Raw genomic sequence first — 45,520 nt, 5'->3', positions numbered from 1 at the left:
ATGCCAAGAAACGAGGAAAAGGAACGATCCAGATCTACACCCCCCCATAATAATCGTTGCTTGGAAGATTCCCCTCTGATAAAATCGCCCTTCGGGTCAACAAAGATCATGCGAATTATTTCCAGAGAAAATGAGCGGCGAGTCGTATCCTTCTTTGTTCTTGCCTGTTTTCTCTTCGTCCTGCTGATTTTTTCTGCGCCGCTGTTTGCATACCTTGAATATGGGAAACTATCCTCATTCAATTACCTTCTCTTCTCATCACTGTGCCATCAAATCCAGGAGAGGGCATTTTCTCTCTTCGGCCACCCGTGTGCTGTCTGCGCAAGATGCACGGGGATATATATAGGATTCCTGGTGGGCGTGAGCCTCTTTTCAATATTATGGCGCAGGAGACGGGATGATATCCCTGAGGAGTGGATCCTCTATCTTTCCACCGTGCCTGTAATTCTCGATTTTTTTCTGAATGTGCGCGGTGTGTATTCTTCCATCGCGCTTCTTCGGTTTGCGACGGGGTTTCTCCCTGGGTTGCTACTCCCCTTTTACATCATACCTGGCGTATGCGAGATTGTCCTCGACATGCGCGCGAGAGGATTGAAGAGTCCTGAAAAAGTAGATGAACTCTCTTTGAGAAATCTATCATGAGGAGGGAAAAATGGAAAAGCCTGATCTGTTGAAACCCGCACTGATCAGCGGGATCATTTTTGGCGTTACCTCTGCGATCCCCATCATCAGCATACTGAACTGTTTCTGTTGTTCGCTCATCTTTGCCAGCGGCATCCTGGCAGCATTTCTCCTGATCAGGGAGTCAGCAGTTCCCGTCACCTACGGATCGGGTGCCATGGTCGGCCTTCTCTCCGGCATCTTCGGAGCCTTTTCGATGACCATCGTCAATACCCTGGTGGAGATAACATTCGGCACGTACTTCAAGCAACTGGCACTCTCCCTCATACAGGATTTTCTCACGCAGTTGCCGCCTGATATCATGGGAAGAATCGAAGCGGAGCTTCAGAGGGAATTTACAATCTTCAACATGATCTTTGCGCTTTTCATCGCACTCATCATGTTCGGTATTTTCTCGACGTTGGGCGGAATCCTGGGAGTGGCTCTCTTCGGGAAGAAGAAAAAGGCTGGGGAACAGACTCCATCAGGCCAGGTTTAGTCCTGAAGGTTCTGGCAGCTGGCGGAAGTGTGTGGGAATCGAACCCACCACGGCTGACTCTCGCCAGCCGCCAACGGATTTGAAGTCCGCGCCCGACACCAGCCAGGGTTCACTTCCGCATCTATTATAAAGAATTTTCTCTTGATTTCCATTTCTTTTTCGTTCTAATATCAGCATCGTTTTAGATAAGACGCTGCTCTTTAAGAGAATGAAGGATGCAGGTAGCTGAAGTACTCATCATAATGGGGCTGGTAATCATCGTTTTCGCATTCGAGCTAATACCGCTCGAATTGATTGGGCTTCTGGTCATGCTCGCCCTCACGATCCTCGGCATCCTCCCCGCAGATCAAATCTTTGCTTCCTTCGGGAACCCCGCAATCATAATGATTGCAGGGATCATGGTGATGACCGGTGGGCTTATCCATAATGGAGTGGCGGATCATCTAAGCCGGAAGATGAATCAGCTTGCCGGAGAGAGCGAGAAGGGGATCACGATGCTTCTATTTTCCGCCACGGCGGCTGTTTCTGCCTTCATCAACAATGTGGCAGCTACCGCCATGTTCATCCCGGTGGCCGAGTGGGTTTCCAAGCGCTATCGAATGAACCCGTCGAAGTACCTGCTCCCCATCGCCTATGCCTCTCTCCTTGGCGGAGTCTGCACTCTGATCGGAACGTCCACCAATGTTGCAATAAGCGGAGCCCTGGAGGATTATCACATGAAATCCTTCACCATGTTCGAACTGACGCCGGTCGGTATCACGCTGGCCATCTTTGGCCTCGTATATCTCTTCTTCATTTCAGATCGGCTGCTTCCCAGGAAAAGGGTTTCCGACAAAGCGGAAGAGTTCCACATCAAAGAGTATCTCTTCGAAATAATTGTCCACGATGATTCCCCATATTCCGGGAAGCGGATCGCCGATATCGACTTCATAAAGAAGGCCAATCTGACAGTGGTTGGCATCGTCAGAGGGAATGAGAAGATGCTATCACCCAGCGAGAGGGAAGTCATCCATGGAGGAGATCTCCTCTTCCTAGAGGGAGACATAGGGAAGATCCTTCAGGTCAAAGGGATTGAAGGGATCGAGATCAAGTCCGACATCAAGATCTCCGGCAACGAAATAGAATCGGAAAAAGTGAAGATGGTGGAAGCAACTATCTCGTACAACTCTCCCTTCATCGGCAAGACCCTAAAGGAGCTGAACTTCAGGAATCGTTATGGCGTCAACGTCCTTGCCATCTACAGGAGGGGAGAATCTCTTGTTGAAAAGGTGGGGAAGATCAAACTGAAACTCGGGGATGTCCTCCTCGTTCTTGGACTCGAGGAGAATTTCTTCCGGCTCTGGAAAGAACCCAACATGCTCCTCATGGAAGATGTCATTCTGCCTAAATATAACAGGAACAGGGCTGTCCTATCCCTCGTCATTTTCACGCTGGTCGTTTTCGTCAGCGCTCTGGGACTGTTCTCTGCACCCATTCTTTTTCTGAGCGGAGCCACGCTCATGATCCTGTTCAGGACCCTCCGGATGCAGGAAGCCTATCAGTATCTCAACATGAGGATCCTCTTCATGATCGCCGGGATGATATCGCTTGCCAAAGCCATGGAGATCACGGGAACGGCTCTCTTTCTTGCTGGGATTGCCGTCGATGCATTCGGTTCGTATGGCCCCATATTCCTGCTCGGGACATTCTTCCTGATGACGGTCCTTCTCACCCAGCCCATCTCCAATGCAGCGGCGGCCCTTCTCATGCTTCCAATAGCGATCAATGCCGCAAAGCTTTCAGGAGTGGACGAAAGACCTTTCGTCATCGCCATCACGGTGGCGGCTTCATGTTCTTTCATCACGCCTCTGGAGCCGGCCTGTCTCCTGGTATTCAGCGCGGGGAGGTATAAATTCCTGGACTTTTTGAAAGTAGGGTTGCCGCTTACTCTCATAGCCTTTGTGATTTCCATGATACTAATTCCGAGACTATGGTCTTTCTGAAGAATATGACAGATAACCCTGCATGGTGGGGTCTTAATAACGGCGCTTCAATGACTCGTAGCCAAAGCGATTGACATAAAAGCGCAGGTTATGATAAAAAAGTAGGCACAATCTTCAAGAATATTAATGATTGATTTCGGGGGGAGAGATCCTTATGAGCGCCAGAAAGGATGCAAAGGAAATCCTCGATCGGTCTATTGCTCTCATAAAAGAGGTCTCATCAAAAATTCAGAAGGAAGCAAGCAGGACCTGGAAGATATCGCAGTTGAAGCTTGAGATCCTGGGCTTGAAGCGCGGGAGAAACGAGAAGCTGAGATCTCTAGCCGAGGAGGCTTTGTCCCTCGTGAGGGAAAGCAGAGTCCAGGAGTCTTCCTTGGAGATGATTGTAAAGGAGATAGACGAGATCGATGACCATATCAAGGCTCGGGAGAATGAGATAGAAAAGATCGAGAAGGAATACGCAGGCCACTCGTCTAAGGAGAGGGCAAGGATGGAAATCTCGAGAGAGAAAGGAACAAAGGGGAACTCCAGCATGGGCTCTAAGGCTGTTTCTTCAAAAGGTGGAGAGCCTGACCGGTCGGAAGACAACGAAGAGAACGACCACTATTCATCGGGAGAATGAAATAGGGGGCGAGAATTCCCGAATCTTGCTATATCGTTCTAGAATTCTGATCATTTTAAATTTGGCTCCTATGTAGTATCATATCTGCAATCTGAATCGGTGGGGCTGTGGCGCAGCTGGGAGCGCGCTTGAATGGCATTCAAGAGGTCACGGGTTCGATCCCCGTCAGCTCCACCAATTTTATAGAAGACCGCATTTGCCGCGATGATAGTCTCCCGACAGATCCTGAAAATACTCTTCCGTATAGATGAAAGTCTTCGAAACAAGTCTATTCATCATCGCTTTTATGGTCCTGAGCTCCGGCTCTATCACGCTGGATCATGCTCAGCGGAGAGATATAGCTTACGTAAAGAAGGTCATCGATGGCGACACCGTTGTTCTCCGGATCAATGGAGAAGAGGGGAGAGGAAGGTGTCAATTGCTCAGGAACTTGTTAATGTCTCTGAGGCGTCCCAGAACGACTAGGATATCGTTCTTCTTCAAGATCAATTCCGGTTCCGGTTGAAGTCTTTCCTCCTCTCCTCTATCCAAGATTCTCTTAACGGCGAGTATGTTGAGATGGAATCTTCCGCGAAAATCGCTCTCCCTGAGAGATCTCCCCTCGAAAGAAGCGGGAAGAGGTATCTCCCGGATCGTCAGCTCTTCGGGAAGTGAGAGATAGCTCGTGATATCTTCTCCCCTCTCTCTCCTCAGATATCTGGAAAGAAGCATCTTCCTCTTCAGGATCTCCCTGTCGAAAGCTCCTATAACATCCCTCCTCGTTATGATTCCAAGAAATTTTCTGGAACCATTCCCTTCGATGACCGGAAGATGACCCATCTCCTGAAACCAGAACTTCTCCATGATGTCGGCGATGGAATCTCTTGCCGTTACCGTCGGCACCTCTTTGGCCAGGTCCCAGGCGATGACCAACTCCTTTGGTTCTCTTTCTGCGAGGCTTTCCTTGATATCGTGCAGGTCGATCACTCCGATGAAGTTTCCCGCCGAGTCCCCCACGTAAAGGTAGTTGCTCCTGCCCGCCAGAAACGAACGCATGACATCTTCCAGCGGGGCATCCTGCGGAGTGAGTCTGACATCCTTTCTCATGATATCCTCGACGCGGATGGACCGCAGGGCAATCTCCTCGAACTCGAGTTCCAGCTTGATACCTCTCTGAGAGAGCTTTTCCGTGTAAAAGGATTCCTTCTTGAGCGCGCGCGAGGATAGCCCTGCGATTGCACAGGTGAGCATGAGGGGAAGAATCATGTCATACTCCTGGGTCATCTCGAATAGGATGAGTATGGCCGTGATTGGAGCATGGGTTAGCGCGGCGATCGTTCCGCCCATCCCTGCCAGAGCATAGCCTCCGGCGGGACCGCTGATCTCAGGGATATAGCTATTCATGATGTTTCCGAAGATACCTCCAAGACAGGCACCCAGGAAGAGCGTTGGAGTGAAGATTCCGCCAGATCCCCCCGATCCCACGGTGATGCATGTTGCCAGGATTTTCATTAATAGAAGGGAGGCTATCGAACGGAGAAGGATCTCCCCATTTAAGATCTGTGTGACTCCTTCGTAACCATTCCCCCAGACCTGTGGGGTTGTGAAGGCCATGAAACCCAGGAAGACTCCGCCTGCAGCCAACCTGATGTAGAGAGGCAGTGAGATGACGTTAAGGATCCTTTCAAAGAAAGGCAGGGAAACTATGAAGAGATTGGCAACAAGTGTGCAAGCCAGTCCCAGCAGGGCATACACCAGCAGCTCCCATGGGTTCAACATGTAGAGATGAGGAATGGCATAGAGAGGTCCTGCTCCCATGAAGGTACGCGAGACGAGCGTGGCTACAATGGATGAGAGGACGAGAGGACCGAATACCTCCATGGCGAAATTGCCGATGATGATCTCCATGACGAAGAAGGAGGCTCCTATGGGAGCATTGTATGCTGCAGACATTCCAGCCGCTACGCCGCAGCCGATCAGGATGCGCAGCTTATCTCTTGGCACATTCAGGAAATCTCCGATTCCTGAAGCAAAAGCGGCTCCGAGCTGCACGATGGGACCCTCTCGTCCCACGGAGCCGCCTGTCGAGATCAGAAAGACTGATGAGATGGATTTGAAAAATACGTTCTTGAGTGGGATGCTCCCGCCTTTTAGAGAGAGAGCCTCCATGATCTCCGAAATTCCCTCTCCTTTCCTCCCTTTGAGCCACAGGTGGATGACGAGACCGGCAATCAATCCTCCCATGGCGGGAACGAGAATTTTCATCACCGGCGATAACTTCATGGCGATGTCGAGAAGAGAGAGCTCGAAAGAACCAGAGTAGAACCTCATGAGAAGGGAGGAGCAGGACCTGAAGAGGATGGCACCGAGACCGCCGCAGAATCCTATAGCCAGGACGAGGAGAAAGAACCAGGTATTCTCTTCAGGATGGATGGCATCTTTCAGTTTAAGTAAGCGAGAGATAGAGGAAAGGCGTCCCTTCTTCATAAAGAAAAATGATACACGCGCCGCCGATAGAATAAAAGGGGGTTTATTAAAATGACAAAGGTATTGACTTGGAATTCGAGTAGGATAATATATCAGTAACATGGACAAGAAAAAGATCATCATCGTAGATGATGAAAAAGACATCAGAGAGCTCGTGACGGAAGTCATGATAGGTGAAGGTTTCGAGGTCGATGCAGCAGCCACGGGTCATGAGGCCCTCGACCTGGTCAAGAACAACATTTATGACGTGGCCATAATCGACTTCAACCTGCCCGATATGGACGGTCTGACACTGCATCATGAGTTCAAGGTGATGGATAAGGAGCTTGCCGACAATACGATTTTCATCTCAGGGTTGATCCAGAGCAAGGACAATCTCGATTACTTCTTTACGCACAGCGCAGGCTTCCTTCCCAAACCTTTCCGAATAAAAGATCTCATTTTTTCAATTAAGAAATTAGTCGAGTAGACGGGGGGGCGGGAGCTTACTCAAGCTGGATGTTGTGCTTCAGCCTGAAGACGAGGAAATGACCTATGGAGACCCAGTCTTCGCATTTCCGGCACCAGACCCGAAGCTGAAGAAATCTCCGTATCCGCTTGATGACCGATGGTCTGTAATACAACGGCATGGTTAAAATTCCTTCCTCGTTTTTCAATCTCTGAAATTATAAATACTTCGATTTTTTCTTTTTTCAAGCAAAGATGCAGGTCTTTGCTATAGTGGCATATTGTGATAATGGGAGGAACTGGCTACCGGATGGATGATGCAAGCTTACCGGCGATCTTGTTGAGGATATGTGATCGGTGGAGAAATGGAAAGATCGGCTTTCTCCGGACTCCCAGCCTCTTAAGGTCCTGGAGGATCTCTCTGTGATTGTTCTGCATCTTCAAACCTTCGATGAAGGCATTACGAGCCTCCAGCCGCATCCCCGCAAGAAGGTATACATAGCCAAGATTGTGAAAGAGGTCCGGATTGTAAAACTCCAGTTCCACGGCTTTCTTGCAGAGGTTGATAGCTTCTTTCACATCCTTGGTCACGATGCCGACGCAGAGTCCGTAATATGAAAGGTACCGGGACTGAGGGACCGCCTTCCCATATTTCTTCTCAAGATCCAGAGCTGCCTCGAAGTGGACAAGCGCATCCATATGGTTCCCCTTCTTCAGTTCCTTCATTCCTTTCAGGAAGCAGGATTCAGCGGGCTTACACAGCATTTTTATGCACCTCTCGATCTAAAAAAGCTCCACGCTACAATCTAATCTCTAGAATGAATTTTTTCAATCCTTATATTAAGGGGAGTTTCAGCGGACTCTTAGATCCCGATCTGTTTTATGAGCTGGCTGTTTACTTTGATATCTTTTCTGGCGCGAATATGCTGAATGATCCCGTCGATGAGCACCTCGCGTTTGCTGCTGAGAAGATTTTCTTTGAATGTCTCTTTTTCACTGGCGAACCTCTCGGGGCTGATGAGGACTACGTCCTGGATCTTTGCAAGGATGGCTCCGTGCGGCGTCTTCACAGGACCAGCCAGATCGCCCGGAGAATATCTGAGTAACTCCTCGATGGTGGAGGGAACGCTTCCTACTTCAGGAATGACGTGCCTCCTTGTGATCTCTCTGGCATGCTTGACTTCCAATTTCAGCTTTTTTGCCAACGATTCGATATTCCGACCACTTTCAATCAGAGCGACTCTGAGGAATTCGTAAGCCTTCTCGGCAGCCTTCCGCTGTCGCAAATCGAGGACCACGTCGTTCCTGACCTCTTCGAAAGCTGGGATTTTTGCTTCCTGCTCCTCCGTAAAGAGAAGGATTGAAAGACCCCGGGCGACGGCGACTGGACCACCTATCTCAAAAGGCTTTAGAGAGAAGAGAACCTTCTGGAATTCGAGTGCCGTTCCTGTTTCGGGGACTCTCTGTTCCCGCGTGATGAACCCTGTATCCATGATCGGAAGGGCGTACCTCTTGGCCACTTCTTCAAATCTCTCGGAGCTGGTCATCTCCGCTCTTATCTTGTTCATCTTGCTTTCCAGGAGATCCTGCGTCTTCTCGTATTCTAGTTCCCGCATGATCCTGTCCCGTGCCTCTTCCAGAGTAATCAGTCTTTCCGGAATCTTCTCCGTGACCTTGATGATGTGATAGCCGAACTGGGTCCTGACTACGTCGCTGATCGCGCCGACGGCAAGAGAGAAAGCAACATCCTCAAACTCTTTGACCATCATTCCTCTCTGGAAGCGTCCCAAATCGCCTCCATTGGGAGAAGAGCCTTCGTCCTGTGAGAACTTCTTCGCCAGCTCTTCGAAACTTTCTCCCCTCCGCGCTCTGCTCAGGATCTCTTCGATATCTTTTTTGGCTTTCTCATCTGTTTCCGGTGTTGAGTTTGGATCAACCTTTATGAGGATATGCTTTGCTGCGACCTGTTCAGTCTGCTGGAAGTCAGAGATGTTGTTCCGGTAATAGACTTTGATATCGTTTTCAGTAATCTGGACTTCCTTCTTTAAATCATCTCTGGAGAGGACGATGAATTTTGCTCTTCGAGATTCCGCCTTCCTGTATCTGCCGTTGTTTTCGAAGAAATGGGCTCGTGCTTCTTCGTCACCGACGCTGACCTCGTTTTCGTAGCTTGCAGAACTGAGAAAGATATAATCGAAAGAAACCTTTTCGTTAGTCTCTCTGTATTCGCGTTCGAGCTCTGCAGGAGAAATAAAGACATTGTCTGCAATCAGGTTTCTCCACTTTTCCATGATGATAGAATCGCGGATTCCGCTTTCAAATTCGCCGATATCGCGTTCGGTGGCTCTGAGGAGCCTCGTGTACCTTTCCTTGCCTATGAAAAGGCCATTTTCCATGAAAGCCGGATAGCTCATGATCTTCTGAGAGACCTCTTCGGGCGTGGCCGTGATACCTAAAGCCTTCGCCTCCTGAAGGATCATCTTTTGCTCGATCAGAGTGCCGATGACCTGGGCTCCTAGATTCAGATTCTTACGAATCTCGGAGTATCTATCCCCGTATAGACGGGAATAGAATTCATCGATATTTTTTGCCGATCTGATAAACTCGGGGATACTGACCGGTTCACCATCGACGAGTGCAGCCCAATCGGGAGCCTCTTCTTCTCGACCCCTCTGTCGAAATCCACCTCCTCCCCAGACGGCAAAGATTGTGATGATGAACGAGGCCACGACGAGAAGCAGGATCCATTTTAGATGCCTCAGATTCTCCCTTAAAACATTGAGCATATCCTTTTCCTCCGAGTTAAAAGATATAAAAAATGATATGTTAAACCGATGCATTATTCAAGAGATATCCCAGAAGTGCACCGGAAGTAAATTGAAAAAGAATAGTGATTATGTTACTATAACTTGAGTTTTGCTCCTTTGTATGATGGAATTTCTAAGGCAATTGTAATAAGGATGACCGCTAAAAAGAAGATCCATCCAAATATCATACTGGACTGGTTTAACATCACTTACCGCAGTTTATTCTTTATCATTCTTGGCATCATCATACTTGCAGGAATAATCCTCTTCGTTGCCTATTATGTCCGGGAGAGCTCTCCGAGAGCCGAGGCTAAGGAGGAGATCAGCAGGGCCAGATCTCTCCTGAAGGAAGCAGAGGATTACATCGGCGACAGCAAGCTGTCGGAACTGAAGGAGAGTGCCAGGAATAATCTCGGTCAAGCCGAGCTGGAATTTGAGAGGAAGAACTACACCGATTCCAAGATAGCCTCCATTCGCTCGCAGAACCTCTCGCAGAAGATCATAGATATTGCCAGAGGAGAGCAGACGACAAGCACCGAAGTAAGGTTTTACAAGCTTGAGGGGGATGTCAAGGTTAAAAAAACAGGGATGTTCAACTGGGAAAGCGTCACACCCGAGACACGGCTTCGATTCGGAGACCAGGTCAAGACATCCTCAACTTCCAGCGCTCAGGTCATCTACTTCGATGGAACTATCACAACCATCAGTCCGGGTTCCCTCGTCGAGATAAAAGAGATGTATGAGGACCCGAGGACTAAGATACAGAAAGTCCATGAAAGATTGAACTGGGGAACTCTCTCAGCATCAACCCAGAAGCGCAGGACAGAAGGTTCTTTCCATGAAGTGTCCACTGAGACGGCCAGCGCCAGGTCGACCCATGAATCCAGTTTTCGCGTCAGCTATGATAAAGACACGAAGGAAAGCGCTTTCGATCTTTACGCCGGGTCCCTCGAGGTCTCATCGCCGGCCGAGAAGATATTCTTGAACAGGCCAGAGCGGCTGAAAGTCAAGAAGGGTGGGAAGATCGGTTCGAAGGAAGTAATCCCCCCTCCTCCCAAACCGATATCGCCTGCCGACCAGAAGATATTCGTCTACGCCAATCCCGCCAGCGCATCGACGACCCTGGTTTGGGAGAAAGAACACGGGAGCGCCAGATACCATCTCCAGATATCCAGCCTTCCGCTTTTTACGAATTTAGTCGAGGACAGGAAAGATATGAAAGAGACCTTCTTCGAAGCTGCTTCTCTACCGCAGGGGAGCTACTACTGGAGGGTCTCGACGATCAATGAGATAGGGATCGAAGGAAACTTCTGCGAGGCGAGGAAGTTCAAGATCAGTTCCGCTCAGCTCCGCGATAAGAGCGACACGATTCCGCCCGGAGTCGAGATCAATGAATTCCTTCAGACGGGACCGCTGGTCATTATCAACGGCAAGACCGAACCGGGCGCCACGCTCTGGGTGGACACGGAGCGGGTGGATGTTTATGATGATGGCGTCTTCTATTCCGTAGTCAAATTGAGGAAGGAAGGGTGGAATGAGATTTCCATCGTGTCCCAGGATGCCTCCGGAAACGAAACCAAGATAAGGAAACGGGCCTATCTGGAAGGTTTTTACTGATGCGATGATGAGGAGATAAGAAATGACATGGAATCCGAGGTCACTGCTCAGTCTTTTTTCGAACGATCTTGCGATCGATCTTGGGACGGCCAATACACTTGTCTTTGCTAAAGGTAGAGGGGTTGTCGTAAGTGAGCCTTCCATAGTTGCCGTGAACCAGAAGACGGGAAAGGTTGAAGCGGTCGGAAAAGAAGCTAAAGAGATGCTCGGCCGGACTCCGGGGAATATCATTGCTATCCGGCCAATGAAGGACGGGGTCATCGCTGATTTCGAGCACACGGAGAAGATGCTCGATTACTTCATCAAGAAGGCGCACAACAACAGAAGCTTCGGCGTCAGGCCAAGGATCATCATTGGAGTCCCCTCGGAGATAACGCAGGTGGAGAAGAGGGCCGTGAGGGATGCTGCACTCAGGGCCAAAGCGACTGAAGTCTACCTTGTTGAGCAGGCTATGGTAGCTGCTATCGGAGCCGGACTGCCAATCAAGGAGCCCACCGGAAACATGATTGTCGACATCGGCGGAGGAACGACGGACGTGGCCGTCATCTCGATGGCAGGGATTGTGTACAGCAAGGCTCTCCGTGTCGCCGGCAACGAGATGGACGATGACATCATTCAGTACATCAAGAGAAAGTACAACCTTCTCATCGGTGAGAGAACAGCCGAAGAGGTCAAGATTAAGATCGGTTCTGCCTTCCCGCTCGATGAGGAGATGACCATGGAGATCAAGGGAAGGGACCTCATCGAGGGGATTCCCAAGACCATCACAATTTCCGATGCCGAGATCAGGGAAGCCCTGAGTGAGACGGTAACCATGATCATCGGTGCGGTCAGAGATGCGCTCGAGCAGACGCCTCCCGAACTTGCAGCGGACATCGTCGACAAAGGCATCATACTGACGGGCGGAGGGTCCCTTGTGAAGAATCTTGACAAGAGATTGAGGGAAGAGACAGGTCTTCCCATTTCCATGGCGGACGAACCACTCGCCTCAGTTGTGCTCGGAACAGGGAAAATGCTCACCGATTTCAACCTGTTGAGAAAAATCTGCATCGATTGATCTGATGGCGCGGAGCTGGAATGTGTGATGACGGCACCTGGATATGAACATCATCTCAAAAGAAAGAAGGGCGCCAATTCTTCTCATCTTTATCTTATTTGCCCAACTTGTAATCATTTCAGGACAGATTAAGGAAGATCTGGAAACGACCGTTCTGGAGAAGGTCGTTCACAGGATCACTGATCCCATTCTAAGAATCGGTTCGTCTGCGGTCCTATGGACCGGCTCACTGCTGGGGAATTATATCTTTTTGATCGAAACGGAGAAGGAAAGGGAGCTTCTTAAAAAAGAGCTCGAGATACTAAGGCTCAGGGAGATGCTTTGGAAGGAGGAGAAGAAGAGACTGAAGAGGATGGAAGAGATATTTGGCAGCGTAACCTTCGACATAGGAGATCATCTTTTTGGCGAGGTTATCTTCATGAATGCGACGGAGTCGGGCCAATCTGCCGTCATCAATCGAGGTTCCAGGGATGGCGTCAGGAACGGGATGAACATTGTGACCTCTCAGGGACTGGTGGGAAGGGTCAAAGAAACTGGAGAGAGATTCTCGAAGATATTTCTCTTGACCGATCCCTCCAGCAGGATCGCGGTCCGGATAGTGAAGGAAGATGGAAGAGAGATCCAGGCGATCCTGGCGGGACGCGGCGACCGATGCTTGCTTGACTTCATGACGGGCTCTTACGAGATCGCCGTCAACGACGATGTCGTCACTTCGGGAAAGGAAGGGATGTATCATCCCGGTCTGAGGGTGGGCTTCGTGGAGCACATCGAGGAAGGAGGCGGAGAAAGGATGATCATCATCAAGCCCGCCATCGACCCCAACCTTCTAAATGAGATCATAATACTAAAAACTCTACCGGAAAGCATTAAGTGACTTACCCTGGATTTCTGAATATATTATCTAGAGGTTGTCATCTATGAAGATCGTGAGAGTCATCATCGCTTTGATCTGCGCTCTGCTTGGTGATATATTGGCGAACAGGTTGTTTCCATATGGAAAAGACTTTTTCGATCCGTACATGCTTGTCATCGTTTATTTTGGAACGATCTCTAAACCGGTCGGCAGCATTTTCATCGGAACCGCGGCAGGTCTTGTCCAGGACACATGGAGAGAACTGATCTTCGGTCTCAATGGATTCAAGAAGACGCTGGCAGGATATCTGATTTCTGTTTTCGCAGCGATATTCGATGTCACCGGGTTAATGGCCCGCGTGACTATTCTGGCAATTGCCACCCTATTTGATTCTCTCGTGGAAGCAGGGCTCATGCTACTCGTCGGGAGGAGCTGGGATATGATGCTGTTTACTTCTGCAGCAGTGAGGGCCATAGGCAATTGCATCGTCGGTCTTGCCATCTTCTTCATCATCGGGAAGGTCTGGAGAAGGAGCTACTCTGAAGAAACGCCATGAAGATGGATTACCGGGAAAGAAAAGAGTTCAAGGATTACCATGAGGAGAAGCGGCTCGAGAGAAGGATCCTCTCGATCAAATATCTCACGATTTCAATCCTCATTCTCTTCCTCCTCGATTTCTGGTACCTTCAGGTCATCAGGGGCAAGCATTTCGCACTCAAGGCGGAGAGCAACAGGCTTAAGACCGTGCAGCTTAGGCCGCACAGAGGGGTCATCAAGGACCGGGAAGGGAAGATCATCGCCAGCAGCAAACCATCCTTCACAATCCTCATCAACCGGGAGAGGGGAGCCGATCTAGGGAAAAGCCTCGAACGCGTAGCCTCCCTCCTGCGGCTGGATCTAAAAGAATTGGGATCCCGTCTGCAAAAGATGAAGAATTTTACCGAGACGGAGCCTCTGATCGTTAAGAAAGATGCCACATTCGAGGAGGTCGCCGTTATCTCAGCCCATCTTGATGAACTCTCACATGTCTCCATTCAGGAAGACTTCAAAAGACATTACGATGGCAGGGGAGTCGCTCATGTCGTCGGGTATGTAGGCGAGATTTCGGAGAGGGAATTGAGGCAGGAAAGGGAGACATTAGGCGCGGAAATAGGGATGGGAGATGTCATCGGTAAATCTGGGATCGAAAAGAAATACGACGGCTGGCTGCGTGGAGAAAAGGGTTTCAAGCTTGTGGAGGTGGACAGCATGGGAAAGGTCATCAAGGAGGTGAAAGAGAGAAAGGCCCCCAGAGAGGGGAATCCGCTCTTCCTGAGCATTAAGATGGATCTTCAGGAGGCTCTCATGGATGCGCTGAATGGAGAGGTCGGCGCTGCTGTTTTCCTCAACCCTAAGACCGGAGAGATATATGCTCTGGCCAGCAACCCATCATACGATCCTAATGAGTTTGCCGGACATTTGCCATCTGCCAGGTGGAAAGAACTCTCCTCGGACCCCAGTCATCCAATGATGAACAGGGCCATCCAGGCCACCTATCCCCCCGGCTCCACGTTCAAGGTGCTCATTGCGATTGCAGCTCTCGAGAAGGGAATCATAACGGAAAATACTACCTTTTATTGTCCAGGTTCCACCATCATTTACGGGAGGAAGTATTCCTGCTGGAAGGAGGGAGGGCATGGGGTCGTAAACCTTCACCGTGCCATCGTTCATTCCTGCAATGTTTACTTCTACCGCGTGGGAAGCATGCTCGACATCGATGATATCGCCCATTACGCCTCGCAATTCGGCTTTGGAAAGCCAACGCGCATCGATCTGTTCTATGAGGTAAATGGCATCGTTCCTTCATCTCTCTGGAAGAAAAAGATATACAACGAGGAGTGGTACAAGGGGGAGACGATTTCGGTGAGCATCGGCCAGGGACCGCTGAAAGTAACTCCTCTTCAGATGGCTACGTTCATCAGCGCCATAGCAAATGGCGGGTATCGCATCACCCCCACATTCAACATGGAAATGCGGGCGGCAAATCGACCCGAAAAGATAAGAGGTCTGAGCGAGGAGACTCTGCGAATCGTTCAGAATGCCCTGCGGGGAGTCGTCAATGAGGGAGGGACAGGATGGAGAGCGAAGATTGAGGGAATCGAGATCTGCGGAAAGACCGGCACGGCGCAGCTCACAGCCGCCACCGCTTCCAAAGATACTCAGTTGCTTCCTAGAGAAGAGAAAGAGCACGCCTGGTTTATCGGGTACGTTCCTTATGAAGACCCAGTGATCGCCTTCGCCATTCTAATTGAGCATGGCGGATTCGGCGGCGAGGCGGCCGCCCCCGTAGCGAAGAAAGTCCTTGAGGTCTTCTTTAAGGCTGAGGAATATAAAAAACCGACGATGACTGCACATGCAGTAGATGCGGGTAAAAATGCTGGAACGATTGTCACAGAGAATTGATGCGACCTTTCTGATCGTGATCCTTCTGATCATGTCGATCAGCATCATCACGCTTTACAGTTCAGTGAACTCCGCCCAGAGCTACAAGGCTGATCTCTACAGGAAGCAGATGCTCTGGTTTGTTGTCGGCACGGCCTTGATGATCCTCACACTTCTTGTCGATTATCATCTCCTGTCTGCTTTTTCTTACATCATCTACGGGGCTTCCATCGTCGCGCTTATATTCACCCTCATCTTCGGGAAGCATATCTCGGGCTCGAAGAGCTGGATCACGCTTGGGCCCTTCAATATCCAAAGCTCCGAGCTTTGTAAAGTTTCGGTCATCCTGCTTCTTGCCACGTTCCTTAACGCAAAGAGAGGAGAGAAATTAGGATTTTTCAATGTCCTGGGAATTGTTGCCATCGTCGGAATCCCGCTTTGTCTGATCCTCCTTCAGCCTGACCTGGGAACGGCATTGACCTATCTGCCGATTGCCTTCGTCAGCATGTTCCTTTCCGGCATACGGTTCAGGACGTTGCTAACGCTGTTCCTCATCATGATTGTCATGGCGCCTGTCGTCTGGCTGAATCTCAAAGATTATCAGAGGGAAAGGATCTTTACCATTCTTGATCCATCGCGAGACCCGTCCGGCTCCGGATATCAGCTTATTCAATCCAAGATCGCAATCGGTTCAGGGATGCTTTTCGGAAAAGGGCTCTTCTCGAACACTCAGAGCAGGCTTGACTTCCTGCCCGCGCAGCATACCGATTTTATCCTTTCCGTGTTTGGCGAGGTGGCAGGCTTTGCCGGAATTTCGTTCGCCATTCTTCTCTATGCCATTCTCTTCAACAGGATGATCGACACGGCGCGTGTGGCGAGAGACAGGCTCGGACTCTTCATATCTATCGGGGTTCTGAGCATGATTGCCTTTCAGGCCTTCATCAATATGGGCATGGTTGTCGGGTTGCTTCCCACCATAGGGATCCCTCTTCCCCTCCTTAGCTACGGCGGCTCATCGGTCGTATCGACGATGATGGCGCTTGGTCTGGTCATGAACGTGAGGATGAACCGCTTCGCCAACTGAATGGAATAGCTCTCGGGTTTGGTCGCTAAGAAAAGCATCATCGGGTAAAGCATTTTTTTCTTGGGCTGTTTCAATAGTCCTGTATGTCGGGTAAAATGGAAGTAAAATCGAGGATGAGAGGATGCAGAACGTTTTCAGAGAAATAGAGAGGTTTCTCTTTGAGGTAGAGAAACCGTCTAGATACATCGGCGGAGAATGGAATGCTATCCGGAAGAATCCGGAGGAGGTAAAGCTAAAGCTGGCCCTCTGTTTTCCCGACCTCTATGAGATCGGGATGTCCCATCTTGGATTGAAGATCCTTTACAACCTGTTGAACTCCGACAGAGAAATCCTGGCAGAGAGGGTCTTCGTTCCCTGGATCGACATGCAGAGTCGAATGCGTCAGAGGAAGATCTCTCTTTTCTCTCTGGAGAACCATCTTCCTCTCTCTTCATTCGATGTCGTTGGATTCTCCGTTCAATACGAGTTGAACTACACTAATATCCTCTCCATGCTGGATCTGGGGGGTATCCTGCTCAGGAGCGGAGACAGGAATAAGTCTTCTCCCATCATCATAGCGGGAGGGCCCGCTCTCTTCAATCCCGAGCCTCTGGTTCCTTTCATCGACCTGTTCTTCATCGGGGATGGAGAAGAGTCTATCATGGAATTTGTCAATCTCTTCAAGAGGCTGAGATTGGAGGGTGCTGGAAGAGCTGATATTATAGAAGCGGCAGCGCGAATGGAAGGTGTCTATGTCCCGTCGCTCACTATCGAAAGGAAGGCAGAGAACGGATTCGTGATACCCGCGCCATCTGGCTCTACTGGATTTCCAATCCACAGGAGGCTCACAGAAGACATCGGGTCGTTTCCGTTTCCCGAAGATGTCGTCGTTCCTCACTGCGAGATAATACATGACAGGGTTTCTTATGAGATCATGCGAGGCTGCCTGACAGGGTGCCGCTTCTGCCAGGCGGGATACATTTACAGGCCGAGACGCGAGCGAAATCCGGAGAGAGTCAAGGAAGCCGTCAGGAGAAGCGTCGCCCACACTGGCTATGAAGAGGCTTCTCTAACCTCGCTGAACTCCGGCGAATACAACGGAATCGGATTCCTCCTCTCTTCCCTGATGGAGGATTTTTCAAAGAATTTCACCTCCCTTTCGCTCCCTTCGCTCAGGCCATCGAGTCTTACGGAAGAAATCATCAGGCAGATCAAGAGGGTGAGAAAGACAGGTTTCACGATTGCCCCTGAAGCAGCCACGGCTAGGCTGAAAGCCGTCATCAACAAGAACATAGAAGAAGAGCAGGTTCTTACGGCGGCAGATCTGGCGTTCCGGGAAGGTTGGGAACTCCTCAAGCTCTACTTCATCATCGGGCTTCCCACCGAAACCGAGGACGACATTAAGGCGATCGCGGGATTGGTTCACAAGATCTCGAAACGTGTGCGTGTTACAGCGGGGAGAGGCGGAAGGATCAATGTTTCCATCTCTTCTTTCGTTCCAAAGCCTCATACCCCCTTTCAATGGCTTCCGATGGAGAGGGTGGAGGAGCTTGAAAGGAAGCAGAAGTTCTTAAAAAGGGAGCTCTCCAGCAATTTCGTGAGGATCAAATGGCACGATACCAAGATGAGTTTTATGGAAGCAGTCTTCTCGAGAGGTGATAGAAGGTTGAGCGATGTCATCGAAAGAGCCTTCAAACTCGGCTGTCAGTTTGACGGCTGGAGCGATCGGTTCAATTTCTCATTATGGAAAGAAGCCTTTATATCGAGCGGTATCAACCCGGAAGAGTACGCTTACCGGAGGATGGATGTCACCGAACCCCTGCCGTGGGACATCATCGATACGGGGGTGAAAAAGAGTTTTCTAGCGGGAGAGCTGGATAAGGCGATGGAGGGTCGGGTCACTCCAATCTGTAATCTGGAAAACTGCTATGCCTGCGGCTCATTCGTGAAGGAGTGCAAGGAGATCATGAAGAAATCTGAATCAGCAAAGGGCGGAAGCGCGATTTACAACGATGCGATGAAGTCTGGACCGCCGCATGAGTTGTCGAAGGCAAACACCGGAAATGTACCGGAGTATCGTTATAGGATCAAGTATGAGAAAAAGGGGAAAAGCAAATTCCTCTCCCATCTTGACCTCATCAAGACAATCATCAGGGCTTTGAGGAGGGCGGGCATTCCGATCGCATACAGCAGAGGCTTCAGCCCCAAGGCCAGAATTGCGTTCGGCCCGGCTCTACCTCTTGGATTGGAATCATCGGGGGAGTATTTCGATTTCCATGCCACAGAATATATCGATGAAGAAAGATTCCTGAGAGAGATCAATCACTTTCTCCCGGAAGGGTTGTCGATGAAAAAATTGAAGATAATACATCGAAAAACTCCATCTCTGTCGGAAACGTTGAATCTGGCGCTGTACATTATCCAGCCGGAAGAGCCGCTGCTGGAAAGTTCGGTATGGCGATCGATCGAGGATTTCAGGCATCTCAAGGAACATGGCAGCGGGGGTGACGCGTGTGGATCAGAGCGGTTCCATGAAATGGCAGGATCGATCAAGGAGCTTAGCTACGAGAAAGGGAAGTGGATCAGGCTTCTTGTCTACATAGCCGGTGATGGAAAGGCCAGGATTGGTGATATACTTAAAAACTTTGCAGGAGATGAAAGGACAGCCTGGAGAGTGGAGAGAGAGGAGATGTTCATGGAAAAGAACGGACGGCTCTACTCTCCTTACCTCTTGGCGAAAGTGGATTAGAGACATGTCCAAGGAGATAATCGTCAGTTCGAATCCTGGAGAGATATGGGTCTCCATCATGGAGAACGGCGCCCCCTACGAGATCTTCGTGGAGAGAGGGGAGAGTTACAGTATCCTTGGAAATATATACAAAGGGGTGGTCTCCAAGGTTCTTCCGGGGATGCAATCGGCCTTCATCAACATCGGTCTCGACCGGGACGCCTTCCTCTACGTCGAAGATCTGGATGAGAACATCGAGGATTATGAAAAGATCCTCGGTTTCAGCGAGGAGTTCGATGAGGGAATTTCGGAAAGCGAGGTTCCGGTCCAGAGAAGGATGAAACCGAACATCGATGATTTTTTAAAGGAAGGTCAGGAAATCATCGTCCAGGTCACGAAAGAGCCTCTGCCTAGGAAAGGTGCAAGAATCACTTCCTACATCACTCTGCCCGGAAGATACCTGGTCTACATGCCCTCAGTGGAACACATCGGCGTTTCCAGGAAGATCGAAGACCTGGCTGAGCGGATCAGGGTCAGAGAGATCGCACTCAACCTGAAACCGGAGCGAGGAGGGTTCATCGTGAGAACCGTGGCGGGGGGAGTGGGGGAGAAAGAGCTTCGCGACGATGCGGAGTATCTTGTGAGGATCTGGAAGGAGATCCTGAAAAAGAGCGAGACGGTGACGGCTCCCTCCATCATACATAAAGAGAAAAACATCGTTCTCAAGGTCATCCGCGACTATTTCAATTCCGAATTCACGCGGATCCTCGTCGATTCGGAGGAAAAGTACAGGGAGATAGTGGATTTCATCCATAAGATCGATCCTCTCCTGGCCGTGCGCGTCAAGCTCCATGAAAAGAAAGTGCAGCTCATGGAGGAGTTCGGCCTCAACAAAGAGGTGGAGAAGGCGCTGAAGAGCAGGATCTGGCTGAAGTCTGGAGGATACATTGTCATCAACCAGACCGAAGCCCTTGTGGCGATTGACGTCAACACCGGGAAATACACCGGGGAGAAACGATTGGAGGATACCGTTCTCAAGACCAATCTCGAGGCTGTGCGTGAGATCGTAAGACAGATAAGGCTGAGGGATCTGGGGGGGATCATCATCATCGATTTCATTGACATGGAGGAGCTCCAGAACAGGGAACGTGTCTTCAGCGAACTGGAGTCGGAGCTCAAGAAGGACCGGGCGAAGACGAAACTGCTCAAGATAAGCGACTTCGGTCTGGTGGAACTGACGAGGAAGAGGACGAAGCAAAGCCTGGACAGGATCCTCTCCACGAGCTGTCCTTACTGCGAGGGTAGCGGCCGGGTCAAATCATCAGCCACCGTCTCCTTCGAGATCATGAGGGAGATCAAGAAGTTTGCTGAGACTCTGGAGGGAAATACAATCATCATCCGGGCCCATCCGGATGTAGCTTCCTATCTTGATGAGCTGAAGAAAGAAGTGCTGGAATTCGAGATGAAGAAGAGGAACGTCAGCGTCATCATAAGATCCGATGGCAATCTCCACATGGAACAGTTCGACATCATGACCATTTGAGGAGAATCGATGGGAAACGAATTCGCGCTATTTCAGGATGTGGCGATCAAACTTCTCATTGCCTCCATTCTTGGCGGTCTCATCGGCTTCGAACGCGAGATCCATGAGAAACCGGCCGGATTGAGGACAAACGCTCTGATCAGCCTGGGTTCAGCGCTGATCATGATCATCTCCATCTACGTGACGAAGATCTATGGAACAACAGCTTCCGACCCAGGAAGGATCGCAGCTCAGGTCATCACGGGAATCGGTTTCATCGGGGCAGGGGTCATCCTTCAATCGAGGGGATCCATCAAAGGTTTGACGACGGCTGCGACCATCTGGAGCGTCACCGGGGTCGGTCTTGCCGTCGGATGCGGTTTCTACACGGCGGCGCTCACGGCGACGATCATCATCCTGATCGTTCTTCTTGCCATTGGAAGGATCGAGCAGAGATTCCTGAGAAATAAAGAATAAAACAAAATCATCGTCTTTTCGTAAAATCTCTATGTGAATGATTCGGAGGAAAAAATGAGTAGAAAGGCAAGATGGTTTATTGCCATCGGAATCTTCCTGATAGTATTCGTTGCCGTGGGAGTGGCTGTCGTCATAACAGCCACGGCTGGACCCCGCATCCGGAGCAACAGTGTCCTCTTCCTTGATATCATGGGTGAGATTTTAGAGGAGGGATCGGATAATCCCTTCGAGAAGCTCTTTGAAGGAGAGCAAAACACCTTCAAGGACCATCTCGATTGCATCGAGAAAGCTGCCGGTGATGAGAGGATCAGAGGAATATACATGAGAGTCGGTGGCTCAGATATCTCCTGGGCTAAGATCCAGGAACTACGGGACGCTCTGGCCTCGTTCAAGAAATCGGAGAAGCCGCTGGTGGCTTTCATGGAGGTGGGTGGAATGTCCGATTACTACTTGGCGACGGGATCGGACAGAATCTACATGATGCCGGCAGGCTTCCTCGATTTGACGGGACTCCTGACGGAAACATCCTTTCTGAAAGGAACCCTGGCAAAGCTTGGCATCAAGGCGGAGTTCGAGCATGTTGCGGAATACAAAACCGCCTCGGATCTCCTGACGAGGGATTCGATGTCCGATGCTCACCGGGAGATGATGAACTCGCTCATGGACAGCCTCTTCAATAGATTCATTAAGGATGTATCGTCTGCAAGGAAGATATCTGAAGGGGAGATCAAGAAGATAATCGATAGAGGCTTATTGACGCCACAGGAAGCCTTGAATGCCAAACTGGTTGATGAGTTGAAGTATCACGATGAGATCAAAGATATGCTGAAGGAACAATTCGGCGCCGAATACCATAAGGTGATTGTCGATACGTACAAGAAGAGCGATGCCTTTGGAAAAATAAGAGGGAAAAAGAAGATTGCTATCCTCTATGCGACCGGGAGCATCGTTTCCGGAGAGTCATCATCCAGTCCATACTGGGGAAAGATGATGGGATCTGATACGATTGCCGGGGCTTTTGAAAAGATCAGAAAGGATGGTTCCATCAAGGCGGTCGTCATGAGAGTGGATAGCCCTGGAGGTTCCGGGATCGCTTCAGACGTCATCTGGCGCGAGACACAGATCACCAGGAAACAGATTCCGCTCGTCGTCTCAATGTCCGGCGTCGCCGGGTCGGGGGGCTACTACATCTCGATGGGTGCGGATACCATTGTTGTGGAACCTGGAACTCTTACTGGCTCCATCGGCGTGATCGCAGGCAAGTTCAACATGAGAGGCTTCTACGATTGGATCGGATGGAACAAGGAGCTTATAAAGAGGGGAGAAAATGCCGACATCTTTTCCTCTTACGTCGGATTCTCAGAAGAGCAGAGGAAGCTACTCATGGATCAGATATACGCATTCTACCGGCAGTTCATCCACAAGGCAGCCGAGGGAAGGGGAAAGAGCGATGAAGATATCGATCGCATCGGCAAGGGAAGGGTCTGGACGGGGGAACAGGCCCTGGAGCTCGGCCTGGTCGATGAGATTGGCGGCCTTAATCGAGCCATCGAGATCGCCAAGGAAAAAGCCGGCATAGCACCTGAGGAAGAAGTGGGAATCGTGATCTTCCCCAAGAAAAAAGGGCTCTGGCAGATGCTGATCGGCGGGAAGAAGGAAGATACCCTCGGGTATCTAATGAAGACGATCTTCAGGATTCCGGATGGGACCCTGAAGGAGATAGTTCTCCTAAATCAGTACATGGAAGCCGCGAAGGATGGGATCGTCCTGATGATGTAGATGTTGCTTTCCTTCCTTTTTAAAATTTCTGAAATTATAGCGTAAGTCCAGGAAAGGGCAAATTTCCCAGAGCATTGACAGCGCATCTGCGCGCGGTTATATTATTGAGACGGAGTCTCAAATACATTGTGGAGTCTGTATGCACCATATCTCCAGCTTCAAGAACTATCTTTCGGGGAAGAATCTGAAGAAGACTGGCCAGCGATTCCAGATCCTCCATGAGATCTTCTCCAGGCACAGCCATTTCAAGGTGAGCGAACTTCTTGCAGGATTTCGGAAGAGAAAGATCAAAGTCTCACGAGCCACCATTTACAGGACGCTCCAACATCTGATCGCCAGCGGGATGGTGAGAAGCGTCGAAGCAGAGAAGGGATGGAGCTATTACGAACACTGTCACGGTCATCCGCATCATGACCACTTACTCTGTCTTGAATGCGGTAGTGTCTTCGAATTCCGAAGCGGGAAACTGGAAGAGATCCAGGAGAAGATCTGTCTGGAAATGGGGTTCCTGCCGCTCAGGCACAGCCATGAAATCCAGGGTATCTGCGAGAAATGCAGGACGCGCGACGCAACAAGCATGACGATAAGAAAGAGCCGATGAAGAAGATAGATGAAAAATCCAGGGTGATCCTGCTGGGAAATCCCAATGTGGGGAAGAGTGTCATCTTCGGTGCGCTGACAGGAAGATACGTCACCGTTTCTAATTATCCTGGAACGACGGTGGAGATATCTAAGGGAGGACTCCTTCTAAAGGATCGAGATCTTGTCATTCTGGATACTCCGGGGATCAATAGCCTGGTTCCTATGTCCGAAGAGGAGAGGGTAACGAGAGACATGCTCCTCACAGGGGGATCCAGCAGCGTCGTTCAGGTTGCCGATGCCAAGAACCTGGAACGGGGACTCTTCCTTTCCCTTCAGCTCTCCGAAATGGGAGTTCCCTTCGTCCTGTGCCTCAACATGTCCGATGAGGCGAAAAGCCGGGGAATTGACATCGATGAGAAAAGACTGGAAGAGGTCGTGGGAGTTCCCATCGTGCGGACCGTTGCCGTTCGGGGAAAAGGAATATCTCGGTTGAAGCATCATATCCTGATCCCGAGGCAGTCCAGGCTCAAGATCGAGTATGATAGAAGGATCGAAGAAGCGATAAGGCGAATCCTTCCTCTTATTCCGGATTCTTCCATCTCCGGGAGATCCGTCGCCCTGATGCTTCTCTGCGGTGATAAATCTCTCGTCCGCTGGCTTGAAGAGAGGGGAGGAAAAGCTGCTCTTGAGGCCATTGAGAAGGAAAGGGAGGAGCTGAGCAGATCTTACATGGAGTCCATCCTGTACCACGTGAATATGACTAGGATGAGAATGGCAACCCGGATCTCCCGGCAAATCAAAAGAGCGGAAGAGAGGCAGGATAGCAGATTCAGGAGACTGGCAGAGAGTGTCTCGATGCATCCCTTCTGGGGATTGCTGGTGCTCGGATTCGTCCTGTATCTGCTTTACCTTTTCGTGGGGATCTTCGGAGCTTCCATCTGTGTCAACTTCTTCGAGGAGACCCTGTTTGGTAGGTTCATCAATCCGATCTCAGTGAATCTTTCCGACAGGTATATCCCCTTCAGGCTTCTGAGAGATTTTCTCGTGGGGGAGTACGGAGTCGTCACAATGGCTCTTACCTATTCAATTGCCATCATACTCCCGATCGTCGTGACCTTCTTCATAGCCTTCGGGATACTGGAGGACTCCGGGTATCTGCCCAGGCTTGCCGCCATGATCAACAGGATCTTCAGGATCATGGGGCTGAATGGCAAAGCCGTCCTTCCGATGATACTCGGCTTCGGCTGCGATACCATGGCTACGCTGACGACCAGGATCCTCGAGACGAAAAAGGAAAAAACGATCGTCATCCTTCTCCTGGCCCTCGGCGTGCCATGCTCGGCCCAGCTCACGGTGATCCTGGCCATGCTCGGAGCGCTTTCATGGAAGGCGATGTTCCTGTGGATCTCTGTCATCATCTCCGTCATTTTCATTGTCGGTCTACTCGCATCGAAGATCATCCCGGGGAAGAGTTCCGATTTCATCCTGGAGATCCCGCCGCTGCGATGGCCGAAGATCTCCAACCTGATCACCAAGACGCTGGCGAGGATGGAATGGTATCTCAAAGAAGCGGTTCCTCTCTTCATTCTAGGAACAGTCATACTCTTTGTATCCGACAGACTGGGGATCCTGCTGGTCTCCGAGAAAGTGGCCGCACCCATCGTCAGCGGCTTCCTCGGACTGCCTGAAAAGGCAGCCGAATCTTTTCTGATCGGCTTCCTCAGGAGGGATTTTGGTGCTGCAGGACTGTACCGGATGGCGGAGGAAGCTCTCCTCGACCCCGTGCAGATCGTGGTCAGCCTCGTCACCATCACGCTCTTCATTCCCTGCATAGCCAACTTCTTCATGATTATAAAAGAAAAAGGTCTAAAAGTTGCTGCAATCGTGGCTGCATTCATCTTCCCCTTTGCCATTCTGATCGGTGGACTCTTAAATTTCGTTCTCAGGTGGTTAGATGTTGTCCTCGAATGAGAAGATATATAAGTGTCCGCTTTGCGGGCATAGATTTGAGAAAGGGGAAATCCCCTGTTCAGCATGCCCGCTTCATTCCGGATGTGATATCATCTGGTGTCCCAGGTGCAACTATCAATTCCCGGATGAATCGAAAATAGCGAGTTTGTTCAGGAAGATATTTGGATTGAGCAAAAAGAAGAGAAGGTGAATGATGGATAAGAACATTGAGGAGCTTCTGGAGGAGATTTGGACCATGCAGGAAGAAGGAGAAGTGTCCTATTCCGAACTCCAGAAGAGGACCAAGGTAAGTCCTTCCGGGGAATTCCTTCAGGAAATGGCCAGGAATAGGCTTATCAGGTGGGAGACGGAGAAGATAGAGTTGACGGAAAGAGGCGAGGATCTGGCAAAGGAGATCATCAGGAGGCACAGGCTTGCCGAGTTGCTGCTGTCCACCCTCTTTGAAGTTTCAGAAGAAGATGTGGAAAGTCAGGCATGCGAGTTCGAGCACATCCTCTCCCCCTCCGTCACGGATTCTGTCTGCACGTTCCTGAGCCACCCCTCGCATTGCCCGCACGGAAAGGTGATTCCATCGGGGCAATGTTGCAGCGTTCTTAAAACGGAACTGGAACCTCTCGTAAAGCCTTTAACCAATCTTCAGCTTGGAGAAAAAGGCAAGATTGTCTTCATAGCTCCCAAACATCATGACCGCCTCAACAAGTTGAGCGCGCTCGGGATCATCCCCGGTTCCATCGTCAAGATGCATCAGAGAAACCCCTCATTCGTCATCGAGATCGGTGAGACCACAATCGCCATCGATTATCCAATCGCATCCAGCATCTATGTTAAGAAGATCTGATCGTTGCACAACCCGTCAGGGCAATATATAATTTTTTTAATTGTGATCATCATGAAGGGATAAATGTGATGAATCTCTCCTCACCGGTGGAGCGAGTATGAGAAAGATCATAATGATGATCCTCTCTCTTTTTTTGGTCTGGATTCCTGTCTTTGCTCAGACTACTGAGGTGGAAGGGACAGTCAAGGATGACCAGGGGAATCCCATGGCAAAGGTGAAGATAGTCTGCGAGCATGTGGCCATTGCTGGCGTTAAGACGGAGATGATGACGAACAAAAGGGGGGAGTTCTATAACCCCATGCTTCTATATCATGAACCAGGGACATGGAGGATGTATCCCATCATAGAGGGATACCTCGTGAGGCACATCAAGGTGGAGAGCAGGGATTCCAGGAAAGAACTCTTAACAAACGTGGACACGGATCTTGGAATCACGCAGAACCATCCCCAGATCATAGCTAAACCGGGGGGCAAGGTCATCATAGATTTCATTGTTGCTCCCAGATCCTCTTTTGAACAGGGTATCGTGGAGATTGCCGGCGAAGATGCGGCAACTGCTCCCCCTGAGGTCATCCAGCTCTCCACACTTGACAGGGCTCGCTCCCTTTACTCGCAGGGAAAACTGGAGGAATCGATAGAGCTCTATGAAAAGGCTTCCACGGAGGAGAAAAGCGCCACCATCTATCTGGAGATGAGCAAAATCTTCATGGAACTGAAAAGGCTTGATGATGCAGCGGAATCTCTGAGAAAGGCCCTGGCCATAGATCCAAAACTTCCCATGATGCACTATTCGCTCGCGAACATCCTTAGAAAGAAGGGAGAGATTCCATCAGCGGTAGAAGAGCTGAAGAAGGAGCTGGAGATCTCTCCTGACAGCTCCAGAGTCCTGAGCGGGCTGGCTGAGCTGTACATGGAGAGTGGCCAAGAGGGGAACGCCGAAGCGGTATATCAGAAGATCATCGAGCAATATCCTGACGATGTCAATGCATACATCGCTCTCGGGAGGATCTACAGCAGGAAAGGGGATTACACCAGATCGGAGCAAGCCTACAGGAAAGTCATCGAACTGAACCCCAGGAATGCCGATACCATCTACTACAATGTGGGGGTCTCCATCATCAACAAGAAGAATATCACGGCAAGTGACAAGGCTAATGCTATGGAGGCTTTCCAAAAAGCCGTTGAGTTGAATCCGAATCATGCAGGAGCACATTTGCAGCTTGGCTATCTCCTTCTCGCATCAGGGAAAATAGAAGAGGCCAAGAGCCACTTCAAGAAGTTCGTAGATCTCAATCCGGGTTCCCCCGATGCTGAAGCTGTGAAGGTGCTGCTCGGCGGCCTTTAATAGCGTTTGCCTTGGATAAGTCGGGTTTCGACGATCTGGCAGATAAGGTGGCCGATGATGGCGTGAACCTCCTGGATCCTCTGGGTATCTTTTCCCCTGACGATAATCGGAATGGATGCGACGCTCTTGATCTCCCCACCATCACGACCCAGAAGAGCAGCCGTTGCGAGCCCCATTCGTGAAGCCGTCTTGAGTCCCAGGTAAACATTTCTAGATTTTCCGCTCGTGCTGATCCCGATAGCGATATCCCCGGCTTTGCCGAGAGCTTCTATCTGCCTGGCGAATATTGCGCGAAACGAAATATCGTTCGCGATGCTCGTGATGATCGAGCTGTCCGTTGTGAGCGCGATCGCAGGAATAGCCTTTCTGTTTTTCTCGAGCCTGTTGACGAGCTCTGCGGCGATATGCTGGGCATCGGCTGCGCTGCCGCCATTTCCGAAAAGAAGAACTTTGCCGCCTGCCTCGAGCGATGAGGCGATCGCATCGCCGAGAGTCACAAGCTTACTGAGACCTTCTTTGAAAAAGGCTTCGACGAGCGAAACGTGATCCCTGATTGCATTATCGATGATTGATGAATATCTCTTCCTCATCGTTCCTTCTTCCTTAACGTTTAGATAGTCAGATCATCAGATTATCAGAGAAAGGCTCCTCACTGTCAACTGGCAATCCTCATTTCTTCTCAAAGGAGCATGATAGCCGAGAGGATGCATCCTGCTGCCATTCCATCTCTTCTGTAAGATGGAAGATTCAGGGGAGAGCAGCAGGTGCACAATCCTGTGTGATGGATCTCATGGTGTTTTACTCCCGATCGCTGGAGCTTATCCTGAATGATCTCCCGAAGAGAGAGGCGGAACGATCTATCACCGTCGCCTGTTATGAAGCGCTCCAAAGCAACTCCCTGCTTTTGGAATGCATCGAGGAGGTCCTCCCTTACTGTATAGCAGCACTTCTCGATCCCCGGTCCGATGGTGACAACCATTTCATTCATCCGGCAGGAGTAAACCTCCATCATTCGTTCGAGTGCCACCTCGATTATGCCGCTTGCGATTCCTCGCCAGCCTGCATGGATGCAGGCGACAGCTTTCGCTTCAGCATCGACGATCATCACGGGAAAGCAATCAGCCGTATGCACGGCTATGGCAATTCCCTTCTCCGAAGTAATCAGGCAGTCCCCTTCTGAACTCTGAACCAGCGAGGCATTTCTTTCTGATACCGCAATGCAGCGTTTCCCGTGAACCTGTTGCAGGGAGACCAGGGCCGATGCCGGCAGATCCAGGGCTTTCAAGAGCTCCCCTCCAGAGAGATCCTCTTCTGAGAGGCAGTTGCGCAAAGCCCTATCTTTTCCCGGATACAGCCTGGAGTGATTCAGGAAGAGAACATGTCGAACATGGGGCATACGCTCCAGCAGAGGGAAATAGAGAAAATGAGAATCGTTTTTCCTGTCGATCCTGCAGTTCTCGTCCATTTATCCCACATTATGAAAAAAATCGGGCAAAGAGTCCATAGGTCCTTGAAAAACATGATGGTTCTATAAAGAAAGGTGGGAGTTTAAATAAATATGCTGCATATTCTTGACAATATTTTATAAATATAACATCATAAAAACTTTGAAATTTAAATAACACTCAGCAAAGGCGAAGAAGGATGGAACATTGATTATGAATTTCTCGACTCTATTATTGTTCGGCTCGTTCCCTGAGGTCATCATGGCTCCAGCACAAGGAGAACAAGGCAACCTCTTCATATCGCTCATCCCGATCATCCTCATATTCGTCGTCTTCTATTTTCTGCTGATCGCGCCGGCAAGGAAGAAGCAGAAGAAGCTTCAGGAAATGATCAAAAACCTGAAGAATGGCGACAGGGTGGTCACAAGCGGGGGGATCTACGGTACGGTCGTCGGCATTTCGGACCAGATCATTCAGCTTCGCATCGCCGATAAGATCAAGATCGATGTTGCCAAGAACGCCATCGTGGGCCTGGTAAGCCACGAAGAAGCCACTGAAAGTTAGAAAGGATTGGAGATGCAGAAAAAGTATCTATGGAAGAACCTGATCATAATCGCCGTCGTGGCTCTGTCCATATATCTCATTTTTCCTCCAAAGAAGAAGATCAGCCTAGGCCTCGATCTGAAAGGTGGGATGCATCTTGTGATGAGGGTCAAGACGGCAGATGCCATCCGGGCAGAGGTCAATCTCGTCGCGCAGAGGTTGGAGCAGCATTTCAAGGATGCCGGAATAATCTATAAAACTATAGGAAGAGAAGATGAGCGAACGGTAAAGATAGAAGGGATTGAGGCGACCCAGTACGATCAGGTGGATAAGCTCCTTGAAAACCAGTACTCTGGCTGGGATTTCAGCAACAGAGGGGGCGGCGTGTGGACTCTGACGATGCCTCAAGCTACTGCAAACTATATAGAGGACCTCGCTTGCCGGCAATCACTTGAGACTATAAGAAACAGAGTGGACCAGTTCGGGGTGACGGATCCAACCATCCAGAGGGAGGGAGTAGCCGGAGGAGACAGGATTCTAATCCAGCTACCTGGAGTGGAAAATCCTGAGAGGGTCATTAGCCTGATCCAATCCCAGGCGCTTCTCGAATGGAAGGCGGTCACTTACCCGCCAGGAATGACCGAATTCAATCCTCCGGATAGCAAGGAGATCCTCCTCCAGTGGTTCGGCGGAAGTATCCCTGGCGATACGGAAATCTACACCCAGGACGTCATTACCAGTGATGGACGGAGGGTAACGCTCTACTGGCCGCTCAAGAAAGTATCGACCATTGCGGGGAGCGACCTGAAGACTGCGCGAAGGGGGCAGAATCGCTGGGGGGAACCTGCCGTCGACTTCTTCCTGACGACCGATGCTGGCAAACGATTCGAGCAGGCGACAAGGGAATATCTGCATAAGAGAATGGCCATCCTGCTCGACAGGAAGATCGTATCGGCTCCGGTCATCCAGGCGGTCATCTCCGATTCTGGAATCATCGAAGGAGGATTCAGTATTCATGAGGCTGAAGACCTTGCCCTGAAGCTCAGGTCGGGCGCCCTTCCGGCAGGGATGGAAATTCTGGAACAGAGGACTGTCGGTCCCTCACTTGGAGTTGATTCCATAAAGCGAGGGATCAGGGCAGGTCTAATAGGATTCGCAGCAATCATCATCTTCATAACCTTCTACTACCGACTATCCGGTATTAACGCTATCGCAGCTCTCCTCCTGAACGTCCTCATCCTCCTCGGAGCCATGGCTTACTTCAAGGCGACGCTCACGCTGCCCGGGATCGCTGGCTTGATCCTGACTATAGGTATGGCAGTAGATGCGAATGTCCTGATCTTCGAGAGGATCAGGGAAGAGTTGCGCGTCGGGAAGACTGTAAAATCTGCTGTGGATGCCGGGTTCTCGCGAGCACTGATCACCATCATTGACACAAATGTAACAACCCTGATTGCGGCACTTTTCCTCTTCCAGTACGGAACCGGACCAGTGAGAGGCTTCGCGGTGACCCTTAGCATAGGAATCGTCATCAGCATGTTCACAGCCGTCTTCGTATCGAAGACAATCTTCGACCATGTTCTGAGCGGCATGCAGATCAAAAAGTTGAGCATATAGATATAGAGAGGGAATGATGCAATTTTTCAAGGATACTAAGATCGACTTCATGGGCAGGAAATACATCTGGATCTCCATCTCCGTTGTCATGATCGTGATCGGAGTCGTTTCTCTTTTTCTTAAGGGAGTTAACATGGGGATCGAATTCAGTGGAGGAACGGAAGTCAGGATCAGATTCATCCAGGAAAGATCCGTTCAGGAGATAAGGGATAAGCTCGGCAGAGAAGGATTGGGGAAAGCCCAGATCCAGCAGATTAAAGACCAGGAAAACGAGATAATGATTCGAATGCCTCTCATTGCGGAGAAGGGAGAATCGGCGGAGACGATCCTGAACTCCCTGAGAGACGAGTCTCAGATGCAGAAAGTCAAGGATGGGCTCATAGACTTGAACATAGCCGATGCCAGCATGATCAAGGCTGTACTCTCCGCTTTTCCAGGAATAGGAGAGGATCGGGCATCGGATCTGGCAGAAGCGATCCTGAAGTACAGGGACGATCATGCCGGGATCATAAAGGATTCCGCCGAGATGCAGAATCTTCCCGAAATGACTCCGGAAATTGCCCTGTTCCTGAAGGAGAGATCCTTCTTTGGAGATTTCTCAGTGAGGCGCATAGAATTCATCGGTCCTGTCGTGGCTCCTGAGCTTAGAAACAAAGCGCTTCTAGCCATTGCGGGATCCCTGGTTGGCATGCTCATCTATATATGGATCAGGTTTCAGTTCCAGTGGGGTCTCGCAGCTATCATCGCCCTCTTCCATGACGTCCTCATCACGCTGGGCCTGTTCTCCATCTTCGGGAAAGAGTTCAATCTTCCGGTCGTTGCATCCTTCCTGACTCTGGTGGGATATTCCGTCAACGACACGATCGTCGTCTTCGACCGCATCCGCGAGAACATGCGGCTCAAGGTTGGGATGGATTTCGAAGCGCTCATCAATCTGAGCATCAATCAGACGCTGAGCCGGACAGTCATCACATCAATGCTTACCTGGGTGGTTGTCATTGCCCTCTTCTTTCTTGGCGGCGAGGTCATCAATCCCTTTGCCTTCGTTCTCTTCGTGGGCATCGTCGTGGGAACCTATTCTTCCATATATATCGCCAGCCCGATCCTCATCGTCTGGAAAGAGATCTTTCTGGGAAAGAAATAACCCTTTGTCTTTTCCATATCGGTTTCATATAATCTTCATAACTTTTTGATCTTCTCTTATGATTCGATTCGAGGATATCGTCGAGAAAGTCGAAGGTTATGATCCAGAAGCCGATATCTCCTTCCTGAGGAAAGCTTACATCTTTTCGGCAAAAGAACACCGTGGTCAGGTGCGGCTCTCGGGCGAGCCGTATCTTACGCATCCGCTGGAAGTTGCATACATCCTTGCTGACCTGAAACTGGATATCTCCTGCGTCGCCTCCGGATTGCTCCACGACATCCTTGAGGATACGAATATGACACTCAAAGCGCTGCACGATGCTTTCGGGAAGGATATCGCTCACATCGTGAATGGAGTGACGAAAATCGGAGAAATTGAAAAATACCGGACGAAGGAGGAGATGGAAGCGGAGAATCTCAGAAAGATGATCCTTGCCATGGTCGACGATCTCCGGGTAATCCTGGTCAAGCTTGCCGATCGGCTCCACAACATGCGAACGCTTCAATATCTTGCTCCTGAGAGGAGGGAGAGAATCTCCAGGGAGACATTTGAGATCTACGCTCCCATCGCCCACAGGCTGGGGATTGGAAAGATTAAAGATGAGCTCGAGGAGCTGGCCCTGAAACATCAGGACACAGCGGCATACGAGGAATTGATCAGGAATATCGAGAACAGCAAGAGGATCAGCAGCCTTTTTATCGAAGAGATCAGCAGAACCCTGAGACAGACCTTTAGCGAGCAGAACATCCCGGTTGAGATCCATGGCAGGATCAAGAGCCCATACAGCATCCATAGAAAGATGAAGGATCAGCAGATCACGTTCGATCAAATCTATGATCTTGTAGCCTTTCGTATCATCACCAGGACGGTCAGAGACTGCTATGCCATCCTTGGGATCATGCACAGCATCTGGAAGCCTGTCCCGGGAAGATTCAAGGACTTCATTGCCATGCCCAAACCCAACATGTATCAATCCCTTCACACTTCGGTGATCACACAAAATGGGGAGACTTTCGAGGTACAGATCCGAACTGAAGATATGCACAGGATAGCGGAGGAAGGAGTTGCCGCTCACTGGAGGTACAAGGAAAAGGCAAAGCTCAGAGAGAGGGACCTGACCAACGTCCAGTGGTTGAGGCAGCTCATGGAATGGCAGCAGGAGGTCAAGGACCCCAGGGAGTTTCTGAAGGTCGTTAAGGTCGATCTCTATCCGGATGAGGTCTATGCTTTCACGCCCAAAGGGAAAATTCTTTCTTTTCCGAAAGGGGCGACGCCTATAGATTTTGCCTATGCCATTCATACAGATGTTGGCCATCAATGCGTAGGTGCGAGAATCAACGGAAAGCTCGTCCCGTTGAGGACCTTACTCCAGAGTGGAGATCGCGTCGAGATCATTACGTCTGCTGGGCATCGACCGAGCCGCGACTGGCTGAACATCGCCACGACGTCGCGAGCCAAGAACAAGATCAGAAGCTATCTCATCGCGAGCGAGAGGAACAAGAGTATCACCCTGGGACGGGAGATCTGCGAGAAGGAATTCAAAAAGTACAGGATGGACCTGAAAAAGCTATCCGGCGAAGATGAAAACCTGGAAAAAGCGCTCGAATTCTTGGGCTTCAGATCCCTTGACGATTTCTTTGTCGCCGTTGGGCTCGGGAAGGTTACAGCCCATCATCTCGTCTCGCGGCTCGTTCCCCCCGAGAAGCTGAAGGAGAGGGAAGGAAGAGAATTTGCCATCTCGAAGGTCGTCAAGAAGGTCCTGGGCTTGGGTGATAAGAGAGTTAAGGTGAAGGGGATGGGAGACGTCATGGTCTATCTGGCGAAATGCTGCAATCCCATCATGGGAGAAGAAATCGTAGGATACATCACGCGAGGGAAAGGGGTTTCCGTTCATTCCGTCTCCTGTCATAATGTGGAGAAACTGCTCTACGATTCAGAGAGAAGGATAGCGGTCGAATGGGAAAGGAGGGAGGAAACGATCTATGAGGTGAGACTCCGCATCCAGATGGATGACCGGCAGGGGATACTGGCTAAGATAGTTTCGGCCATCTCGGATGAGAGAACCAACATAAGGGATCTGGGAGCGAAAAGCCTAGAGGAAAAGAGGGGAGAGATCAACCTCGTCTTGGATATCCATGACATGGAGCATCTGAGCAGGATCATGAAGAGGATCGAGGGAGTGAAAGGTGTCCATAATGTCGAGCGAATCTAAAAGAGGAGGGTTTATGAAGAAAATAATCCATTCGTCAAAGGGGCCGAGGGCCATTGGCCCTTACTCTCCGGCAGTTAAAGTGGGGAACATGATATTCATATCCGGGCAGATCCCTCTTGACCCGACCACCGGTCAGATGGCGAGCGGCACAATCGAAGAGCAAACGGAGCTTGTAATAAGAAATCTAACTGCCCTTCTCGAGGACTCGGCTGCCACTTTGCTCGACGTCGTCCGAACAACGGTTTTTCTTACCGATTTGAACGACTTTGAAGGAATGAATGCAGTCTATTCAAAGTTCTTTGGAGTGAATCCTCCGGCGCGATCGACGGTGGGTGTAGCCTCCCTTCCGAAGGGATCGAAAGTAGAAATCGATGCCATTGCCATAATCGCCGGCTAGGATATAGCCTTGACCACTCTCCCGGATCTCAGGCATCTCGTGCAGATCTTTGCTCTCCTGACCGTTCCGTTCTCGATGATCCTGACGCTCTTCAGATTGGGATGCCAGATCTTCCGAGTCACATTGTGGGCGTGGCTGATACTATGACCGAACTGGGGCTTTTTCCCGCATATCTCGCAGACTCTTGACACAACATCCTCTCTTATCAGTAATTTTTAAACCTTAAAATTTATAAGATTGATTGAAGGCTGTCAATAGCGCCACTCAAATTTAAAATTTTTGGAATAAATTCTTGAATTTATCATTTAAAGATATATACTTTGCCAATAAGAGGTAAAATGATTTACCTTTTATTAGAATCTATTGGGGTGTACATCAGTAAAAAAGATATCCGGGTACACCGACCGCTCCGCAGTGAAAAAAATATTCTTGACACCCAAATTTTCTTTGTGTTATGTTAAAGCACTGCTTTAAGCTTTTGGCGTAACTGCAAGTTAAAATTAACTTCAAAGGTGAAAAAATGATATTCGGAAAAGCAAAGAACCTGGTCGGGCTGGACATAGGTGACAACTCTATAAAGATCGTGGAGGTCAAAGACTTGGGAAGGGCGAAAGGGTATCAGCTTCTCGGACTTGCCCTGGAACCCCTCTCTTCAGAGGCTATAGTTGACGGGTCCATCATGGACTCGGGGCTCGTCATTGATGCCATCCATCGAGCCTATGAGAAGAGCGGCATAAAGAACAAGAATTTGGCTACCGCTCTCTCCGGTCATTCCGTCATCATCAAGAGGATCTCCCTTCCCGTGATGAGCAAGGAAGAACTAGCGGAGTCAATCCGGTGGGAGGCCGAACAGTACATTCCTTTTGATATCGAGGATGTCAACATCGATTACCAGATCTTGGAAGGTGTCAGTCTGTCCGGCGAGGGGAACATGGATGTCCTCCTTGCCGCCGTCAAGAAGGAGAGGATCAACGATTACGTGAGCGTCCTCAGTCAGGCAGGTCTGAATCCCCTCGTCGTCGATGTGGATGCCTTTGCCCTTCAGAACGCCTATGAGGCCAATTACGATGTCGAACCCCAGGATAACATCGCTCTTATCGATATGGGCGCCAGCGTGACGACAATCGTCATAATGAAAGGAGCCAACTCTGTATTCTGGAGAGACATATCCATCGGTGGCAATCAGTATACCGATGCCATCCAGAAAGAGCTGAACCTGACGGCGGAACAGGCCGAAAAATTAAAATGCGGCGAGGACCTTGAAAAGGTCTCATTCGAGAGCGTCTTCCCCATAATCTCTTCCGTGACATCCGACGTTATCAGTGAAATTCAGAAGACGGTCGATTTCTTTAAAGCAACAACGGCCATCGATGAAGCCATCAGCAAGATCGTGGTGACAGGTGGCGCCTCGCAGATCTACAATTTCAGGCAGGCCTTCACGGACCGGTTCGGGGTCTCCGTGGAGATCCTCAACCCTTTCAGGAAGATAATAGCCAATACCAGGGATTTCCCTCCTGAACTGCTCAACAAGATGGCATCATCCGCTTGTGTTGCCGTAGGACTTGCATTAAGAAAGGCAGGAGAAAAATGATAAAGATAAATCTGCTGGCGGAGAGAAGGCCAGCAAAGGAAAGGGCTCCAATCATAACCATTGAGCGGGGAGAAGGGTGGTGGAGAGGACTCATCCTGATCGGCATCATCGTTTTATCTTTCATCGTAGTGGCTGGATGGTATTACTCTCTTGACAGGCAGACACGGAGGCTCAAAGCCGAGAACGAGAGGGCTGACAAGGAGCTAAAGAGGCTGGAAGAAGTCCGGAAAAAAGGGGATCTTTATCAGAAGAGGCGCGACCTGCTCGAGAGAAAGGTCAACATCATACTGCAACTCAAAAAGAATCAGACCGTTCCGGTCCTTATTCTCGACCAGATAAGCAGGAACCTTCCCGATTTCCTATGGCTGGATTCACTCTCCGAGAAGAGCAATGTAATCACTCTCAATGGCAAGGCAACGACTTACACGGCCGTTTCCAACTTTTACAACAACCTGAACCAGTCTGCTTATTTCAACAACGTCAGCCTCGGGCAGACGAAGGAGATTCCTGAGGGTGTATCTTTCCAGCTGAGCTGCACGTTCGTACCTGAAGGGAAACAACCTCAGGAAGCAACCAAGGAGATGTAGTCATAAATACATAGTTGAGCGAGGAAAAGACATGTTAAAAAATCTTCCCTATTGGGGCAAACTCGTTCTGGTTCTCGCCCTTTCGGCCGCAGTCATCCTCATCGCCTGGCGTTTCTATCCGAACTTCTCCGAGATGAACAAAGATATCAATGATATGCAGGCAAAGCTCGAAAAGAAACAGCAGGAGATCAAGAAAGGGCAAGCCATCGAAGCCAAGCTGCCGGAATTCGAAAGGGAGATCGCCAACCTAGAAGAGAAGCTTGGATATCTGCGGCAGATCCTCCCGACGGAGCCAGAGACGGGAGACCTCCTGAAGGATATCAAGAGCCTGGCGGACAGGGCCAACCTGGAGCTAAAGCTCTTCGACCCGGAATCGTTCAAGCAGCAGGAATTCTATAAGGAATTTCCAATCAAGATGGAGATCATCGGCGGTTACCATGACCTGGGGATCTTCTTCGATCAGATCGGAAAATACTCGAGAATCGTCAACATCACGAATGTGCTTATCAATGCAGTCTGGGGCGGAAGCGTCAAGACCATCAAGTCATCATTCATAGCTACGACTTTCATCTATATAGAAGAAAGTGAAAAAGAGAAAAAGGAAATAAAAAAATGAAGAATGATAAGACAAGATCCTTCATGTCTCTGTTTGTTTTAATCATCCTTCTCCTCTTTTCCCCGTGTCTCGTCGCGCTTGCTCAGGAGGAAGGAAAGGGGGAGGTCATCGCCAAACCCTCTGAAGAGGAAAAAGAGAAGGAAAAGGCCATAGAGAAGATCATACAGGAGAAGGAAGAAGTGATAACAGGAAAGTACTTCTCTTACAATCCCGAGGGAAGGAGAGATCCCTTCCGGTCGCTCATCGAAGAGGTTAGAGCGAAAGAGAAGGGTCCACGCCCTAAAGGGATCGCCGGGATGCTGATCTCAGAGATCGATCTGGTCGGTATTGTCAAGGATCCGGCAGGTAATATCGCATTCTTCTCGGGGTCGGATAATAGAGGGTATTTTCTAAGAGTTGGGGATGAGGTATATGATGGAAAGCTCATCAGCATTGACGATGATGCGGGAATAGTGACCTTCAGGCAGCAGGTGGACGATCCCCGGCTCATAAAACCTTTCAGGGATGTAGTAAAAAGACTAAGTCCGGTGGAGGAGGAAAGTAAATGAACAGGATAAAAATGTTACGTTTTACAGCCCTTGCGCTGTTGATCGCCGGTTGCACTGCCATCAGTTTTTCCAACGAGTCAGCGGAGGAGCTGAAGAGTGTGCCTCAACCGGTGATCCTGAGCAGCATTGAGCACAGCACGGGGGATGGAATCACGGAGCTTGTGATCAGAGCCAACATCCCGTTCGAATACACGACCTATGATCCGGATCCGGAAGTTCTGATCATCGAGGTGCCTGAGGGGAATACGGAATCCCTTCCCGAGTCCCTGACTCTGGATACTGCCGAAGTAAAAGATATCAGGGTGAGGATGATAGCTGGAACGCAGGGAGATTTCTTCATCGGAAGATTGGAGATCACCTGTAATCCTGACACCCACCACACTCTCTTCATGGATGGAAACGAGCTGCACGTCAGAGTGGAGGGAGGAGGATCCTCCCGCACCGAGGCGATGGTGGCAGATAGCATTCCGATAGAGCAGCCTGTCGGGGAACAAGCTGCGGAGATCCGGTATGCATCCAAGATCAACATGATCAATATAGATGACAAGGATAGCTCTTACACCGAAATATGGATCAAGGGAGATGGAAAGCTCCAATATGACACATTCGAAGTGGAGGATCCGGACCGAGTGGTTGTGGATTTTCAGAACGTTTCCATGCTCCTTCCCTCAAAAGAGTATGAGGTTCAGGGTCCCTTCATCGAGAGAGTAAGGGCGTCACAGTATAAAAGATCGCCTCAGAAGGTCGCCAGAGTCGTCTTCGACTTGAAGCAGGATTCTCCATATGAAGTTGCACAATCCGGGAATGCCATCAAGGTCAGGTTCTGTAAGGCCCCTGAACCCACGTTGATCGCCGGGGCAGAGCAGAAAACTGCTCCTGAGCCTGCTCAAGAAATCTGGAAAGCGGAAGAGTCCCCTGCCAAATCGGTAGAGACCGAACAAGCTGCTGAACCTGAATGGAAGGAAGCACAACCCGAACAACCTCTCGTTGCTGCAGAAGTCCATCCAGAAGAGACATCAGCAATAACGCAAAGGGTGGCCGAGCCAGTGGAAGCGCTCCCGGCGCAGATGGAGAAGCAACCTGTTGAAGACGCGATGCCGGGAAAAGCGGCAAGAGACATTGAGAAGATGGTGGATAAAAAGGCCGGGGAGGACTACGTCATATTCCGTGAAGCGCCGGAAAAACTAGCCACCGTATCGGAAGAAGAGAAAAAACCGATGCTCCAGTTCGAGACGGTAAAGGTGACACCCGAAGCGGTCAAATACACTGGGAAGAAAATCTCGCTAAATCTTGTCGATGCGGATATCAAACAGGTCTTCAGGCTCTTCCATGAGATTTCTGGATTGAATTTTGTCCTCGATCCTGCCGTTGGAGGCAAGGTAACCATCGTTCTGGATAACGTCCCGTGGGACCAAGCCCTTGACATCATCCTTAAGAACAACGGTATGGACAAGATATTCGAGGATAATGTGATCAGGATTGCTCCTACGCAGAGGCTGGCCCAAGAAGCAGCTTCAAGGAAGCAACTGAAGGATGCCAAGGAGCTCGAGGCCGATCCCGTGACCATAACGAAGACGCTAAGCTATGCAAAAGCTCAGGAGATCGAAAAGATTATAAGGCAGAGCGGCATGGTTTCTCCAAGGGGCAGGGTCATCATGGACGAGAGGACCAATTCACTAATCGTGACTGATGTGCCGACCAGGATAGCACCCATTGACAATCTCATCACGTCCCTGGACACCGAGACACCGCAGGTCATGATAGAGGCGAGGATCGTGGAGACATCCAGACAGTTTGTCCAGGATTTCGGAGTCGAGTGGGGGTTTACAGGGATCGCCGACTCATCGAGGGGGACACAGACCAATCTCCAGTTCCCCCATAACGCCAGGGTCGATTACCAGCTCAACCTTCCCTTCACGAGGGTCGGCGCCATCTCACCCAATCAGCTAGGTGTGACATTCGGAAATGTCCTCAACAGCTTCGCTCTAGATCTCGCCATCGAAGCCCTGGAAGTGGAAGGTAAGGCAAGGGTACTCTCGGCTCCCAAGATTGCCACTCAGAACAACGAGAAGGCTGAGATAGAGAGAGGTGTCAGGATCCCCGTTGTGAACACTACCGCCACGGAGATCAACGTGGAGTTCGTATCCGCATCGTTGCGCCTGCTGGTGACACCGCAGATCACGGCGGAAGGAACCATCGTCCTGGACATTCAGGTGGAGAACAACACCCCTGACTTCGTCAACAGAGTCGGGGATGTCCCTCCGATCAACACTCAAAGGGCGCAGACCAAGGTCCTGATAAACGATGGTGGAACAACGGTGATAGGAGGCATCTTCAGTCAATCTGAAGGGTTGAGCGAGGCTGGGGTCCCCTGGTTCCGAAAGGTGCCTCTCTTCGGCTGGCTCTTCAAGAGGAAGAACGTCACGAATGAGAATAGAGAGTTGCTCATATTCCTGACGGCAAAGATTATGAGAAGCTCTGCTTAATAAGGAGGTTTCTTATCATGAAGAAATTTCTATTAGCCGCAGCGGTCTTCATAGCTATTTTCCTGTTGCCAGGCTGCAACAGCTCTACCGATGATCCGGACTATTCCGACTCGATTGTGACAATTATCAGCGTTGAACCGATGCCATTCTGCTCGGTACCGCTGCCGGATGCCAATCAGGTCTATCATGACGATAATGCCACTTTTACATTCTCCAATCAGCCAAGGAACATAGATGCGGAGGGAACGTTTTACAACGATGTAGTTCTGAACCGATATGTTGTTTCCTATTCCGGTGGTGTTGCTCCTTCATTCTCTCAAAACATTAGTGTGAGGGTCCCGAGTGGGGGTACGGCGCAATTCAGCACCGTCGTGGTCAGGGCTGTTGACAAGATGGCAGGATACTTCACTCCGGGTGTAGATGTGGATACGACGGTGATCTTTTACGGAAAGGATGTGGCCGGAGAAGATGTCCAGACTTCGGTGCTGTTCACCATCAATTTCAGGGATATTTGCGGGGGATAGCATTCGGTTGCGATAGCTTTGACAATGGTACATATGAAAACATTGATGAAGAAGAGATCTCCATTTTAAAATTGCATCAGATTTGGATTCTCAGAAGCTTCCAGGGTTGAAATGAACATTTCAACCCTATTTTTTTAGAAAGGAAAAATCGGAGGACGAAGTGACGACCATGAAAAACGAACCTGATGAAATCCTGACGGAGACTCTGGCAGACCTCTATCTCAAGCAGGGAATGAAGGTCAAAGCTCGCAGGATCTATGAGAAACTGCTTGAGAGGACCCCGGACGATTTCCGCCTGATGCGAAAGATCGAACTGACGCACTCTTCCGGGAGTGAAGCGCCGGAATCATCTCAGTCACAGCATTCCGAAGATGGCATATGCGGAAATACAAGAAATGAAACCGTGGAGAAAAAGATAGGACTGCTTAAGAAGTTGCTGGAGAGGCTGACGGGATGAGCTTTTCCCAGGCAGCGATGAAAAGAAGAGATGATATAATAATTTAAGATCTTAACCTTTCTATTAGGAGAGATAGCATTGGATAAAGAGATTAAAGACCTTATCGACTACATATCAAGAAGCAACTTCGTGGAGTTCGAACTGGAGAGGGAAGGCTTCAAGATCAAGCTGGTCAAAGGAGCAGGCAGAGTGGCTAAAATCGAAGCGGCTCCTCAAGAGGTCGTCATTGAGGAAAAAGTGGTGGAGAGCAGCGAACTGCCGAAAGTCGAAACCGCTCCCGCGGAAGCTCTCGAAAAGGATAATCTGTTTGAAGTGAAGTCTCCAATAGTGGGAACTTTCTACAGGGCTCCCGATCCCAAAGCTCCTCCCTACGTGGAGGTTGGCGATCTCGTACGGAAGGGGCAGATTCTGTGCATCGTGGAAGCGATGAAGCTCATGAACGAGATCGAGTCGGAGGTTGCAGGTGAGATCGTGGAGATCCTCGTTCCCAACGCTCACCCGGTGGAGTACGGGCAGGTACTATTCCGGTTGAGACCGGCAGAATAGGAATAGAAGTCATGTTCAAGAAGATATTGATAGCCAATCGGGGAGAGATTGCCCTGCGGATCATCTGGGCATGCAAGGAGCTCGGCATTAAGACGGTTGCCGTTCATTCCGATGTTGATGCCGATTCTCTGCATGTCAAATATGCCGATGATGATGTCTGCATCGGTCCCGCCAAGAACTCTGAAAGTTATCTGAACGTCACCAGCATCATCTCAGCGGCTGAGATAACTGGAGCCGATGCGATCCATCCCGGATATGGATTCCTTGCGGAATCAACGCACTTTGCGGAGATATGCAGGGAATGCAACATCACCTTCATCGGCCCTTCCCCGGAGATCATTAGATTGATGGGAGACAAGGTGGAGGCAAGGAGGACGATGATCAAGGCGGGTGTGCCGGTCATCCCGGGAAGCGAAGCGGTCATCCCGGATGACGTGGAAGCATTGAAGCTTGCCGAGCAGATCGGTTATCCCATTATCATCAAGGCAGCGGCTGGAGGCGGGGGGCGTGGGATGAGGATTGTCAGGAGCGCCGAGGAACTGGATGAAGCCTTCAAGATAGCACAGACGGAAGCGAAAGCAGCATTCGATGTCCCGGATGTATACATAGAGAAATATCTTGAAGCCCCAAGGCACATCGAGTTTCAGATACTCGGCGATAATTTTGGTAATATCCTTCATCTCTTCGAAAGGGAGTGTTCCATCCAGAGGAGGCACCAGAAGCTCGTCGAGGAATCTCCTTCTCCTGGCATGACTCCAGAGCTGAGAGAAAGAATGTCGTCTGCAGCGCTCAAAGCGGCTGAGACAGTAGGGTACACGAATGCCGGGACCATCGAATTCCTCCTGGATGGTGACCGGAACTTCTATTTCATGGAAATGAATACGAGAATTCAGGTGGAACATCCCGTGACCGAGAACGTGACCGGGATTGATCTCATCAAGGAGCAGATAAAGATCGCAGCGGGAGAGAGGCTTTCCTGCCGCCAGGAAGATATAAAACTGAACGGCCACAGCATAGAATGCCGGATCAATGCGGAAGATCCGGAGACATTTGCTCCTTCTCCAGGAAAGATCAGACTCTTCCATCCACCCGGCGGACCCGGGGTCAGGGTCGATACTGCCGCGTATGCCGAGTGCATCATTCCTCCGTACTACGATTCACTGGTAGCGAAACTCATCACGAGAGGTAACACCAGAAAGGAAACGGTTTCCAGGATGAAGAGAGCCCTGGATTCCTTCATCATAGAAGGGATCAAGACCAACATCCCGTTACAGCAGAAGATCATTTCAGACGAAGATTTCATACAAGGAAACATTTCGACGAGGTTCATGGAAAAATTCCTCCCGCAGAAAAAGTCGGAACCCTAGGGATTGCACCTTGCTTCTAGAAAAAATTCCCCCTCTATATGCTATAACCGACAGCGGATTGTCGCATCTGTCTCACTCTAACCAGGTGAGGATCCTCGTCGACAGCGGCGTGAAACTGATCCAGATGAGGGAGAAAAAGGTTGGCAGGGATTTTTTCGAGGAGATCGTTAAGTCTGTTTCCTATTCCAGAGAGCGCGGGGCGTTAATCATAGTCAATGACAGAGTGGACATGGCTCTTGCCGCTGGAGCAGATGGTGTTCATCTCGGGGAAGAAGACCTGCCGCCGCTGGAAGCAAGAAGAATTCTTGGCCCGGCAAAGATCATCGGCGTTTCCACTCATTCCATCACGGAGGCGATCCAAGCATCGAGGATGGATGTGAATTATCTGGCCATCGGGCCTATCTTCAAGACAAAGACCAAAGACCTGAAATACAGCCCTCTAGGTCGGGAAGCGATTGCTGAAATCAAAAGGACCGTCGACAAACCGCTCGTTGCCATAGGTGGAATCACGCTGGAGAAAGTAAGGGAGATCTTCGAAGCCGGCGCCGATTCAGTGGCCATAATATCAGACCTTCTATGCAGAGGAGAACCCGGTGAAAGAGCCAGGCTCTTTCTAGCTGCTATCGAATCTCTGAAATCATGAAATATTTCCTGTTGAGCGATATCCATTCCAACCTCGAAGCTCTGGATGCCGTCCTTGAAAATGCGAGATCTAGAGGGGAGGGCGAGTTTGTGGTCCTCGGAGACATCGTCGGGTATGGTGCAAATCCCAACGAGGTGATTGCAAGGGTCCGCGATCTGAAACCTATCGTCATGATCAGAGGAAATCACGAGAAGGTCATTGCGGGATGGGAAGAAGAGGACGAGTTCAACGCGGCGGCGCAGGCAGCGGTGAAGTGGACGCAGGACTCTCTCACGGAAGAGAATAGAGATTTCATCAGATCCCTTCCAGGCGGGCCCATCGGCATCCATGACGAAGTCCTCGCCTCGCACGGGACGCCGATCGACGAGGATGATTATCTCTTTTCCGAGTATGATGCGATGAACATCTTCAAAAAAATCGATTTCAGGATATGCTTTTTCGGTCACACACACTTCCCCATGGTGTTCGCCCTTGATGGGGAAACTCTTTACTATTACTCTCCCGGGAAGGGCAACGTGAAGGTGAAGATCGAGGAGGGCCTGCGATATCTTATCAATCCGGGGTCGATCGGACAGCCAAGAGATAGGATTCCGGATGCCTCGTACGCGATCTATGAGAGTGAATCGAAGATGGTTTCCTTCATCAGAGTTCCCTATGATGTTGATAAGGCAAAGGCGAAGATCCTGCAGGCCGGGCTTCCTGTAATGCTCGCTACCCGTCTTTCCTTAGGTCTATAAGGGTTTCTCTTGAATACTGTTTGATGAGAATCATCCATCTTGAAACTGAAGTCAGAGCATCAACAACTATATCGGTCATCACATCTCTTAAGGTGAATTTAAAATGCTCTTTCAGGATCAGTTTACCCTTGATTGAAGGATACTTTCCCAATCAATGAGATCAACCAAATTGGAGCAGAGGAGACCTTATCCCCTTTGATTCATCTTCTACAGTTTGGGAGCTCTCATCACTCTAGAACCCTTGATTTTATTGAGTTCTTCTCTCATCCCTCACCAAAACCTGGTGCCAATATATTTGAGATAATTTTAAAATATATCTTGACA

44 protein-coding genes and 2 tRNA genes are annotated in these 45,520 nt (G+C 50.0%); 37 read left to right on the top strand and 9 right to left on the bottom strand.

Annotated features, from left to right (window positions below):
* The first annotated feature begins 108 nt into the window (after window positions 1-108).
* Window positions 109-642, top strand: coding sequence for a DUF2085 domain-containing protein (locus AB1756_01185; protein ID MEW5805963.1), 534 nt, complete (start codon window positions 109-111; stop codon window positions 640-642).
* 10 nt (window positions 643-652) lie between these two features.
* The gene (locus tag AB1756_01180) at window positions 653-1,159 is read left to right on the top strand and encodes a hypothetical protein (GenBank protein MEW5805962.1); all 507 of its coding nucleotides are present in this window, start codon (window positions 653-655) and stop codon (window positions 1,157-1,159) included.
* A gap of 19 nt (window positions 1,160-1,178) precedes the next feature.
* Here AB1756_01180 and AB1756_01175 read toward each other — a convergent pair.
* Window positions 1,179-1,276: transfer RNA gene (locus AB1756_01175), tRNA-Sec, on the bottom strand.
* 98 nt (window positions 1,277-1,374) lie between these two features.
* Here AB1756_01175 and AB1756_01170 point away from each other — a divergent pair.
* The 3 genes from AB1756_01170 (at window position 1,375) to AB1756_01160 (ending at window position 3,940) form a co-directional block, all read left to right on the top strand.
* On the top strand, window positions 1,375-3,141 hold the full coding sequence (locus AB1756_01170; GenBank protein MEW5805961.1) for an SLC13 family permease: 1,767 nt from the start codon (window positions 1,375-1,377) through the stop codon (window positions 3,139-3,141).
* Between the two features lie 154 nt (window positions 3,142-3,295).
* Entirely contained in the window at window positions 3,296-3,763 is a 468-nt protein-coding gene (locus AB1756_01165) for a hypothetical protein (GenBank protein ID MEW5805960.1), read from the top strand.
* A 101-nt stretch (window positions 3,764-3,864) separates the two neighbouring features.
* Window positions 3,865-3,940 (top strand) — tRNA-Ala (locus AB1756_01160).
* A gap of 91 nt (window positions 3,941-4,031) precedes the next feature.
* Here AB1756_01160 and AB1756_01155 read toward each other — a convergent pair.
* Together AB1756_01155 and AB1756_01150 are read right to left on the bottom strand one after the other, a co-directional pair.
* The gene (locus tag AB1756_01155; GenBank protein MEW5805959.1) at window positions 4,032-4,181 is read right to left on the bottom strand and encodes a hypothetical protein; all 150 of its coding nucleotides are present in this window, start codon (window positions 4,179-4,181) and stop codon (window positions 4,032-4,034) included.
* Window positions 4,178-6,229: a ClcB-like voltage-gated chloride channel protein gene (locus AB1756_01150; protein ID MEW5805958.1), complete on the bottom strand. Its 2,052-nt coding sequence runs from the start codon at window positions 6,227-6,229 to the stop codon at window positions 4,178-4,180. The genes AB1756_01155 and AB1756_01150 overlap by 4 nt, the downstream gene beginning before the upstream one ends.
* 100 nt (window positions 6,230-6,329) lie before the next feature.
* Between AB1756_01150 and AB1756_01145 the strand changes: the two genes are divergently transcribed.
* Entirely contained in the window at window positions 6,330-6,698 is a 369-nt protein-coding gene (locus AB1756_01145; GenBank protein MEW5805957.1) for a response regulator, read from the top strand.
* 16 nt (window positions 6,699-6,714) lie between these two features.
* Here the strand turns inward: AB1756_01145 and AB1756_01140 are convergent, their stop codons facing one another.
* The 3 genes from AB1756_01140 to AB1756_01130 form a co-directional block, all read right to left on the bottom strand.
* Window positions 6,715-6,858 carry a hypothetical protein gene (locus AB1756_01140; GenBank protein ID MEW5805956.1) on the bottom strand — a complete coding sequence of 48 codons (144 nt, stop codon included), beginning with the start codon at window positions 6,856-6,858 and terminating at the stop codon, window positions 6,715-6,717.
* A gap of 121 nt (window positions 6,859-6,979) precedes the next feature.
* Window positions 6,980-7,441 carry a hypothetical protein gene (locus tag AB1756_01135; protein ID MEW5805955.1) on the bottom strand — a complete coding sequence of 154 codons (462 nt, stop codon included), beginning with the start codon at window positions 7,439-7,441 and terminating at the stop codon, window positions 6,980-6,982.
* Window positions 7,442-7,539: 98 nt separating this feature from the next.
* Complete coding sequence (locus AB1756_01130) at window positions 7,540-9,462, bottom strand: peptidylprolyl isomerase (protein MEW5805954.1); 1,923 nt, start codon at window positions 9,460-9,462, stop codon at window positions 7,540-7,542.
* Between the two features lie 174 nt (window positions 9,463-9,636).
* Here AB1756_01130 and AB1756_01125 point away from each other — a divergent pair, with 174 nt between their 5' ends.
* The 14 genes from AB1756_01125 (at window position 9,637) to AB1756_01060 (ending at window position 27,736) form a co-directional block, all read left to right on the top strand.
* Window positions 9,637-11,100 carry a hypothetical protein gene (locus AB1756_01125; GenBank protein MEW5805953.1) on the top strand — a complete coding sequence of 488 codons (1,464 nt, stop codon included), beginning with the start codon at window positions 9,637-9,639 and terminating at the stop codon, window positions 11,098-11,100.
* 22 nt (window positions 11,101-11,122) lie between these two features.
* Window positions 11,123-12,157, top strand: coding sequence for a rod shape-determining protein (locus AB1756_01120; protein MEW5805952.1), 1,035 nt, complete (start codon window positions 11,123-11,125; stop codon window positions 12,155-12,157).
* A 43-nt stretch (window positions 12,158-12,200) separates the two neighbouring features.
* Window positions 12,201-13,031, top strand: a complete 831-nt coding sequence (gene mreC / locus AB1756_01115; GenBank protein MEW5805951.1) for a rod shape-determining protein MreC — start codon at window positions 12,201-12,203, stop codon at window positions 13,029-13,031.
* A gap of 43 nt (window positions 13,032-13,074) precedes the next feature.
* Window positions 13,075-13,566 (top strand): hypothetical protein, encoded by a 492-nt coding sequence (locus AB1756_01110; GenBank protein MEW5805950.1) that lies wholly within the window; start codon window positions 13,075-13,077, stop codon window positions 13,564-13,566.
* Window positions 13,563-15,452 (top strand): penicillin-binding protein 2, encoded by a 1,890-nt coding sequence (mrdA, locus tag AB1756_01105; GenBank protein ID MEW5805949.1) that lies wholly within the window; start codon window positions 13,563-13,565, stop codon window positions 15,450-15,452. The genes AB1756_01110 and mrdA overlap by 4 nt, the downstream gene beginning before the upstream one ends.
* Complete coding sequence (rodA, locus tag AB1756_01100; protein MEW5805948.1) at window positions 15,424-16,515, top strand: rod shape-determining protein RodA; 1,092 nt, start codon at window positions 15,424-15,426, stop codon at window positions 16,513-16,515. Before mrdA ends, rodA begins: the two co-directional genes overlap by 29 nt.
* A 121-nt stretch (window positions 16,516-16,636) precedes the next feature.
* Window positions 16,637-19,243, top strand: a complete 2,607-nt coding sequence (locus AB1756_01095; protein ID MEW5805947.1) for a TIGR03960 family B12-binding radical SAM protein — start codon at window positions 16,637-16,639, stop codon at window positions 19,241-19,243.
* A 4-nt stretch (window positions 19,244-19,247) separates the two neighbouring features.
* Window positions 19,248-20,765, top strand: coding sequence for an Rne/Rng family ribonuclease (locus AB1756_01090; GenBank protein MEW5805946.1), 1,518 nt, complete (start codon window positions 19,248-19,250; stop codon window positions 20,763-20,765).
* A 9-nt stretch (window positions 20,766-20,774) separates the two neighbouring features.
* Window positions 20,775-21,221, top strand: coding sequence for an MgtC/SapB family protein (locus tag AB1756_01085; protein ID MEW5805945.1), 447 nt, complete (start codon window positions 20,775-20,777; stop codon window positions 21,219-21,221).
* Between the two features lie 54 nt (window positions 21,222-21,275).
* Window positions 21,276-23,000: a signal peptide peptidase SppA gene (gene sppA / locus AB1756_01080; protein ID MEW5805944.1), complete on the top strand. Its 1,725-nt coding sequence runs from the start codon at window positions 21,276-21,278 to the stop codon at window positions 22,998-23,000.
* A gap of 139 nt (window positions 23,001-23,139) precedes the next feature.
* Window positions 23,140-23,601, top strand: coding sequence for a transcriptional repressor (locus tag AB1756_01075; GenBank protein ID MEW5805943.1), 462 nt, complete (start codon window positions 23,140-23,142; stop codon window positions 23,599-23,601).
* Window positions 23,598-25,553 (top strand): ferrous iron transport protein B, encoded by a 1,956-nt coding sequence (gene feoB / locus AB1756_01070; protein MEW5805942.1) that lies wholly within the window; start codon window positions 23,598-23,600, stop codon window positions 25,551-25,553. Before AB1756_01075 ends, feoB begins: the two co-directional genes overlap by 4 nt.
* 190 nt (window positions 25,554-25,743) lie before the next feature.
* Window positions 25,744-26,391 carry a metal-dependent transcriptional regulator gene (locus AB1756_01065; GenBank protein MEW5805941.1) on the top strand — a complete coding sequence of 216 codons (648 nt, stop codon included), beginning with the start codon at window positions 25,744-25,746 and terminating at the stop codon, window positions 26,389-26,391.
* 97 nt (window positions 26,392-26,488) lie between these two features.
* Window positions 26,489-27,736 (top strand): tetratricopeptide repeat protein, encoded by a 1,248-nt coding sequence (locus tag AB1756_01060; GenBank protein ID MEW5805940.1) that lies wholly within the window; start codon window positions 26,489-26,491, stop codon window positions 27,734-27,736.
* Here the strand turns inward: AB1756_01060 and AB1756_01055 are convergent.
* Window positions 27,733-28,326 (bottom strand): SIS domain-containing protein, encoded by a 594-nt coding sequence (locus AB1756_01055; protein MEW5805939.1) that lies wholly within the window; start codon window positions 28,324-28,326, stop codon window positions 27,733-27,735. The genes AB1756_01060 and AB1756_01055 overlap by 4 nt on opposite strands.
* An 89-nt stretch (window positions 28,327-28,415) precedes the next feature.
* Window positions 28,416-29,201, bottom strand: a complete 786-nt coding sequence (gene pgeF / locus AB1756_01050) for a peptidoglycan editing factor PgeF (GenBank protein MEW5805938.1) — start codon at window positions 29,199-29,201, stop codon at window positions 28,416-28,418.
* A 241-nt stretch (window positions 29,202-29,442) separates the two neighbouring features.
* On the opposite strand from pgeF, the gene yajC reads away from it, so the two are divergent.
* The 5 genes from yajC to AB1756_01025 are packed head-to-tail and all read left to right on the top strand — an operon-like array spanning window position 29,443 to window position 35,094.
* Entirely contained in the window at window positions 29,443-29,745 is a 303-nt protein-coding gene (gene yajC, locus AB1756_01045; protein ID MEW5805937.1) for a preprotein translocase subunit YajC, read from the top strand.
* A gap of 12 nt (window positions 29,746-29,757) precedes the next feature.
* Window positions 29,758-31,341 (top strand): protein translocase subunit SecD, encoded by a 1,584-nt coding sequence (secD, locus tag AB1756_01040; protein MEW5805936.1) that lies wholly within the window; start codon window positions 29,758-29,760, stop codon window positions 31,339-31,341.
* A gap of 13 nt (window positions 31,342-31,354) precedes the next feature.
* Window positions 31,355-32,485 (top strand): protein translocase subunit SecF, encoded by a 1,131-nt coding sequence (gene secF, locus AB1756_01035; GenBank protein MEW5805935.1) that lies wholly within the window; start codon window positions 31,355-31,357, stop codon window positions 32,483-32,485.
* 58 nt (window positions 32,486-32,543) lie between these two features.
* Complete coding sequence (locus AB1756_01030) at window positions 32,544-34,697, top strand: bifunctional (p)ppGpp synthetase/guanosine-3',5'-bis(diphosphate) 3'-pyrophosphohydrolase (GenBank protein ID MEW5805934.1); 2,154 nt, start codon at window positions 32,544-32,546, stop codon at window positions 34,695-34,697.
* A 13-nt stretch (window positions 34,698-34,710) separates the two neighbouring features.
* Complete coding sequence (locus AB1756_01025; protein ID MEW5805933.1) at window positions 34,711-35,094, top strand: RidA family protein; 384 nt, start codon at window positions 34,711-34,713, stop codon at window positions 35,092-35,094.
* On the opposite strand, the gene rpmB is transcribed toward AB1756_01025, so the two are convergent.
* Entirely contained in the window at window positions 35,091-35,285 is a 195-nt protein-coding gene (rpmB, locus tag AB1756_01020; GenBank protein ID MEW5805932.1) for a 50S ribosomal protein L28, read from the bottom strand. The genes AB1756_01025 and rpmB overlap by 4 nt on opposite strands.
* A 329-nt stretch (window positions 35,286-35,614) precedes the next feature.
* Here rpmB and pilM point away from each other — a divergent pair, with 329 nt between their 5' ends.
* The 12 genes from pilM to AB1756_00960 all read left to right on the top strand — a co-directional run.
* The gene (pilM, locus tag AB1756_01015; protein MEW5805931.1) at window positions 35,615-36,685 is read left to right on the top strand and encodes a type IV pilus assembly protein PilM; all 1,071 of its coding nucleotides are present in this window, start codon (window positions 35,615-35,617) and stop codon (window positions 36,683-36,685) included.
* On the top strand, window positions 36,682-37,272 hold the full coding sequence (locus tag AB1756_01010) for a PilN domain-containing protein (GenBank protein ID MEW5805930.1): 591 nt from the start codon (window positions 36,682-36,684) through the stop codon (window positions 37,270-37,272). The genes pilM and AB1756_01010 overlap by 4 nt, the downstream gene beginning before the upstream one ends.
* 31 nt (window positions 37,273-37,303) lie before the next feature.
* Window positions 37,304-37,888, top strand: coding sequence for a type 4a pilus biogenesis protein PilO (gene pilO, locus AB1756_01005; protein ID MEW5805929.1), 585 nt, complete (start codon window positions 37,304-37,306; stop codon window positions 37,886-37,888).
* Window positions 37,885-38,436, top strand: a complete 552-nt coding sequence (locus AB1756_01000; protein ID MEW5805928.1) for a hypothetical protein — start codon at window positions 37,885-37,887, stop codon at window positions 38,434-38,436. The genes pilO and AB1756_01000 overlap by 4 nt, the downstream gene beginning before the upstream one ends.
* Window positions 38,433-40,922 carry a type IV pilus secretin PilQ gene (gene pilQ, locus AB1756_00995; GenBank protein ID MEW5805927.1) on the top strand — a complete coding sequence of 830 codons (2,490 nt, stop codon included), beginning with the start codon at window positions 38,433-38,435 and terminating at the stop codon, window positions 40,920-40,922. Before AB1756_01000 ends, pilQ begins: the two co-directional genes overlap by 4 nt.
* A gap of 17 nt (window positions 40,923-40,939) precedes the next feature.
* The gene (locus AB1756_00990; protein ID MEW5805926.1) at window positions 40,940-41,446 is read left to right on the top strand and encodes a hypothetical protein; all 507 of its coding nucleotides are present in this window, start codon (window positions 40,940-40,942) and stop codon (window positions 41,444-41,446) included.
* A 169-nt stretch (window positions 41,447-41,615) separates the two neighbouring features.
* Window positions 41,616-41,903 (top strand): tetratricopeptide repeat protein, encoded by a 288-nt coding sequence (locus AB1756_00985; GenBank protein ID MEW5805925.1) that lies wholly within the window; start codon window positions 41,616-41,618, stop codon window positions 41,901-41,903.
* Between the two features lie 78 nt (window positions 41,904-41,981).
* Complete coding sequence (accB, locus tag AB1756_00980) at window positions 41,982-42,449, top strand: acetyl-CoA carboxylase biotin carboxyl carrier protein (GenBank protein ID MEW5805924.1); 468 nt, start codon at window positions 41,982-41,984, stop codon at window positions 42,447-42,449.
* An 11-nt stretch (window positions 42,450-42,460) separates the two neighbouring features.
* A complete protein-coding gene (gene accC / locus AB1756_00975; GenBank protein ID MEW5805923.1) occupies window positions 42,461-43,816 on the top strand; it encodes an acetyl-CoA carboxylase biotin carboxylase subunit in 1,356 nt (451 codons plus the stop codon).
* A gap of 10 nt (window positions 43,817-43,826) precedes the next feature.
* Window positions 43,827-44,459 (top strand): thiamine phosphate synthase, encoded by a 633-nt coding sequence (gene thiE / locus AB1756_00970; GenBank protein ID MEW5805922.1) that lies wholly within the window; start codon window positions 43,827-43,829, stop codon window positions 44,457-44,459.
* A complete protein-coding gene (locus AB1756_00965) occupies window positions 44,456-45,196 on the top strand; it encodes a metallophosphoesterase family protein (GenBank protein MEW5805921.1) in 741 nt (246 codons plus the stop codon). Before thiE ends, AB1756_00965 begins: the two co-directional genes overlap by 4 nt.
* Window positions 45,197-45,328: 132 nt before the next feature.
* Window positions 45,329-45,520, top strand: a 192-nt coding sequence (locus AB1756_00960) for a hypothetical protein (GenBank protein ID MEW5805920.1), incomplete at its 3' end; no start/stop codon positions are given.

This window comes from Acidobacteriota bacterium (assembly GCA_040752675.1).
Classification (GTDB): domain Bacteria; phylum Acidobacteriota; class Polarisedimenticolia; order JBFMGF01; family JBFMGF01; genus JBFMGF01.
This window is presented reverse-complemented; position numbering and strand designations above follow the sequence as displayed.

Excerpts from the sequence above, each read along its gene's own strand:
- AB1756_01185 (MEW5805963.1), top strand. The coding sequence starts at position 109 with ATGCGAATTATTTCCAGAGAAAATGAGCGGCGAGTCGTATCCTTCTTT.
- AB1756_01180 (MEW5805962.1), top strand. The coding sequence starts at position 653 with ATGGAAAAGCCTGATCTGTTGAAACCCGCACTGATCAGCGGGATCATT.
- AB1756_01170 (MEW5805961.1), top strand. The coding sequence starts at position 1,375 with ATGCAGGTAGCTGAAGTACTCATCATAATGGGGCTGGTAATCATCGTT.
- AB1756_01165 (MEW5805960.1), top strand. The coding sequence starts at position 3,296 with ATGAGCGCCAGAAAGGATGCAAAGGAAATCCTCGATCGGTCTATTGCT.
- AB1756_01150 (MEW5805958.1), bottom strand. The coding sequence starts at position 6,229 with ATGAAGAAGGGACGCCTTTCCTCTATCTCTCGCTTACTTAAACTGAAA.
- AB1756_01145 (MEW5805957.1), top strand. The coding sequence starts at position 6,330 with ATGGACAAGAAAAAGATCATCATCGTAGATGATGAAAAAGACATCAGA.
- AB1756_01140 (MEW5805956.1), bottom strand. The coding sequence starts at position 6,858 with ATGCCGTTGTATTACAGACCATCGGTCATCAAGCGGATACGGAGATTT.
- AB1756_01135 (MEW5805955.1), bottom strand. The coding sequence starts at position 7,441 with ATGCTGTGTAAGCCCGCTGAATCCTGCTTCCTGAAAGGAATGAAGGAA.
- AB1756_01130 (MEW5805954.1), bottom strand. The coding sequence starts at position 9,462 with ATGCTCAATGTTTTAAGGGAGAATCTGAGGCATCTAAAATGGATCCTG.
- AB1756_01125 (MEW5805953.1), top strand. The coding sequence starts at position 9,637 with ATGACCGCTAAAAAGAAGATCCATCCAAATATCATACTGGACTGGTTT.
- AB1756_01120 (MEW5805952.1), top strand. The coding sequence starts at position 11,123 with ATGACATGGAATCCGAGGTCACTGCTCAGTCTTTTTTCGAACGATCTT.
- mreC (MEW5805951.1), top strand. The coding sequence starts at position 12,201 with ATGAACATCATCTCAAAAGAAAGAAGGGCGCCAATTCTTCTCATCTTT.
- AB1756_01110 (MEW5805950.1), top strand. The coding sequence starts at position 13,075 with ATGAAGATCGTGAGAGTCATCATCGCTTTGATCTGCGCTCTGCTTGGT.
- mrdA (MEW5805949.1), top strand. The coding sequence starts at position 13,563 with ATGAAGATGGATTACCGGGAAAGAAAAGAGTTCAAGGATTACCATGAG.
- rodA (MEW5805948.1), top strand. The coding sequence starts at position 15,424 with ATGCTGGAACGATTGTCACAGAGAATTGATGCGACCTTTCTGATCGTG.
- AB1756_01095 (MEW5805947.1), top strand. The coding sequence starts at position 16,637 with ATGCAGAACGTTTTCAGAGAAATAGAGAGGTTTCTCTTTGAGGTAGAG.
- AB1756_01090 (MEW5805946.1), top strand. The coding sequence starts at position 19,248 with ATGTCCAAGGAGATAATCGTCAGTTCGAATCCTGGAGAGATATGGGTC.
- AB1756_01085 (MEW5805945.1), top strand. The coding sequence starts at position 20,775 with ATGGGAAACGAATTCGCGCTATTTCAGGATGTGGCGATCAAACTTCTC.
- sppA (MEW5805944.1), top strand. The coding sequence starts at position 21,276 with ATGAGTAGAAAGGCAAGATGGTTTATTGCCATCGGAATCTTCCTGATA.
- AB1756_01075 (MEW5805943.1), top strand. The coding sequence starts at position 23,140 with ATGCACCATATCTCCAGCTTCAAGAACTATCTTTCGGGGAAGAATCTG.
- feoB (MEW5805942.1), top strand. The coding sequence starts at position 23,598 with ATGAAGAAGATAGATGAAAAATCCAGGGTGATCCTGCTGGGAAATCCC.
- AB1756_01065 (MEW5805941.1), top strand. The coding sequence starts at position 25,744 with ATGATGGATAAGAACATTGAGGAGCTTCTGGAGGAGATTTGGACCATG.
- AB1756_01060 (MEW5805940.1), top strand. The coding sequence starts at position 26,489 with ATGAGAAAGATCATAATGATGATCCTCTCTCTTTTTTTGGTCTGGATT.
- AB1756_01055 (MEW5805939.1), bottom strand. The coding sequence starts at position 28,326 with ATGAGGAAGAGATATTCATCAATCATCGATAATGCAATCAGGGATCAC.
- pgeF (MEW5805938.1), bottom strand. The coding sequence starts at position 29,201 with ATGGACGAGAACTGCAGGATCGACAGGAAAAACGATTCTCATTTTCTC.
- yajC (MEW5805937.1), top strand. The coding sequence starts at position 29,443 with ATGGCTCCAGCACAAGGAGAACAAGGCAACCTCTTCATATCGCTCATC.
- secD (MEW5805936.1), top strand. The coding sequence starts at position 29,758 with ATGCAGAAAAAGTATCTATGGAAGAACCTGATCATAATCGCCGTCGTG.
- secF (MEW5805935.1), top strand. The coding sequence starts at position 31,355 with ATGATGCAATTTTTCAAGGATACTAAGATCGACTTCATGGGCAGGAAA.
- AB1756_01030 (MEW5805934.1), top strand. The coding sequence starts at position 32,544 with ATGATTCGATTCGAGGATATCGTCGAGAAAGTCGAAGGTTATGATCCA.
- AB1756_01025 (MEW5805933.1), top strand. The coding sequence starts at position 34,711 with ATGAAGAAAATAATCCATTCGTCAAAGGGGCCGAGGGCCATTGGCCCT.
- pilM (MEW5805931.1), top strand. The coding sequence starts at position 35,615 with ATGATATTCGGAAAAGCAAAGAACCTGGTCGGGCTGGACATAGGTGAC.
- AB1756_01010 (MEW5805930.1), top strand. The coding sequence starts at position 36,682 with ATGATAAAGATAAATCTGCTGGCGGAGAGAAGGCCAGCAAAGGAAAGG.
- pilO (MEW5805929.1), top strand. The coding sequence starts at position 37,304 with ATGTTAAAAAATCTTCCCTATTGGGGCAAACTCGTTCTGGTTCTCGCC.
- AB1756_01000 (MEW5805928.1), top strand. The coding sequence starts at position 37,885 with ATGAAGAATGATAAGACAAGATCCTTCATGTCTCTGTTTGTTTTAATC.
- pilQ (MEW5805927.1), top strand. The coding sequence starts at position 38,433 with ATGAACAGGATAAAAATGTTACGTTTTACAGCCCTTGCGCTGTTGATC.
- AB1756_00990 (MEW5805926.1), top strand. The coding sequence starts at position 40,940 with ATGAAGAAATTTCTATTAGCCGCAGCGGTCTTCATAGCTATTTTCCTG.
- AB1756_00985 (MEW5805925.1), top strand. The coding sequence starts at position 41,616 with ATGAAAAACGAACCTGATGAAATCCTGACGGAGACTCTGGCAGACCTC.
- accC (MEW5805923.1), top strand. The coding sequence starts at position 42,461 with ATGTTCAAGAAGATATTGATAGCCAATCGGGGAGAGATTGCCCTGCGG.
- AB1756_00965 (MEW5805921.1), top strand. The coding sequence starts at position 44,456 with ATGAAATATTTCCTGTTGAGCGATATCCATTCCAACCTCGAAGCTCTG.